The sequence below is a fragment of the Streptomyces sp. NPDC006529 genome, assembly GCF_040611795.1.
In the GTDB taxonomy this organism is placed as follows: Bacteria; Actinomycetota; Actinomycetes; order Streptomycetales; family Streptomycetaceae; genus Streptomyces.
Window position 1 is genome coordinate 1 of the sequence record NZ_JBEXPB010000039.1, and the last position, 57,527, is coordinate 57,527.

Here is a 57,527-nt window from a genome sequence, read left to right on the forward strand (position 1 = left end):
GCAGCCGCTCCAGCAGGGAGCGGCGTACGGCGTACTCGCCGCCCAGCGGCTGGACGAAGCCGGCCAGCTGCGGCCAGTGCAGGTTCAGCACGACCAGTACCCGGCGATCCGCCCAGCCCACGCCTCGTCGAACAGATCCGCGGCCACCGTCACCGAACCCCGAAGACCCAACGCCACATCCTCGGCCGCGCGTCCGCACAGCCACGCGCCCTCCTGCGCACCGAGGGCCGGCCCACCGGGTCCCAGCAGCCGCCTCGAACCCCACAGCACGTGGTGGCCGGTCATCATGCGCGCCTGCCAGTCCGGCGGGCCCCCGGCGGCTCCCACCGCCCCGGCGGACCCGGCACCCTCCGCGGTGCCCCCCGGCTCGCTCTGGTACTGCGCGTATGCCGACTCCGCGAGCGAGAGGGCGAGTTGGAGCGGGCGGTCGTCGGGGACGGCTCCCGGGCCGCCCAGCGCCGCGGCGGCCGTGGCCCCCTCGACGGTCTCGGCCGCCCGTGACAGCATCAGGGCGACCGCGCGCCGCAGTTCCTCTTGCGCCCCCCGCGGCCAGGCGAGCAGCCCGAACACGACGCCGATCAGGCTGCCGACGACCACGTCCATGATCCTGATCTCGGCCAGCCGCCAGGTGACCGGCGCCAGTTGGGCGAAGACGAAGGCCACGACGAGGGTGAACATGCCCTGCGCCCATCCCACCCCCCGCACCGGCCCCACCCGGAAGGCGACGAGCATGACGAACGGCAGGGACACGGCGTAGACGGTGGTGCGGCCGCCGACCAGCGCCAGCACGGCGGCGGTCACCACCGCGCCGACCAGGGTGCCCAGGAGCGCCCGGCGCACCGTCGCACGGGTCTGGGAGGCCGTGGTCCGGGTCAGGCTGAGGACGGCGAGCATCGCCCAGAATCCGTGCGGCAGCGACTCCAGGCCCGCGATCGTACGGGCCGCCGCGAGCGCGAGGCTGATGCGGACGGCGTTCTGGAAGTACACGGACCGGGGGCCCGCGTGCGCGGCCAGCCGGTGCCACCAGAGGCGGGGCGCGCTCTGCCCGGCGTACCAGAAGCGGCCGGGATCGGTCACGGCGGGCGCCCGCGCCCGGCGGCCCTCCACCGCCAGCCGGGCCGCCGTGGAGAAGGCCATGGCGGCGTCCGCGACCTCCAGCAGGGCCGCCCGGCGCAGGCCCCGGGCCGCGGTCGTGGGCCGCTCGTCCGCGGCCGCCGCCAGGGTGCGCGCCCGTACGCACCGCAGGGCGTCGGCGGCCGCGTCCGGAGCGGCGGGGCCGTCCGCACGGCTCCCGCGCTCCGGGCCCCGCAGCAGGCCCGCGGTCCCGGCAGCGGATACGGCGACCGCGTCCAGCAGCTCCGCTCCCTCGCCCGGCGGCCCGCCCGGGGGAGGAGCGGGGAGGCCCACCAGGCGGCCGAGCAGGGTACGGGCGGCCAGTCCGGCGTGGCCGAGGGCGCGGTCGCGCAGACCCGGCCCGGCGGGCCGTTCGGCCTCGGCCACCCGCAGGGGCCGCAGCGCCTCCCCGGACGCCCGCGCCACCCCCGCCGAGGCACCGGACAGCGGATACGGTCCGCGGGCCAGCTCGGCCGCGCAGCGGGCCGCGGTACCGGCCGCTCCGGCCGCCAGCTCCCGGTAGGTCGGCGCGGCCGGTTCGGGCAGGACGAAGACCTCGGCGAGGACCAGCAGCGCGAGCCCGAAGCTCACCCCCGCGAGCCGCTCGGCCAGCGTGTCCGGCGCGTAGGGCGGGAAGCACGGCAGGATGTAGAGCAGTTGCAACCCGGGAGCCGCCCCCGCCGCGCGCGGCCCGGCCGCCGCCGCGAAGGCCAGGACGAAGCCGATCAGCAGCATGCCGGCCACGGCGCTCCAGGTCCGCACCGCGAGGCAGGTGCCCGCGCTCACCAGCGCCCAGGCCACGGGCACCGTCCTGACCAGGACGGCCGCCCGACGGCGCCCGGTGCCGGGAATGTGCGAGAGGGCGGCCATGGAGACCACCCCGAACAGCGCGTACGTCGCCGCGACGGGCCGGTCCAGCCCGTACAGGCACACGAAGAACCCGGCGCACGCGGCGAGCGTGGTGCGGACCGCGAGCCGGGCCGCCCGGGCCGGGCCCGCGCCGTCCTCACGGTGGACGCCCATGACTCCAGCATCGGACCGTTCCCCGGCTCCCACCACACCGGCCGGGGCGCGCACCGGCCGTGCGCGCCCCGACCGGCCGGTGGCCCGGGCGGTGTCCGCCCGGGCCACCCCGCCGCTCCCCCCGGAGCCGGCGCTCAGCCGTCCCGCGCCGCGCGGGCCCCTGCGCTCACGCCTCGCCGGGAGCGCGCAGCTCGCCCGTGCGCGCCACCCCCGCGTACCAGTGCGCGCTGGACTTGGGCGTGCGCTTGAGGGTGTCGTAATCGACGTGCACGGCGCCGAACCGCTTCGCGTACCCGTACGCCCACTCGAAGTTGTCGAGCAGCGACCAGAGGAAGTAACCGCGCACGTCCACCCCGGAGTCGATCGCCCGGTGCACGGCGTCGAGGTGGGCGTGGACATACGCGGCGCGCTCCGGGTCGTGGACCGTGCCGTCCGGGCCGACCACGTCCTCGTACGCCGCTCCGTTCTCGCTGATGACGAGCGGCAGCCCGGGATACCGGGCGGCGGTCCGGGTCAGCAGGTCGTGGAGCGCGCTCGGATCGACCGGCCACCCCATCGCCGTGCGCTCGCCCGGCGCCCGGTGGAAGGCCACGTCGTCCGCGCCGGGCCAGGGGGAGTGCCCGCTGTCGCCGTGTCCGTCGTCCTGCGGCTTCTCCTCGCCCTGCGCGACGTGCGCGACGACCGTGGGCGTGTAGTAGTTGATAGCGAGCAGGTCCAGCGGCTGGTGGCTCGTGGCCGTGTCGCCGTCCCGGACGAAGGACCAGTCCGTCAGCCGGGCCGTGTCCTCGAACAGGTCGGCCGGGTAGGCGCCCTCCAGCATGGGGCCCAGCCAGATCCGGTTGCCCACGGCGTCGATCCGGCGGACGGCCTCCAGGTCCTCGGCCGAGGGGGTCAGCGGGCGCAGCTCGTGCAGGTTGAGGGAGACCGCGATCCGGCCGCCCCCGGGCACCGCGGCCCGCAGCGCCTGGACGGCCAGGCCGTGACCGAGGTTGAGGTGGTGGGCTGCGCGCAGGGCGTCGACCGGGTCGGTGCGGCCCGGGGCGTGCACCCCGGAGCCGTAGCCGAGGAACGCGCTGCACCAGGGCTCGTTCAGCGTGATCCAGCGTTGCACCCGGTCCCCGAGGGCGTCGCCGACGATGCCCGCGTACTCGGCGAACCGCTCCGCGGTCGCGCGCTCCGGCCAGCCGCCCGCGTCCTCCAGCTCCTGGGGCAGGTCCCAGTGGTAGAGGGTGAGGTTGGGCTCGATCCCGGCGGCGAGCAGCTCGTCGACCAGCCGGCGGTAGAAGTCCAGCCCCCGCTGAACGGCGGGGCCCCGGCCGGTCGGCTGGACCCGCGACCAGGACACCGAGAACCGGTAGGAGTTCAGGCCCAGTTCGGACATCAGGCGGACGTCCTCGCGGAACCGGTGGTAGTGGTCCACCGCCACGTCACCGGTGTGGCCCTCGAAGACCTTGCCGGGGGTGTGGGAGAAGGTGTCCCAGATGGACGGGGTCCGGCCGTCCTCGCGGGCGGCGCCCTCGATCTGGTAGGCGGCGGTGGCCGTGCCCCACAGGAAGTCGGGCGGGAAGGTGCGGGCGGAGGTGAGTGGCCGGGTCTCGGACGCGGTCATGGAGGAGCGCTCCCAACGCAGGGGTGGATGAAGGGGGTGCCGTACGGGGCGGTGCGGGCGGCCGCCGTCAGTTCTTGACGGCGCCGGCGGTGATCCCGCCCACGATGTGCTTGCCGAGCACGGCGAAGACCAGCAGCAGCGGCAGGGTGGAGATGAGGGCGCCGGTCAGGACGACGGCCTGGTCGACGGTGTGGTTGCCCGAACCGAGGCCGGCCAGCGCCACCTGGAGCGTCGGGTTCCCGTCGGGCGTGAGGGCGATGAACGGCCAGAAGAAGTCGTTCCAGGCCTGGACGAAGACGAGCATCCCGAGGACCGCCATCGCGGGCCGGGCCACCGGGAACACGACGTGCCAGATGATGCGCATGCTGTGCGCGCCGTCCACCCGCGCCGCTTCCACCAGCTCCACCGGCAGGGCCTCGATCAGGTACTGGCGCATGAAGAACACGCCGAAGGCGGCGACCAGCGAGGGCAGGACGACGGACTGGAGCTGGTCCACCCAGCCGAGGTCGGTGATGATCTGGTAGAGCGGGATCACGCTCAGCTGCGGCGGGATGGTCATGGTCGCCACCACGAGAGCCAGCATCGCGCTCCGGCCCCTGAAGGGCAGCTTGGCGAAGGCGAAGCCGGCCAGGGTGGAGAACAGGACGGTGGACAGGGCCACGAGCCCCGCCACGACCGTCGTGTTGACCAGCGCCTCGCCCATGTCCACCTGGTTCCAGGCGAAGGTGAGGTTGTCGAAGAGCCGCGGGCCGGGCAGGAGCGGGGCCGGGGCCTCCACCACGCGCTCGCCCGTGTGGGACGCGGCGACGAGGTTCCAGTACAGCGGGAAGAGGGAGATCAGGGCGGCCAGCCCCAGCAGGACGTAGGTCAGCGGTCCCGCGTGGTGCTGGCGGCCCGCCGACGGCCGCAGCCGCCTGGTGCGCGGAGCCGGGACGGTGATCGTGTCGAGTGTGCGGGCCATGAGGTCAGCTCCCCGCCTTCCTGCGCGTGCGGGCGTCGTGTCGCTTGCGGTTCGAGCGGGAGAGCAGCGCCTGGAGGCCGCCGACGAGCAGCAGGAGCAGCAGCATGACCCAGGCGATGGCGGAGGCCTGGCCCAGCGCGCCGGTCACCCAGCCCTTCTCGTACATGAGCAGGCTGAGCGTCTGGAACTGGTTGCCGCTGCCGCCGCTGATGCCGACGCTGCCGCCGAAGAGCATCGGCTCGCCGAAGAGCTGGGTCGCGCCGATGGTGGAGACGATGACGGTGAAGAGGATGGTCGGCCGGATGGACGGGATGGTGACGCTGAGGAACTGGCGCCAGCGCGAGGCACCGTCCAGCGCCGCGGCCTCGTAGAGGTCCTGCGGCACGGCCTGCATCGCCGCCAGGTAGATGAGCGCGTTGTACCCGGTCCAGCGCCAGGTCACGATCGTCGAAATGGCGATCTGCGCGGGCCACTTGGAGGATTCCCAGGCCACCGGATCGATGCCCAGCAGGCCGAGCCCGGTGTTGATCAGGCCGTAGTCGGTGTTGAACAGCTGGGCGAAGACGAGGGTCGCCGCGGCGATCGAGGTGGCGTACGGGGCCAGGATCGCGACGCGGAAGAACCCGCGGCCGCGCAGCTTGTAGTTGAGCAGGTGTGCCAGGCCGAGGGCCATCAGCAGCTGTGGAACGGTGGAGATCACACCGATGGTGAAGGTGTTGGCGAGCGCGTTCCAGAAGAACTCGCTGCCCGCCAGGGAGCTGTAGTTGTCCAGCCCCTTCCACGTCGCGCTGCCGCCGAGTTCGACCCGGTGCAGCGAGAGCCATCCCGTGTAGATCAGCGGGAAGAGGCCGAAGGCGGCGAAGGTGAGGAAGAAGGGGGCGACGAAGAGGTAGGGGACCGCCTTCAGATCGAGGCGGTAGAGCGTGCTGCGCCAGCCGCCCGGGCCGGAGGAACGCTTGCGGGAGCCGGGTGCGGAACCCGGGCCGGAGCCGGGACCGGCGCCGGGGCCCGGGGGTGGTGCGGCCGGCGGCGGGGAGCCGCCACTGGTCGCCCGTACGGAGGTGGCCACGGGGGCGTCCTTCCAGGTCGATGCGTGCGGGTGCTGCGGTGCTGCGGGGGGTGCGGAGTCGCGGTGCTGCGGAGCTGCGGCGCCGACGGGCTGCCGCGGTCGGGTGCCGTGTACGGCGCGGCGGCCGCCGCCACCCGCGGGGAGGCGGCGGTGGCGGCGGGCCGTCGCGCGGTCCCGCTACTTCTCGATCTTGTCGTTGACCAGCTTCTTCACGTTCTCCCAGGCCTTCGCCGGGTCGGTGCCGCGCTGCTCGATGTCCAGGAGGCCGTTGTCCGTGATGAAGGTCTTCACCTGGCCGTCCCACCGGCTGATCGGCGCGGGCGTGACGCCGACCGCGGCCTGCGAGTAGATCCGGCCGAGCGGCGTGTCACCGAAGTACGGCATCTTGGCGTCCTGCACCGCCGGGGAGCTGAGCGTGTCCTTGGAGGACGGGATGTTGCCGTTCACGGCGAACACCTTGGCGTGCTGCGCCGGAGCGGTCAGCCACGCGGCCAGCTCGGCCGCCTCCTTGGCGTGCTTGCCGGACTTCGGAACGGCGAGGAACGAGCCGCCCCAGTTGCCCGGTACGGGCGGCGAGGCGATGTCCCACTTCCCCTGGTTCTCGGGGCCCGCCTGCTCCTTGATGATGCCCGTCATCCAGCTCGGGCAGGCCACGGTGGCGAACTTCGAGTTCTTGAAGGCCGCGTTCCAGGTGCCCTTCTCGTCGAACTGGCGCAGCTTCGCCGTCAGTTCGCCCTTCGACGCCGCGACGGCGGCGTCCCAGGCCTTCTTCACGCCGGGGCTGTTCTCGTAGTCCAGCTCGCCCCTGGCGTTCGCGTACTGCACCGGCTCGCTGGAGACCACCGCGTTGAACAGACCGCTCGCGGAGTCGTGGAAGGAGGTCCCCGCCGGGGCGCTCTTCTTGTACGTCTCGCCGGTCGCGATGAACTTGGCCCAGTCGCCGGCCCAGAGCTTGGCGACCTCGGTGCGGTCGGTCGGCAGTCCGGCCTTGGCGAACAGGTCCTTGTTGTAGCAGATGGCCATGGGGCCGATGTCCGTGCCGAGCCCGATGACCTTGCCGTCGCCCGTCGTGGCCTGCTTGACCTTCCAGTCCAGGAACGCGCCGAGGTTCGCGCCGCCCGTGGTGGCCAGGTCGGTCCACTTGCCGCCCAGGGCGGGACCGGTGGCCTCCGCTATGTAGCCGACCTCCACGGCCTGGATGTCCGCGAGACCGCTGTCGCGGGAGAGGCGCAGCTTGAGCGTGTCCCAGTACTTCTGGGCGTCGGCGACGTTCGACTCTTCGATCTTGATGTTGGGGTGGGACTTCTCGTACTCGGCGTAGAGCTTCGCCCCGGTGGTGTTGTCATAGCCGAAAGAACCGAAGGTCCCGATCCGCAGCGTGATCTTCTCGCCGCCGGCCGCGCTGTCGTCGCCGCTGCCGCCGTCGTCGGCGCAACCGGTGAGCAAGGCCGCACCGGTCACGACGGCGACGGCCGCGGTGATCGCCGTGCGGCGGCCGCGGCCGCGTCTGCTGCTGGAAGTGCGCATTCCACTCTCCTCGTCCAAGGTGGTGCTCGTTGTGCGCCTGGGGGTCGGGCGGGCTGTTCGCGGCTCGGCGAGGGCGCGCCCGGACCCGATGTGAAGGCCGTTGTCGCACCCTTGAATGGGAGCGCTCCCACATCGCTGCCGGAAGGTTGCTGCCTGGCGCGTGCGGGTGTCAAGAGATGAACGCGAATTCATTACAGAGTGGCCCTGGGCGCCCGGCCCTCCGTTGTGTTCGGATGAAGCACCCGTCAGGTAGTGAACGCACGTCGTGACATCACCTGCGTAACGAGGGTAGTGTGGGAGCGCTCCCACAGATTGCGTCGGCGTAACGTGTGCGACGGCGGCGGGGCGGAGTGCGACGGCGCCTGAGGGGAGTTCGAGGATCGTGAGCGGACGGCAGAACGGCAGACCCACCCTGGAAGAGGTCGCGGCCCTGGCCGGCGTCGGCCGGGGCACGGTCTCCCGGGTCATCAACGGCTCGCCGCGCGTGAGCGAGCAGGCCAGGGACGCCGTCGCCCGCGCCATCGCCGAGCTGGGCTACGTACCCAATCAGGCGGCCCGGGCCCTGGCCGGGAGCCGGACCGACGCGGTCGCCCTCGTCATCCCGGAGACCGAGGCGAGGCTCTTCGCGGAACCGTACTTCCTCGACCTGATCCGCGGGGTGAGCGCCGAACTCGGCAAGGCCGACAAGCAGCTGTTCCTCACCCTGGTCCGGACCGAGGCGGAGCGGCAGCGCTTCGAGCACTACCTGGCCGCCCAGCGGGTCGACGGCGTCCTGCTGGCGTCCGTCCACGGGGACGACCCGCTGCCCGACCGGATCAGACAGCTCGGTCTGCCGGTGGTCATGAACGGCCGGCGCTCCGAGGCCGAGCCCGTCGACTACGTGGACTCCGACAACATCGGCGCGGGCCGCGCGGCCGTCGCCCACCTCGTGGGGCGGGGGAGAGGGCGGATCGCGACCATCAGCGGCCCGCTCGACATGTACGTGGCCCGCGCGCGCCTCGGCGGCTACCGCGCGGGGCTCACCGAGGCGGGCATCGCGCCCGACGAGTCGCTCGTGGCGACCGGGGACTTCACCGAGGAGGGCGGCCGGGTGGCGATGCGCGAGCTGCTGGAGCGCGCCCCGGACCTGGACGCGGTCTTCGCCGCCTCCGACGTGATGGCCGCCGGCGCGCGCGGTGTGCTGCGCGAGGCCGGGCGGAAGGTGCCCGAGGACGTCGCGCTCGTCGGGGTCGACGATTCGGCCGTGGCCCGGCTGATGGATCCGCCGCTGACGAGCGTGCGCCAGCCGATCGAGGAGATGGGCCGCACGATGACCCGGCTGCTGCTCGCGCAGATCGGGGAGGCCCCCGGCGCCGGGAGCGGCTCCGGGGCCGGGGAGGGGCCGCGGGTCCTCCCGACGGAACTGATCGTGCGGGACTCCTCCTGATCCCGTCCTGACCCGGGTCCTGATCCCGGTCCTGACCCCGGCGGCCCGAGCGGGACGGCGGCCCCTCAAGGGACCGCGGCCCCGCCCGGGACGCGGCTCGGAGCCGTACGCAGCCGGGCGGCTCCGTACGGCTCCGGGTGCTTCACCCGCGCCGGGTCAGAGCGCCGGGTAGGCGTTCTTCACGAGTTCCTGGAACTGGGCGGAGAACCACTGCCCGGCGAGCGGGGCGTTCGGGAGGGCTCCCGACATGCTGTTCCCGTTGCGCACGTTGCCCGTGTAGGTGGGGTCGCACATGCGGTCGAAGCCCTTGCCCTCGTTGTTGGGGATCTCCTTGCTCGCCCCGTCGGACTCGCCCGGCGGCTTCATCCACACGTAGGCGTCGATGCCGGCCGCCGGGGCCGCCTTGGGCCGCTCGCCGAGTCCGGCGCCCGACTGGTTGCACCAGTTGCCGAGGTGGATGCGCCGGTCGTAGCGGCCGCCGTTGACGTAGGTGTCCACGCTGGTGAGCGCGCCGGGTCCGGTCGGCCGGGCCGCGCCGCCCCAGCCGTTGCGGGAGGTGTCGATCAGCATGCCGATGTTGGTGTCGAATCCCAGGGAGACCAGCTTGGACCGCATGGCCTGCGCGTAGGACAGTTCGTCCGTGTAGCGGTTCCAGTCGACCCACTTCGACTGGCGCACGGAGGTGCCGTTGACGGAGTCGTCGATCGTGAAGTGGTCCTCCTTCAAGGCGCTGTAGTTGGCGGTGTTCACGATGAAGCCGTGCACGTTGGCGAGCGTGGAGCCCTCGGCGGTGGCCGCCTGCTTGAACATCTCCGCGGAGGCGCCCATGTTGTCGTCCCAGCCGAGCCAGCCGTGGTGGCCGGCGTCGACGTAGTTGTAGACGTTGGGGATCGCGCCGAGCTTCTTCAGCGCGTAGCCGACGCCCTTGATGTAGTTGCCGTTGGCCTTCATGACGTCGCAGTTGGGCGTGACGGTGGGACGGCCGGAGACGTTGGTGACCAGGTTCGGCAGCGAGTCGATTTCGACGGTGGTGACGATCCGCAGTCCGGCGTACTTGGAGTCGGCGAGGATCGTGGCGAGCGGGTCGATGTACTGGGTCTTGTACTTGTCGATCTCGGTGGGGCCCAGTTCGCCGTTGGAGGCGAGCGCGGAGCAGTCACGGCCGGGCAGGTTGTAGACGACCAGCTGGACGACGAGTTCGCCGCTGCCCTTCTGCTTCAGGGCCGCGTCCAGGTGGTCGCGCAGGCCCATGCGGCCGGGCGCGCTCTGCAGGGAGGCGATGCGGTCGAGCCAGATGCCGGTGGGCTGGTTGGCGACCTTGGCGCCGCCCGGCTCGGCCGCCGCGTTGGCGGACCACTCGGGGTTCACGTAGACCTTGGCACCGGCGTACGGGTTGTCGGCCTTGCCGCCGGTCGGCGGCGGGGTCGTCGGAGGCGTGGTGGGCGGAGTGGTCGGCGGCTGGGTCGGGTCGGTGGCGCCGTTGCAGGTGACCCCGTTGAGCTTGAACGTCGCGGGCACGGAGTTGGTGCCGGTGTGCGAACCGTTGAAGCCGAAGGAGGTCGAACCGCCGGTGGCCAGCGACCCGTTGTAGGACAGGTTCTTCGCGGTCACGGCGGCGCCGGACTGGGTGATGGCGGCGTTCCAGCCCTGGGTGACCTGCTGGCCGTTCGCGTAGGACCACTCCAGGGTCCAGGAGGCGACCGGGTCACCGGTGTTGGTGACGATCACGTTGGCGCCGAAGCCGGTGTTCCACTGGTTGCCGATCTGGTACTCGACCTTGCAGCCGGCGGTGGCGGCGCCGGCGGTGGTACCGAACACGGTGGCCGTGGCGCCGGCCGCCGTGACGAGACTGAGGGCCGCCAGCAGGGCGGTGCGGGGGATCGTGCGGCTCATGTCGGGGGGTGCCTTTCAGGTCAGGGCGCGCGCAGGCGGTCGCGCGGCCCGGTGCCGGATGCGGTGGGTGTGCGTCGTGCCGCGGGGGTGCGGCCGTACGGAGGCGGTGCGGTCGTACGCAGTGGTGCGGTCTGTCGTACGGAGGCGGTGCGGTCGTACGCGGAGGGTGCGGTCGTACGCAGCGGTGCGGTCGTACGGGGGAGGTGCCGTCGTACGCAGCGGATGCGGCGCGGGGTCGGCCCGGCCGTGACGTTCGGGGAACGCGTGTCCGCGGGTGGTCCCGCCGGTCGCCCGCGACCGGAGGAACCCGGGGCGCGGCCGGGGCGGGGGTGGTGTGCCCACACGACGCGGGACGTCACATGGGCGGGTCCTTGCGACAGGGTCGCGCGCTGACGGCGCGCCGACCCGTGGAACCGCTCCCACTGGTTGGGGCCAGACCGTAGCGTCAACTGACGCCAAGCAAAAGAGGGGTTGAGTAAATTCCGCGCGAAATGCTTTCGACTCTTCACGCGTCTTGACGGCATCCCGACACGTCGTCAGAGTGGGAGCGCTCCCACTGGTTCAGAGCTTGTGCGTACACGTTCTTCACCCCCCGTCTCCCCGAGCCGCGAGGAGAACCATCCGCATGTCTGCACCTCCCCCACCCCCTCGTCACGCACGGCGCAGGCTGCTGACCGCGTCGGCCGCCGCCATCGCCCTCTGCCTCCCCCTCGGCTTCACCGCCATCGGCGCCACCCCCGCCGCGGCCGCCGCCGTGCAGTGCAGCGTCGACTACAAGCCGATCAACGATTGGGGCTCGGGCTTCACCGCCGAGCTCACCCTCACCAACCGTTCCGCCACCGCGCTGAACGGCTGGACGCTGACCTACGACTACGCGGGCAACCAGCAGCTCACCAACGGCTGGAACGGAACCTGGTCCCAGTCCGGCAAGAGGGTCAGCGTCACGGCGGCGGACTGGAACAGGACGGTGGCCGCCGGCGCGGCCGTCACCGCCGGAGCGCAGTTCAACTACAGCGGGACCAACGCCGCCCCGACCGCCTTCGCCGTCAACGGCACCCCCTGCACCGGCGCCCACCAGCCCCCGGTCGCCGTCCTGACCAGCCCCGCACCCGGCGCCGTCTACACGGCGGGCACGCCCGTGCCGCTCGCCGCCACCGCCGCGGCGGCCGACGGCGCCACCGTCGGCAAGGTCGAGTTCTACAGCGGCACCACGCTCCTGGGCACCGACACCGCGGCCCCCTTCACCCTGGACGCCGCCGGTCTGGCCGCCGGCGCCCACTCCCTCTACGCCAAGGCCTACGACACCCTCGGGGCCTCCGCCGAGTCGGCGCCCGTGGGCATCACCGTCGCCGCCGGCCCCGCGATCGTCGCCGCGCCCGTGCAGCTCTCCGTACGGCGCGGGGCGACGGGCACCTTCGACGTGAAGCTCTCCAAGCAGCCGGCCGCGAACGTCGCGGTGGGCGTCGCCCGCACCTCGGGCAACACCGACCTCGCCGCCGCGCCCGCTGCGCTCACCTTCACCCCGGCGAACTGGAACACGGCCCAGAAGGTGACCGTCACCGCCGGGACGACCGGGAGCGGCTCGGCCGTCTTCACCGTGACCGCCCCCGGCCACGCGAAGGCCGAGGTGACGGTGGCCGAGCTGGCCGCCGACTCCACCTACGACGCCCGTTTCCTGGACCTCCACGGGAAGATCACCAACCCGGCCAACGGCTACTTCTCGCCCGAGGGCATCCCGTACCACTCCGTGGAGACACTGATCGTGGAGGCCCCCGACCACGGGCACGAGACGACCTCGGAGGCGTACAGCTACCTGATCTGGCTCCAGGCGATGTACGGAAAGGTCACCGGCGACTGGACCAAGTTCAACGGCGCCTGGGAGACCATGGAGAAATTCATGATCCCCACCCACGCCGACCAGCCCACGACCGGCTCCTACAACGCCTCCAAGCCCGCCACCTACGCCCCCGAGCACGACCTCCCCTCGCAGTACCCGGCCAAGCTCGACGGGGGAGTCGCCGCCGGCGCCGACCCGATCGCCGGTGAGCTGAAGGGCGCGTACGGCACGGACGACATCTACGGCATGCACTGGCTCCAGGACGTCGACAACGTATACGGCTACGGCAACGAGCCCGGCAAGTGCTCCGCCGGACCCAGCGCGACCGGACCCTCCTACATCAACACCTTCCAGCGCGGCCCGCAGGAGTCGGTCTGGGAGACCGTCCCGCACCCCACCTGCGACAACTTCTCCTACGGCGGCAAGAACGGCTACCTCGACCTCTTCACCGGGGACGCCTCCTACGCCAAGCAGTGGAAGTTCACCGACGCCCCCGACGCCGACGCGCGGGCCATCCAGGCCGCCTACTGGGCCGACGTCTGGGCCAAGGAGCAGGGCAAGGGGACCCAGGTCACCGCGACCGTCTCCAAGGCGGCCAAGATGGGCGACTACCTGCGGTACTCCATGTTCGACAAGTACTTCAAGAAGGCCGGCAACTGCGTCGGCCCGACCGTGTGCCCCGCGGGCAGCGGCAAGGACAGCGCGCACTACCTGATGTCCTGGTACTACGCCTGGGGCGGCGCCACCGACACCTCGGCCGGCTGGTCCTGGCGCATCGGCTCCAGCCACGCGCACAGCGGCTACCAGAACCCCCTCGCGGCCTACGCGCTCAGCGAGTACGCCCCGCTGAAGCCCAAGTCGACGACGGGCGCCGCGGACTGGGCGACCAGCCTCGACCGGCAGCTGGAGTTCTACCGCTGGCTCCAGTCCGACGAGGGCGCCATCGCGGGCGGCGCCACCAACAGCTGGCAGGGCCGCTACGCGCAGCCCCCGGCCGGGACCCCCACCTTCCACGGCCTCTTCTACGACGAGAAGCCGGTCTACCAGGACCCGCCGTCGAACCAGTGGTTCGGCTTCCAGGCCTGGTCGATGGAGCGGGTCGCCGAGCTCTACCGGCAGACCGGCGACCCCGCGGCCAAGACCGTGCTCGACAAGTGGGTCGGCTGGGCCCTGTCGAAGACCACGATCAACCCGGACGGCACCTACCGCATCCCCTCCACCCTCCAGTGGACCGGCGCGCCCGACACCTGGAACGCGTCGGCTCCCGGCGCCAACGCGGGCCTGCACGTCACGGTGGCCGACTACACCGACGACGTGGGCGTGGCCGCCGCCTACGCCAAGACCCTGACCTACTACGCCGCCAAGTCCGGCAACGCCGAGGCCAAGCGGGTCGCCAAGGCCCTGCTCGACGGCATGTGGGCGCACCACCAGGACCCGCTGGGCCTCTCCGTCCCGGAGACCCGGACCGACTACAAGCGCTTCAACGACCCGGTGTACGTGCCGAGCACGTGGACCGGAAAGATGCCGAACGGCGACGCGGTGAACTCCTCGTCCACCTTCGCCTCGATCCGCGGCTTCTACAAGAACGACCCGGCCTGGCCGAAGGTCGAGGCCTACCTCGCGGGCGGCGCCGCGCCCGTCTTCAGCTACCACCGGTTCTGGGCCCAGGCGGACATTGCCCTGGCCATGGGCTCGTACGCGGAACTGCTCGAATAACAGCCCGCCCCGCCCGCAGGCAGCGACGCGTACGAAGGGGGCCGGGCAGGACGCGAGTCCTGCCCGGCCCCCGCGCGTCGGCGAGGACCACTCCCCCCACTCCGAAGAGGATCGCCATGCCGCCTCATCCCCGCCGTGCCCGCAGAACACCGGCTCTGCTGGGCGCCCTGCTCACCGCACTCCTCTCACTGGCCGCGCTGCTGAGCGCCACGTCGGCCGCGCAGGCCGACACGACGCTCTGCGAGGCCTACGCAACGACGACGATCCAGGGCCGCTACGTCGTCCAGAACAACCGCTGGGGCACCGGCGAGAGCCAGTGCGTCGCCGTCACCGACACCGGTTTCCGGATCACCCGGGCCGACGGATCGGTCCCGACGAACGGCGCCCCGAAGTCCTACCCGTCCGTCTTCAACGGCTGCCACTACACCACCTGTTCGCCCGGCACCCGCCTCCCGGCCCGGCTCGACGGCATCGCGGCCGCGCCCACCGCCATCTCGTACGGCTATGTGAACGAGGGGGCCTACGACGCGGCCTACGACATCTGGCTCGACCCCGCGCCCCGCACCGACGGGGTGAACCGCACCGAGATCATGGTGTGGTTCAACCGGGTCGGACCGGTCCAGCCCGTCGGCTCACGGGCCGGCTCCGCCACCGTGTCGGGCCGCCAGTGGGAGGTGTGGTCCGGCAACAACGGGACCAACGACGTGCTGTCCTTCGTCGCGCCGTCGGCGATCACGAGCTGGAACTTCGACGTCATGGACTTCGTCCGCCAGGCCGTCTCCCGGGGGCTGGCACAGAACAGCTGGTACCTGACGAGCGTCCAGGCGGGTTTCGAGCCCTGGCAGAACGGCGCGGGCCTCGCCGTCACCTCCTTCTCCTCGACGGTCACCACGGGTTCCCCCGGTGACCCGGGCGGCCCCGGTGGCGGCGCGGCCTGCACGGTGGCGTACGGGACCAACGTCTGGCCGGGCGGTTTCACCGCCGACGTCACCGTCACCAACACCGGCTCCGCCGCCGTGCGCGACTGGAAGCTCGCCTTCACCCTCCCCTCCGGGCAGCAGATCACCCAGGCCTGGAACGCGGGCGTCTCGCCCTCCTCGGGAACCGTCACGGCGACCCCCGCGGGCCACAACGCGGAGATCCCCGCCGGCGGGCGGACCTCCTTCGGGTTCCAGGGCACCTACGGCGGCGCCTTCGCCAAGCCCGCCGGTTTCAGCCTGAACGGGAGCGCCTGCACCACCGCGTGAGCCCGCCGGATCCGTCCCCGGCCCGCCCGGGGACGGCCGGTCGGGCCCGCCCCGGGACGCGGCTAGGCTGGTCGCATGACTGTGCTCGTGTACGAAGACTTCGGTACCGGACGCCATCGGGAAGCCTCCCTGATCCGGCACGCCCTGGGCAGCGTCCACGACGAGGAGCTCGTCGCGGGCCTCGCCGGCGGGATCGGCTTCATGTACTTCGTCTTCGCGTACGAGGGCCGCGTGCCCCTGCCCACCCTCGTCGCCCAGGCCTACCCGGAGCCCTGGGTGCAGGTCGCGCTCGGCCGGCTGGGAGTGCCGTACGACGCCACGCGGGCGATGAAGCCCCGCTGGGGCCGGGTCCGGGCCGCGCTCGACGAAGGGCAGCCCGCCTTCTGCGTCGTCGACCGCTCCTCCCTGCCGTGGCACGAGAGCGACCCCGACGCCGAGAAGACCGGCGCCGACCCGTACACCGTCGTCATCGCCGGGTACGACGGCGACGACCTGCTGATCGAGGACGGCGCCGAGACCCCGTACCGGATCGACCGCGAGGAATTCGGCGCGGCCTGGACGGCCCACCGGGGCGGCCGCCACCAGCTGGTCGTGCCCACCGGTCCGCCCGAGGGCGAACCGGACGTCGAAGGGGCGATCGTCTCCACCGTCACCCACCTCACCGGCCTGGTGCTGGGCAACCAGTTCGACGTGAACTTCGGCTTCACCGGCATGCAGAAGTTCGCCGCGGAGCTGCGCGACGGGACCACCGCGGCGGGCTGGGAGCAGCGCTTCGGCGGCTCCCCCGAGGCCTTCCGCACCGCGACCGGGCGGCTGTACCGCTGCCTGGAGGAGGAGTGGACCGCGCCGGGCGCGACCCGGCCGCTGTACGCGGACTTCCTCGACCTGGTCGGGCGCTCCGAGGCGGCCGGACTCTTCCGTGAATCCGGCCGCCACTGGTCGGAGCTGGCCGCTCTGGCCCGGGACGCCGACGCGGACGCCGGCGCCGAGGGGCGCCGCGCGCTCTTCGAGGCGTGCGCGCAGCGCGTGGACCGCTGCCTGGAGCTGGAGGGCCGGGCGGTCGACGCGCTGCAGAAGTAGCGTCCCGGGGGTCCCGCCCCGGTTCGGCCGTGGCCTCAGCCGGGCCGGGGGACCAGCGGTCTGTGGATGGGGTACACGTGGCCCGGGGTCACGATCTCGGTGACCGCCTGGCCGAAGAGCGTGCTCGGCTCCTGGCCGTCGTGGACGACGTCGGTGTTGAGCAGGATGACCATCGTCGCCCGCTCCTGCGGCAGGTAGACGGTCAGGCTCTCGTAGCCCGGCAGCGAGCCGTTGTGGCCGAGCCAGCCCTGCACGTTGAAGATTCCCAGCCCGTACCCCGTGCCCGGCAGGTCCATCGGGGTCGTCTTCAGGCGCTCCGCCTGGGTTGCCGGCGTCAGCAGGGTGCCGGTGGCGAGGATCGGGGCCCAGCTGCGCAAGTCCTGGAGGTCGGAGGTCATCGCTCCGGCCGCCCAGCCCCAGCTGGGGTTCCAGTCGGTCGCGTCCTCGAGCCGCCCCGAGGCGGTCTGGTCCGTGTACCCGTGCGCGTGCGGATCCGGGAGCTGCGCACCGGTGGGGAAGAACGTGCCGCGCAGACCGGCGGGTGCGATGACGTCCCGCGCGATGACGTCGTGGAGCGGTCTGCCGGTGACCTTCTCCACCACCAGGCCGAGCAGGATCAGGTTCGTGTTGCAGTAGTCGAACTTCTGGTCCGGCGCGAACTGCACGGGGTGTCTGAAGGAGTAGTCGAGCAGCTGCTGCGGGACGAACGACTGCCCCGGATCCCCCTCGAGCTTCTTGAGGAAGTCCGGGTCCAAGGTGTAGTTGAACAACCCGCTGCGCATGCCCGCGAGTTCGCGCAGGGTGATGCGGTCGCCGTTCGGAACGCCGGTGACGTAGTCGCCGATGGGATCGTCCAGGCCGATCTTCTTCTGGTCGACCAGCTGGAGGAGGGCGGTGACCGTGAACGTCTTGGTCTCGCTGCCGAGGCGCACGTGGAGGTCGCTCTTCATCGGTGCGCCGGTCGCCTTGTCCGCCACGCCGAAGGTCCGTACGTACGCGCCCTTGCCGGGGGCCCACAGCCCCACCGTCGCGCCCGGTACCCCGGTTTCGCGCATGACCTCGCGCACGGCCGCGTCCAGTCGCGCGGCGACGGCCGGGGTGAGCTGCGGGAAGTGGCCGCCCGCGTCGGGGGAGGGCGGGGCGGTGGAGTCCGAGGGGGCGGTGGCCGAAGGGGAAGGCGGCGGGGCGGTCGCGCCGTACGCCGTCCCGGCGGCCGCCGGGAGGACGAGTGCGCCGGTCACGGCGGCGGCCGTGCAGGCCCGGCGCAGCCGGAGGTGGGTTGGCTTCACCGCATGGTCTCCTTCGTTCGAGGACCCGTTGCGTCCGGTGATCCGGGCACGAGCGGGGGCCCGGGAGAAGAGCCGGCTCCACCACCGTAGGCCCGCCCCGCACCGGCCGCGCGGCGAGTCGCCGTGCGGTTGCGGTGCGGGACGGGTGCGCGGGCGGGTCAGGGGGTCGTCTTGCCCACCTCCAGGTCCGCGGTCGGGTCCTTGACCCTGCCTCCGGGCGGGCCGGCTGCGGTGCTCGTGTTGTTGCCGATGTGCGGGTCGTGCGTCAGGGCGTCGACGGTGGCGGTGTTGCGGATGTCCGAGCCGTCACCGGTGTACTCCGGATCCAGCTTCACCTTGATCACCCAGGTCATCGACGCACCGGGCGCGAGCCGTGGCAGGGCGCCGCAGGTGACGGTCCGTCCGGAGGTGCAGGTGGCGTCGCCCGAGACGAAGCTCAGTGCCGTCGGCAGCGTGTCGGAGACGGTGATCTGCTCGGCCTGCGAAGGGCCGTTGTTGGTGACGGTCAGGGCGTAGTCGAAGGTTTCGCCCGGCGCCACGGGGGAGTTCTGGACGGGCTTCTTGGTGAGGGCGAGATCGGCGGCGGGATCGGCGACGTGGCCGCCGGGGACGGTCGCGGTGCTCGAGTCGTTCTCGCTCGCGGGGTCGATGTTGTCGGCCGTCACCCGGGCGGTGTTCTTCAGGTCGCTGCCGTCGCCGCTGTAGGCGGGATCCACCTTGACGGTGAGCAGGTACTCGACCGTCTCGCCGACCTTGAGCGGGCTGGTGCGCTTGCAGGACACCAGGTGCCCGGCGACGGTGCATCCGGCGGGGGAGGACGACACGTACGACAGGCCCTCGGGGAGGTCGTCGCCGAGCTTGACGTTGAACGCGTCGGCCGAGGGGCCGTTGTTGGTGACCCGGATCCGGTAGGAGAAGCTCTCACCGGGCACCGGCGGCCTGGTGCCGATGGCCTCCTTCGTCACTGCCAGGTCCGCGGTCGGCTTGTTGACGGTGCTGCCGGGCAGGCCCGCCGCGCTGCTGGTGTTGTTCTCCGGCCGGGGGTCCTTGGTGCGGGACGTGGCGGTCGCCGTGTTGCGGATGTCGGAGCCGTCGCCGGTGTAGCCGCTGTCCAGGCGGACGGTGAACCGCCAGGTCCGCGACGCCGCCGGTTCCAGGACGGCCGCGGGCCCGCAGGTGACCGTACCGTCGCTGGCCGAGCAGCCGTCGGGCGAGGACACGAAGGCGAGGTGCGCGGGCAGTTTGTCGGTGACGGTGGTGGCGACCGCGCGGGACGGGCCGTCGTTGTGGGCGCTCACCACGTACGCGAAGGTCTGCCCGGGGGCGATCGGGGTGTCGGTGGCCGGCCGCTTCGTCGTCCACACGTCGGCCTGCGGGGCGGTGACGCCGCCCGGGGGCAGCACAGCGTGGGAGGTGTTGTCGGCGGGCTCCGGGTCCTTCGAGGCGGAGGAGGAGGTCGCGGTGTTGCGCAGGTCGCTGCCGTCATCGGCGTAGGCGGCGTCCAGCTTCACCTTGAAGGTCCACACCACTTCGGCGCCGGGGACGAGCCGGGCCAGCGGACCGCAGGTGACGGTCCGGCCGGACACCGTGCAGGGGTCCGCCGAGGAGACGAAGGTCAGCCCGGCGGGCAGGGTGTCCGTCACCTTGACGTTGCGCGCGTCGGAGGGGCCCTTGTTGGTCGTGCGGACCTCGTACTCGTACTCCTGGCCCGGCACGGTCGGCCCGGTGCCCAGCGGGGTCTTGACGGTGGCCAGGTCCGAGACGGGGCCGAACGGCCCCGGGGGCAGCGCCGGGTCCGGCTTGTTGTTCCCGGGATCGGGGTCGGTGGCGTCCGAGGTGCCCGTGGCGCTGTTCCCGAGGTCCGAACCGTCGCCCTGGTACGAGGGACTCAACCGGGCCTGGAAGCTCCAGCTCTTGGTCTGGTCGGCCGCCAGCTGGGGCTCGGGACCGCAGGTGACGGTCTGGCCCACGGCGGTGCAGCCGTCCGAGGAGTCCACGAACGAGATCCCGGCGGGGAGCCGGTCCGTCGCGGTGACGTTGCGGGCCACCGACGGGCCCTTGTTCTTCGCGGTCAGCGTGTAGGTGATCAGATCACCGGGGGCCTTGGCACGCTGTGTCGTCACCTCGACCGTGTGCCCTGTGCCGGGCAGGGCGGCGGCCGTGGGGACCGGTCCGGTCCACAGGGCCGCGGCGCAGAGCAGCAGGGCCGGGGCCCACACCGCAGGCCGCCGGCCTGGTGTCGTCGTCATCGCGCATCGTTTCCGTTTCGTGCGGAGAGGACCGTACAGAGCGCTGTACGGGAGTGAGGGGGGTGCCGGGCGGGACGGGCGGAGGGGAGCGGGCCCCGGGAGCCCGTCAGCCGGCCGTGGCCCGCTTGGACAGCTCGATGTCGGCGCTCGGCGGGCGGGTCCGCCCGCCGGGTACGCCGTCGGAGCCGCTGTTGTCGAGCGGGTCGGGGTCGGCGGTGTCCGCGCGGGCGGTCGCGGTGTTCCGCAGGGTCGTGCCGTCACCGCTGTACGCGGCGTCGAGGCGCACGGTGAAGGTCCACGAGCGGGTCGCGCCCGGGGCCAGCGCCGCCACCGTGCCGCAGGTGACGCTCCGGCCGACGGCGGAGCAGCCCCCGGCCGAGGAGACGAACGCGAGCGCCGCCGGGAGCGGGTCGCCGACGGAGACCTGACGGGCCACGGAGGGACCGGCGTTGGACACGGTCACCGTGTAGGTGAAGCTCTCGCCGGGCGCGACGGGAGCACTGCTCCCGGCGGCCTTGACCAGCGAGAGGTCGGCCCGGGCCGCCGCGACGCCGCCGGGCGGGGCGGCGGCCGCGCTCGTGTTGTTGGCGGGCTTCGGGTCGGTGACCGCGTGCTGGACCGTCGCGACGTTCCCGAGGTCGGCGCCGTCGCCCTGGTAGGCCGGGTCCAGCCGTACGCGCACGGTCCACGAGGTGCTCGTACCGGCGTTGAGCGCGGCGCGGACCGGACAGGACAGCTCCTGCCCCGACGCCGTGCACCCGTCGGAGGAGGAGACGAACCGGAGCGGGCCGGGGAGCGTGTCGGCGACCCGCACGGACGTGGTGTGGGAGGGGCCCAGGTTGCGCGCGGTGATCCGGTACTCGAACTCCTGGCCCGGGACCACCGGCCCCGGCCCGAGCCCCTCCTTCTCCACCGCCACGTCGGCGCGCGCGGTCACCACCGTGTCGGCCGCGGTGGCGCTGTTGTCGGCGGGGTTGGTGTCCGTCCGGTCGGCCGGGGCGGTGACGGTCGCCGTGTTGGCCAGGGTCGCGGGCTGGGCGGGGGCGGTACCGGTGACCGTGTAGGTCACGGAGCCGCCCCGCTGGAAGTCGGCCGTCGTGTCCAGCGTGCTGCCACTGCCGGAGGCCCGCCCGCAGGTCCCGCCGGTCCCGGCGGCGCAGCTCCAGGTCACGTCGGTCAGGCCGGGGACGGTGTCGCGCACGAGGGCGCCGGTGACCTCGTTGGCCTGGCTGTTGGAGACGACGAGGGTGTACGTCACCGGTCCGCCGCCCGCGGGCACGCTCGCGGGGGAACCGGATTTGGTGATGCTCAGGTCGGCCGGCACGTTGATCTTGAGGTCGTCGATCTCGTGCACGTTGGTGGCGCCGCCGGTGCTCGCGGAGAACCCGACCTTGAGGGTGGCGGGCAGCTTCGGCTGGTTGGCGATGCCGGTGATGTCGTAGTCGCTGATGAGCCGGGTCAGGGCGGTCCCCGGGCCGCTGTCGGACCACACGGACAGGAGCATCTTCGTACCGCTGGGCAGCAGCGAGACGCGGACCGTGCGCTCCTTGGCGCGGCTGCCGGTCTCCACCGTCCCGCCCGGCCCGTCCGCGGCCGTGGCGTAGCGGTAGCCCGTCGAGCCGCTGCCGCCGCCGCGCACCACCACCTTGTTGGGCTGGCCGCCCGGGCCGCCGTTGCCGACCACGTTCGAGGAGAAGTTGCCGAACTCGTCCAGCCCGATGCCGAGGTAGGCACCGGGGACGCCCGAGGCCGAGCAGCGGGAGGCCAGCGGACCCGTGCAGGCGTACCCGAGGCTGCCCCCGGAGGGGCCGGCCCCGTCGGCCGCGGCGCCGTCGGTCAGGTAGAACGACAGCCCGTCACCCCGCTTGCCCTCGAAGGCGGTTCCGCCGTAGGTGGCGTAGCTGAACTCGGCGATGAAGCCGAGGGTGGAGGGGAAGGAGTCCTTCAGCTTCCAGGTGCCCGCCTGACCGGTGCCGGCGGACGTCAGCCGCAGCCAGCCGGTGCCGGTGGCGCTTGCGTTGCCGCTGGTGGTGCCCAGGGTGGTGGAGCTGTCGAACGTCTCGTTCACGGGGAAGGCGAGGGCCCGGGGTCCGCGTCCTGCCGTGGGGGAGCGCTGCGGGTCCACCGTGCTCGTGGCCGCCGCCGCGGGGACGGCCGCGGCCGGGGGTGCGAGGGCCGGCGCCAGGGCGGCCGCGCACAGCAGCGCCACGGCGGCCCGCCGCCACCCGTTGCTCCGGTTGCGGGGCAGTGTCATACCTGGGCGTTCCTCATCTGCTCGCTCGGCGACGCCCCCGGAGGCAGCCGCCACGGGTGCCTCTACGGGTGCCTCTGCATGTGCTGCCACGGGTGTGTCGCGGGTGTGTGTCACGGGTGCCGGCGGCGCCCGTGCTCAGGCGCGCGGCCGTGCGCGGAAGGCCGTCCGCAGCCCCGCCCCGCCCGCCACCAGTGCGCCGGCGGCCCAGAGCAGTCCTGGCGGGACCTTCGCGCCGGAGTCGGCGAGGTCGCCGCGGCCGCCGTGGTGGTCCTCACGGCCCTGGTGGTCGTGGTTGCCCTGCTGGTCGTCGCGGCCGTGGTCGTCGTGGTCGCCGTGCTGGTCGTCGCGGCCGTGGTCGCCGTCGCCGTCGTCCCCACCGTGGTGCCCCTCGTCCCCGTCGGAGACCAGGCACAGCCGGCCGCCGTCCGGACCGGTCGTGTCCGGTGCGTTGGCGTTGTCCGACAGGTCGGGGTCGAAGGTGGCGCTGGTGACCCGGGCGACGTTCTCGATGGGCGTGCACATCCTGGCCGGGGGGTTGGCCCGGTCCGCGGCGGAGGCGCGCACCGTGATCCGGAACTCCGCCGTCGCGCCGGCCGCCAGGCGCTCCCGGGGCGGGCACACCACCATCCGGTCCGCCCCCGGCGCGGTCGCGCAGCCGTCGGGCGAGGAGAGCAGGGTCAGCGAGGCGGGCAGCCGGTCGGTGACCTCGACCCGACGCGCGGTGCCGGGGCCGTGGTTGTGCACGGAGATGAGGTACGAGAAGGTCTCGCCCGGCCTGACGTGTTCCCGTCCCCGTGCGAGCACCGCCGTCTTGCGGAGCGACAGGTCGGCGGTGCGGACGTCGGGCGGAACGTCCAGGCCCGTCAGCGAAGCCGTGTTGTTGCGGGCGTCGGGGTCCGGGGTCGCCGCGTCGACGACCGCCTCGTTGACGATGTCGGAGCCGTCCCCCTCGTAGCCGGGGGCCAGCCGTACGGTGATCATCCACGCGTGGGTCCCGCCCGGCGCCAGCGTCGCCAGCGGCCCGCACACGGCCGTCGTACCGCTCGCGGTGCAGCCGTCGCGGGAGGAGACGAACTCCAGGGAGGCGGGAAGCCGGTCGGTCACGCGGACCTGCCGGGCGGTGGAAGGGCCGCGGTTGGTCACCGTCACGATGTAGTCGAACGTCTCCCGCCCCGCCGGGCCGGCGCCCTCCCGGTGGTCCCGGGGTCCGGAGACGGCCGGCCGCAGGACACCCGACACGGCGAGGTCGGCGCCCGGCTCCGTCGTGAGGCCAGGACCCCGCTCCGTCGCGGGGGCGGGGTCCGCGTCCGTCGCGGGGACGGCGGCGGACGGACCGGCGGGCGTACGGGCCCCGCCCCGGCCTGCGGAGTGCCGTGCGCCCGGGGCGGGCCGGGCGGACGGGTCCACGGGGACGGCGGCGGGAGCGGGCGCGGGGGCCGCCTGCTCCACCGGTGCCGGTGCGGCGGTCGGCGCGGGCGGCGCCGCCGCGGGCGGCTCGGTCGCCGCCGGGGTCGCGGCCGCGAGCGCGGGCGTCACGGGCAGGAACCAGACGGCGGCCGCCGTGCAGGCCGCGGCCGCGGCCCGTCCGTACGGGCCGCGGCCGGGCCGGTTGTCGCAGACACGTCGCATCGCTCGCCCTCCGGAGATGCCGACTCCCCAGGGGTGGAGCGGTTGCGGTCAGCTATTCACACAAATACGGAAAATGGCGCATCCTTCGTGATCATTTGTGGCCAATGGGTGATCGAATTCAGCCCCTCGGTCGTAGGTCCCGCCTGGCGGGTCCACCGCTGCCCGGATCCGCGGGCCCGTTACGGCGCTACGTGACCGGGGCGGGCGCCGGTACCGGGCCGGGCAGCGGGCCGGGGTGCGGCCCCGGATCCGGTACGGGGACCGGGGCGGGCGGGTCGGGCTCCGGCTGCGGCGGGGCGGGAGGTACGGGATCGGGACCCGGCGCGGGGACCGGACCGGGAAGCGGCCCGGGTGCGGGGCCGGGACCCGGCCCCGGGGAGGGCGTGGGCTGGGGCGGAACCGGGTCGGTGGGAGGTGTGCCCATGGCGACTGCTCCTCTGCTGCTCGTGTGCGGGCGGGGGCGGTCGTGGCCGGTGCCCGGCCGCCGGGGACGGCGCCCCCGCGCACCCCGCCCGGCAGGCACGCTGCGGATACCCGGCGCCGACGTCCCCATGCACGGACACCCGACCCGCGCCCGCACCGCGCTCGCGCCCGCCGCCGTCCACCCGTCGCCCGTCGGCCAGGCACGGACGGATTCAGGCCCTCTTGTGCGCCACCGGTCCACCCGGCGGGGAGGGCCGCCGGTTCCGGGGCAGGCGGATCCACGGCCCCGCGGCGCCCGACCGCCGCCGAAAGGCGGTCCCGCACCGGGTCCGCGGGGGAAGAAGATCCAGCCCGCGAAGGGAACGATCATGCTGATAACGGTCACTCGCTCAGGGGGTTTCGCCGCCGTGAAGAAGGAGCGGGCGGTCGACACCTCCGCCCGGCCCGACGCCGCCGAGTGGGAAGGGCTCGCCCGGCGCGTCCTTCCGCAGCCGGTGGCGGACGGGTTCCACTACCGCATCACGGTCGACGGGCAGGTGCTCGACGTCGACGAGAACGGTCTCACCGCCGACCAGCGCAAGCTGATCCGCGCGGTCCTCGCCGAAGAGGCCTGACAACGGCCCGCGCCCGATCCGCACCGGGCGCGACTCCGCCGGTCAACCGTCGGTCACCTCTCGACCGTCCACGGAATCCGTACGCGACGGGGCCCGGCCGGGTGATGCACCCCCGGCCGGGCCCCGTCGCGTACGTGCGCTCGCCCCCGGATACCGGCCGGCTCACCCCACGGCGCGCAAGGCCCGCGTGTGCTCGCGCACCTGCTCGGGGGTCAGGTAGGCGTCGGTGTCCTCGAACTCCCGCAGCGTCGGCGGCCTCGACGACTGGAAGCCCGTCCGGACGAAGTCGTCCCCGGCGGCGGCGTTGAGCAGCCAGTTGGTCATGACCCGGGTCTTGGCCACGTTCGTGCGCAGGGCCGACCAGTGGTACCCGCGGGCCACCGCCTGGGCGGGCAGCCCGCGCAGGGGGATGCCCAGCGGCTTGGACACGGCGTCGGTGCCTCCGAGGTCGACCACCAGACCGAGGTCCTTGTGCACGTAGGGCCGCAGCGGCGCCCCGCGCAGCGATGCGATCACGTTCTCGGCCAGCGTGCGCCCCTGCCGCAGGGCGTGCTGCGCTGTCGGCGGGCAGATCGCGCCGTCGCCGCCCTTGGCGAGGTCGGGCACGGCCGCCGCGTCCCCCAGCGCGAAGACGCCCGGAGCGTCCGGCACCGTCATCTGCGGGGTCACCACCAGGCGCCCCCGCTCGGTCTCGGCGTCTATCGTGGCAATGAGCGGGCTCGCAGCGACCCCTGCCGTCCAGATGAGGGTCCGGCTCGGCAGGACGCGGCCGTCGGTCAGCGTCACCTCGTCCGGTCCCGCCTTGGCGACGCTCACCCCCAGCGACACCTGGATGCCGCGGCGGCGCAGGATGTCGAGGGCCGTGCGCCCCAGCGAGTCACCCAGCTCGGGCATCAGCTTGGGCGCCATGTCCAGCAGGTGCCAGCTGATCTGCCGGCGGTCCAGCCGGGGGTAGCGCTTGACGGCGTGGTCGGTGAGCCGCTGGAGGCAGGCCGCCGTCTCGGTGCCCGCGTATCCCCCGCCGACCACGATGAAGCACAGCCGCGCGGCCCGTTCCGCCTCGTCCTGGCTGGCGTCCGCGAGGTCGAGCTGCGCGATGACGTGGTCCCGCAGGTACGCGGCCTCGGCCAGGGTCTTCATGCCCCGCCCGTGTTCCAGGAGGCCCGGGATGTCGAAGGTGCGGGTGACGCTGCCGGGCGCCAGTACGAGGTGGTCGTACGCCTCGTCTGTCACCTCGCCCGTGATCTTGCGAACGATGCAGACCTTGGCCCGCGTGTCCACGCCGATCGCCGTCCCGGGGATGATCCGGGTGCGGTGGCGGCTGCTGCGGCGCAGCGAGACGGCGACGGACTGCGGTGTCAGGACGCCCGAGGCGACCTGGGGGAGCAGGGGGAGGTAGAGCTGGTAGGAGTTCGGTGTGATCACGGAGATGTCGGCTTCGTCGGGGGACAGCCTGCGTTCCAGGCGCCGGACGCACTCCACGCCTGCGAAGCCTGCGCCCACCACGAGGATCCTCGGTCGCGCCACGGTTTCCGTCCTTTCTCTGGGCCGTCCGGTCACCTGACGCCTGCCCGCTGAGGCGGCGTGTGCACCTCCGGCGGGAACGGCGGCCGGATCGCGCCCTTCCGTCATCGGGGAACCCTCCGCGCACAAACGGGGCTGGGGCCGAACCGTCATGCGGTTCGGCCCCAGCCCCGCCGGCGCGTGAGGTCGTTCAGTCCTTGAAGACGTCCTTGATCTTCTCCTTGGCCTCCCGGGCGTCACCCTTGGCCTGCTCGCCGCGGCCCTCCGCCTCCAGCCGTTCGTTCCCGACGGTGCGTCCGGCGACTTCCTTGATCTTGCCCTTGGCCTGCTCGGTCTTGGCTTCGGACTTCTGCTCACCCGACACTGCTCATCACTCCCTATGCGCGCTGCGAGCGCCCCGCAGGTGCGGCGGCGCCTGGCGTGCTGTGCGTGAGGAAACGTCTTACGCAACCGCTTGTGACCCGTCCGCCGGACGCTAAACGGTGCGTTTTGAGGAACGTGTCCTTCAAGATGCTTGGCCCATCAAGGGTTTCGGGGCGAAAGGACCGGGCAACCGGGCCAGCAGTGGATCGCAGGCTGTGACGAGCTCGATGAGGGAGTTGCTTTTCGTGAACGGAAACGTGTGGGCGTACCGGAAGACGTCGGGCTTCCGGCCGGGCATGGACCTGACCGGCTACAAGGTCGAGGCGACCGAGGGACCCATCGGCAAGGTCGACAAGCACTCCGCCGACGTGGGCTCGTCCTACCTCGTGGTGGACACCGGCGTGTGGGTCTTCGGCAAGGAAGTGCTCCTTCCCGTCCGGGCCATCACGAAGGTGGACGAGGAGGAGCAGCGGATCTACGTCGACCTCACCAAGTCCGAGATCAAGGGCGCTCCCCAGTTCGACCGGGACAGGCACCTCGGCACCGCCGACTACCGCTCCGCACTCAGCACGTACTACGGCTTCGGCGCGTCGTTCGCCCGCCGCACCGCCTGACGGCCTCCTGCGCCTGACGGCCCCTGCGCGTGCGGCGCGCGCCAACGGGCCGTGCGCGCGTCGACGGGCCATCCTGGCAGGACCACGCGTGGCCGTGCCGGACCTCCCCCGGCACGCCCGTGCGCTCCGACGCCGAGGACGGACGATGCCCTTCACCCCGCGGGACCCCGCAGTGCTCAAGCAGCTGATCGCCCGCGAGGTGGAGGGTCTGCGCAGCGCCGCGCGGCGCCAGGCGGGGGTGCGGACCGCGGAGGGTGCCGAGGCCGCTCCGGAGGCGGGGGCGGCCTGCGCGTGCGGGGGGAGCCCCGACCGGGCGCACTCGTGCCCCGGAGCGGACGACGCCCACGACCCCTGGGCCTGCGTCTGTGCGACGCTGCCTGCGATCCCGGTGTCCGCGGCCCTGCTCGTGCCCGTGCGGGACGAGGCGGGGACCGTCGTCGACTTCACCGTCCGGGCCGGGAACCACGTCCGCGCCGCCGAGTGGCTCGACGCCCCCGACCGGTACACCGGGCGCCGCCTGCGGGAGGTCCAGCCCGGCGCCGCGGCGGGCGGCCTGATCGGCGCCCTCACGGAGGTGCTCGACAGCGGGCGCGCGCTGAAGGCCCACGCGGTGGACTACACCGAGCACCGCAGGGACGGGCTGCACCGCACGCAGCTCCTGTACGACGCGGCGTCGTGCGGCGGCAACGTGCTCGCCACGTGGCGCCCGGCCCGCAACCGTACGGAACTGCTCTCGCTGGACGCGCAGTACATCGCCTCGATGGGGTGGGGCACCTGGGACCTGCTGTCGGGCGAGGTCACCTGGTCGGAGGGGCTGTCCGCCCTCTTCCGGCTGGAAGCCGGGCAGACCCTCACCCTGGCCGAACTGTGCGACGCGGTCCTGCTGGAGGACGTATGGCGCTTCGGCCGGCTGCTGACCGCGCTGCTCGAAGGGGAGGAGCCCTCGGGCGGTGAGGTCCGCTTCAACGTGCTGGGCGAGATCCGCACCCTGCGCCTCGTGGGGCACCCCGTCGTCGCCATGGACGGGCTTCCCTGGGCCATCCACCTCATCGCCCGCGACCTGACCGCCCAGGTGCGCAGCCGCCAGCGGCTGGCGTCCAGCCGTCGGCACAGCGAACTGCTGGAGGAGGAGGCCGCCGCCGAGCGCCGGGTGGCCGCGGTGCTCCGGGAGGCCCTGCTCCCCACGCACTCCGCGGAACTGGCCGCCCTCGGGCTCTCCCTCGCCACCGCGTACCTCCCCGCCGAATCGGAGGCCGTCGGCGGGGACTGGTACAAATGCCGGCGGCTGCCCGACGGCCGGATCCTGCTGGCTGTCGGCGACGCCTGCGGGCACGGCCTGGGCGCCGTGGCCCGCATGGCACAGCAGCGGCACGCCCTCGCGGGCCTCGCCCACGCCCCCGGAACCGACGCGGGGCAGCTCACCACCTGGCTCAACGAACTGCTGTGCGCCGACCCGGCGGCGGAGACGGCGACCGCGGTCATCGGCCACATCGCCGCCGACCGCACGCTGACCTGGGCGTGCGCGGGCCACCCGGCCCCCCTGCTGCTGCGCGGTGGCCGGGCCTCCGCGCTCCCCACCGGACACCGCGGTCCCCTCTTCGGCCTGGTGCCGGGTCACGCCTACGCCACGGCGACCGTGCGGCTCGAACCCGGGGACCTGCTGCTGCTCTACACCGACGGAATGGTCGAGCGGCGGGGCGAGGACATCATCGAGGGCATCAAGGCGCTGGGGGCCGCCCTCGCGTCGTGCGGCGGCCTCACCGCGCAGGAGACGCTCGACCGCATCATGGGCGATTTCGCCGCGGGGGAACACGAGGACGACACCTGCCTGGTGGCGCTGCGCCTCGACTGACGCGGCCACCCCGGCGGCCCCCGCGCGCGGGGGCCGCACGCTGTACCCGGGCGCGCCGTATGAGATCGGCGGGGCGGGGTAGTGGCGGAAAACCGGCACCACCGAAGGAGGCCCGGATGACGGACTCCGAGAAGTCCCAGGACGACCTGGTCACCACCCCTTCCCAGGCGGAGGGCGAGAGGACGGAGCAAGAGATGCCCCAGGAGAACGCGCGCACCACCCCCTCGCAGGCGGAGGGCGAGAGCGGCGACGACGAGGCCCGGCAGCAGGCGGACGACGCCGTCGCGGGGCGGGCCAAGGACGCCGACGCGGACGCCGAGGGCCACGAGGCCAAGCAGCAGCGCCCGGGCCTCGGCCGCGAGGAACAGACCCGGCCGGCCCCGTAGGCAGCAGAGCCGTACGGCCGCCGGGTACGGGCGCCCCGTCCCCGGCGGCCGGTCGTGCGCGTCACACCCTCGCGCCGGTCCCGCCGCTACGGCGCAGGCGCCTCCAGGAGCGTGCCGAGGCCGGCGCACACCAGCCGCACGCTGCGGACGTACGCCTCGTCCTCCCCGAGGGCCGCCGCGGCCACCGTCCCGGGGTACCGCTCGCGCAGCGCGGCGGCCTCCTCGGCGCCGATCGCCACCGATGGTGACGCGCTCTGCTCCTGCAGGACGAAGCCGGTGACGTGGCTGAGCAGCGTGTCCGCGCCCACGCCGCGGTGCGCCGCCGGCACACCGGCCTCCGCGAGCGTGTCGAGCAGCCGTTCCATCAGGGCCAGGGCCCCGGTGCTGAGCACCTTCGGGCTGTCGGCCAGCATCACCGCCCCGCCGGGGTGGCGCCGGATGACCTCCCGCAGGGCGACGAGCTGAGCCTCGACCCGTTCCTGCCAGCTCGCGCCGGGTCCCAGTCCGGCCAGGGCGGCGCTCCCCGCGTCGTACGCCTGCCGGGCGACCCGGTCGGCCATCAGCCGGACCAGGACCTCCTTGTTGGCCACGTGGTAGTAGAGGCTTCCGGCCTGCGCGTCGAGCCGCTGCGCGACCTTGCGCATGGACAGGCCGTGGTAGCCCGATTCGGCGAACACCGCCATCCCGGCGTCGATGATCCGCTCCGTTGTCAGCTTCATGGCAGCAGCCTACCCTGTTTTCTAACACTGTTTGAATTTCTCGCGCCGGAGCGTTACTGTCCTTCTCGACAGCACGTGACGGGGAGCGAAGGGGGGTGGTGACGATGGGCGCGCTGGTGTTCAACGTGACCACGGCGGCACTGATGGTCCTGATGTTCAAAGGAGGGCTGTCCCTGCTGGGCGAGGGCACCCTCCGGCAGCGGCGCACCCCCTGGGCGGCGATCGGGCTGACCACCCTCGTCATCGCCGGACTCGTGACGCAGCTGACCTGGTCGGCGGCCACGGACACCTTCGACAGCGACCCGGCCCGGACGGGCTGGTGGCGCATCGCCACCTCGGTCTTCATGCAGAACGGCGGCCCCGCCGGCGACGCGTGGAACATCGCCACCATCGCCGTCATCGCCGCGCTCGCCGAGTGGTTCTGGGGCGGCCCCCTGATGCTGGGCCTGTTCACGGCGGGCATCCTGCTGCCGACGTACGTCGACATGCTGTTCGGCCAGAGCGAGCGCAGCGCCGATCCGCGCAATTTCGCCGGGAGTTCGGGGGCAACGTACTTCCTCGCCGCGACCCTCGCCGCGCCCCTCCTGCTCCGCGTCCTGCGGACCGGTGGGATCGGGGCGCACACGAAGGACGCCCTGCTCGCGCTCGGTGTGCCGGTGCTGGGCCTGGCCCTCTGGTTCGCCCAGTCCAACGGTCACGGCCTGGTGGCCGCCTACGGCTTCGCACTCGGCGCCGTGACGTGCCTCGTGGCCCGCCCGGCAGCGCTCCGCCCCGACGCCGACCGCCGCAGCGGCGCCGTCGAGGGGGAGCGGGAGGCCGTCCGGGAGGCCTGAGAGAGGGCCCGGGCAGGGGCCGACCCGGTTCCGGTCAGCCGGTCAGCCGGTCACCTCGAAGTGGACGACGGTGACCGCGTCCTGCGGAGCGATCCCGGGATAGTGGAACCGCAGCTTGGCTCCGAGTTCCGCGAGGTCGCGGAAGCCGTCCGCCTGCGCGTCCTCTTCCGTCAGCTCGGCCACCCGCTTGGCCACCACCCGCGTGACCCTCCCCGGCAGGACCACCTCCTCGTCGGACTCGAACAGCAGGCTCACGGGCCCGGTCTCCACCGGGTCACGGAACCGCACCGTCGTGGTCTTCTCACCCGCGAGGACGGCGTCGAGGTAGTCGGGGTGGAAACGCAGGGGCCGTACGGCGGGCGCGGGCGAGGAGTAGGCCCACGGGAGCAGCTCGGCGACCGGGACGCTCCGCAGCCCGTCCGCCGTCGCCACCAGGACGCGGATGCCGGGGTGGTGCTCGAAGAGGACCTGCCGGTCCCGCCCGCACGGCGCGAGCACACCGCGCCCCGCGTCGCCCACCGCCACGATGGTGGTCAGCTCGCGTGCTCCCTCGGCGCGCGCGTGGCCGAGGGCCACCAGCTCCGCACAGGGGCCGCCGGTGAAGTGGTAGAGGTTCAGGCCCCGGAACATCCGGCCCGTCGCGTCCCGTACCGCCGCCCCCACCGTGTGCCGCTCACCGTCGCCGTGGGCGTCCACCACCTCCCGGGCGAAATCGACCAGCTCCCGTTCCGCCGCCGTCAGTTCCCGCATCGTCCTGTCCATCGGAGCACCTTAACGATCACCCGGGCGGGAGGCGAACGGCGGCCGCCTCGGGCGACCTCGGCGCCCGGAATGCGCCTCGCGGAGGGCCTGCCCATACTGTGAGAGTGAGGCGTACTCGGACAGTCTTGCTCTGCATATCCGCCCTGTTAGGCGCGGCCCTCCCCGCCGGCACCGCCGCGGGCCCGGCGTCGGCCGCGACCGCGGCGGCGCCGCAGACCTGCGTCGCGGCCGCGACCGCGGCGGCGCCGCAGACCTGCGTCAGCTCGCCCGGTCCGGCGCAGGGCGACGCGCGCAAGGTGCTCACCATCGCGCAGCAGGCGCAGCGGGAGTTGGGCCTGAACTCGGTGATCCTGCGGGTCTCCTCCGGCGGCACAGAGGTGCTGACCACGGCCCTCGGAGAGTCGATGACCGGCGCACCGGCCGAACCCGCCATGCACTTCCGGACCGGCTCCGTGGCCATCGTCTACATGGGCACCGCGCTGTTGCGGCTCGTCGAGCAGGGCAAGGCCTCCCTCGACGACCCCGTGTCGCGCTGGCTGCCGGACGTGCCGCACGGCTCGGAGATCACCCTGCGGATGCTGGCCGACTCCACGTCCGGCCTGCACGACTACGTCACGGATCCCGCGTTCCTCAAGGAGTTGGAGGCGGCGCCCTTCCGCCAGTGGACCCCGGCCGAGATCACCGGCTACGCGACGCGGCAGCCGCTGCTGTACGAGCCGGGTACCAACTGGAGTTATTCGCACGCCAACTTCGCCTTCCTCGGCGCCGCGCTGGAGAAGATCAGCGGACTCCCGCTGGACCGGCTCCTGTCGCAGACCGTGATCGAGCCGCTCGGGCTGAGCGAGACCAGCAACCAGTCCACGCCGCAGATCCCGGAGCCCGTCCTGCACGCCTTCACCTCCGAGCGCGGCACCTACGAGGAGTCCACCTTCTGGAACCCCTCGTGGACGACCGCTCCGGGAGCCGTCCTCGTGCAGAACATCTGCGACCTGGACCGCTCCGCGCGGGCCATCGGGACCGGCGAGCTGGTGTCCGCGAAGTCCTTCAAGACCCAGCTCGACCCGGGCACCACGGGCCTCGGCCATGCGACGTCCACCTGCCCCGCCACCGTGTGCCTGCTGACCAACACGGCGGCCCACCACTTCGGCCTGGGCGTGCTCGTCGTCAACGACTGGATCCTGACGAACCCGTCGTTCTCCGGCTACGCAGCCATCCAGGCCTACCTGCCGGCCGCCGAGCTCGCGATCTCCGTCACCGTGACGCAGGGCCCCAAGAGCCCCCAGGGCAACTCGGCCGAGACCATCGCCGAACGCATCTCCCAGGCCCTGGCCCCGGACCACGCCCTCAAGCAGCGCTGACGCCGCTCAAAGAGCGGTGGCCTCGCGCACCCGGCTCACATGGACGAGCACGTCGTACGCCGGGCCGATCGCGAGCGTGGGCGGCGGGTCGTTCCTGAAGGACGAACCCGCCTCGTACACGGGGCGGGGCGTGTCGAGCCAACTGCGCCCCGCCGTCGCCAGTGTGCGCAGGTCGAGGTAGTAGTCGCGGTGGCGGACCCGGTCGAGGGTGTGCTCCTGCGAGCCGGGGGCGGCCGCCGGGACCGTGACCTTGTTCCAGGCACTGCCGAGGGTGGTCGCGGTGAGGAACGACCCGCGGGCGAAGGTGAAACCGATGGCGGCGTAGTCGCTGCCGAGAGTGTTGCGAAGGAAGGCACCCTGCGTCGTCGGGTACATCACGGGATCCGTGCTCAGGTAGCCCACGTGCCCGTTGTGCGCGGAGAGCAGCATCTTGTCGCCCGTGCGGCGATGCCACCAGACGGTGTTGTCGGCCATGACCCGGTCGCGCAGGTGCTCCGCCGCGGACACCGACTCCGGATCGGAGAGGTCCAGGGAGGCGAAGGCGAAGGTCTGGGCGATGTTGCGGGCGTGCTGGAGGGTCCACGCGCAGGCCTCGCCGCCGGCAGGGTGGGCCGCGACCAGGTCCAGTGCCCGCTGCGCGGTGGCGGCGTCCGCGCGTCGCTCGGCCACGGGCTTCTGCAGGTGGGCGAAGACGTCGTCGAAGGGGCGCAGTCCCGCGTACAGCTCCGTCAGGCGCGCAAGGTCCTGCGGGTGGTCGCCGCGTACGTGGGACAGGACCCGTTCGAAGGCGGCGTCGCCGAGCCGGGGCGCTCCCACGTCGTTGCCCATGAAGTGGACCTTCCGGCCAGGGTGGCGGTCGTTGTACCACCGCATCCAGGCGATGAGGCTGACGAACTCCTCGCGCTCCCAGGGGGATCCGCCCAGCGTCTCCTTGGCGATCCGCCTCAGCTCCCCGGCGCCGCCCTGGAGGTACTCGTCGATGCGCAGACCCGCCGTCCAGCTCATCTCCAGGGCGAAGGTGGTGAAGCCCTTCTCCTCGACGAGGTGGCGGAAGACGCGTTCCTTCATGGCGAAGAACTCGTGCGAGCCGTGGGTCGCCTCTCCCAGCCCGACGACCACGGCCTCGCCGATCATGGAGCCGAGGGCGCGCAGATCGGTGGTGCGTCCGCCGGGTTCCGTCGTCCGCAGGGGCTGGGCAGCGCGCTCCAGGGCACGGAGCGCGGCGGCTTCCCCACCGTTCGCCGCCGCCGCGGGCCCGGCCGGGGCGGTACGCGCCGCCGGTGCGGCGGAGGCCCGCGGGGCGGCCAGGACGGTGGCCGCCGCGACGCCTGCCGTGGCGGCGAGCAGCTTGCGCCGCCCCATCGTCCGCTGATACGCGCTCATGCCGGTTGCTCCTCGGTTCGGTGTTCCACTGGGTCGTGAAACGATCATGGCGGGAGCGGGGGGAGCAGCGCCCTGGGGCTTTCCTCCGGATCGGTGGGGGAAAACCCCCGCCCGGCACGGTGGCCACCCCGTCGCCCGCGCTACCCGGCCGGCTTGACGCACGTCTGGTCCTTGGCCGGCAGGATGCCGGTGGCCAGGTAGCGGTTGACCCCGTCGTCCACGCAGGTGTTGCCGTAACGACCGTAGAGCGCATGCCGGTTGGCGCCGTCAAGGGTGAGCAACCGGGAAGCCGGCAGCAGGCGGTGCAGCGCGACGCTGCCCTTGTACGTGGTGCGCGGGTCACCGGTGGCGGCCACGATCAGGACCGGCGCGTCCCGCCGCACCCGGGTGGGTTCCTCGCGCGGGCGGTCCCAGAAGGCGCACGGCCCTATGGTGGCGGTGAGCGGCCCGAAGAGAGGGTGCGCGGAGCGGCTGCGCTCGATGTCCCGCCAGTACGTCCGCGGATCGCGCGGCGCGGCCACGTCCCCGCACAGGACGGCGGCCTGCACGCCCGACGGTTCGCCCCCGCCGTGCAGCAGATAGCGGAGCGTCGCGGCGAACCCGGGCGACAGCGCGGTCGGCGCCGCGCCCCGCGCCGCCGCGTCCAGTACGGACAGCTGCTCGCCGAGGAAGGCGCGCGTCGCGTCGCTGTCGTCCCCGGTGGCCGTCAGGAGCAGGACCGGCACCTGGCTGTCGTCGAGCCGGAACACGTCGGCGCCCGCGCCGACCGTCAACGGGCCGCGCGCGGCGGCTGCGACGATCCGGTCGACGGTGGCGAGCACCTCGGCGCGGGTGCGCCCGAGACCGTACGCGCCGTGGCGCTGCGCCGCCCAGTGCGCCCAGTCGGCGAGCGCCTTCTCGTTCTCGGGCTCGGATCCCTTCAGCAGCCGGGGGCCGTAGTCGGCGGGGTTGATCGCCCCGTCGAGGACGACGCGGTCGTAGCGGCCGGGGAACATCTGGGTGTAGACGGTGCCGAGGTAGGTGCCGTAGGAGTAGCCGAGGTAGGAGATCCGGCGCTCGCCGAGGGCGCCGCGGATGACGTCCATGTCGCGGGCCGTGTTACGGGTGCTGATGTACGGCAGGACGGCGGCGTCGGCGGCGCGGCACTTGTCGGCGAGGCCCTTCTGCAGGGTCACCTGCTTCTCGAAACCGGCCCGGCCGGCGCCCGCCGAGAACCACGAACTGCCCACCGGCCAGCCGCAGTCCAGGGGAGTGCTGCGGCCGACGAAGCGCGGGTCGAAGCCGATGATGTCGTAGCGCGCGCCGACGTCCTTCATCGCCTTGCGGACGTCCGGCGGCGACTGGACGGAGGGGCCGCCGGGGCCGCCGTTGTTCAGCAGGAGCGCGCCGATGCGCTGACGGGTGTCGGTCGCCTTCAGCCGGGACACCGCGACCGTGATCGTCCGGCCCCGCGGGTCGCCGTAGTCCAGGGGTACGGTCGCGTCGGCGCACTGGACGCCGGCCCGGTCGAGGTCGTGCCCCGCCGCGTCGTCGGCGCCCTTGGCGCAGCTGCCCCAGCCGAGGCGCTGCTGGTAGTACCGGTCGAGCCCGCCTCCGGGGCCGCCCTTGGCGGGGGCCGCGGCGGCCGCGGTCACCGCGGGGGAGGCGGTGAGGCAGGCGGCGAGCGCGAGACTGAGGGCGCAGGCGCGGCGCGCGGCGGGGCTGAGGGTGGTCACGGGGCTCCTCGGACTGGTGGGTGCGGGCGTCGTGCGGGCGCTCCTGACCGGTGCGATCGCATGCCCCGACGCTAGGGACCCGCCCCCGCCCGCCACATCGCCCACGGGCACGAGGACCCTGGTCCCCCTCGCCCCCCGGCGGGGACCCGCGCCCCGGTCGCGCCTCCTCCTCAGGGGGGACGCCCCGCTGCACCCCCCGGGGCCTCGGCAGCCGCGTGTCAGGGGGAGCGGCGCCGCCGCCGGACGGAGCGGGCCTACCTCGGCGCGACGGCTCCCGAGTCCGGCGCGTGCCGGAGCCCCGATGCGTCGACCGCCTCGAAGTCCGACCCCTTGAACGCTTTGAGCCCGTCGAGCTGGGCGTTGTCCCAGCGGGAGTCCTCCGCCCCGGAGATGTACCAGGGCGATCCGTTGTCCGCGACGATGACACCGTACTTCTTGAGCGCTTCCGCCACCGCCTTCGCCTGCGGGGCGAGTTGGGACGTGTCCACCGCGCTCTTCAGTCGCAGCCGCAGCCCCATGGGAGGCAGCGAGGTGTCCGCGGCGGTGCCCGCGTGGTGCCGCGCGGGCCAGAGGTGGCTCCGGTCGGACCGGGGCACGGTGATGCGGATCGCGTGGTCGACCGATCCGGCCGCCGCCTCCTCGTAGCGCACCAGACCGGGCAGGACGGCCAGACCCGCGGCGTCGGCCGACGTCCACCCGTCGGGCCGCAGTGCGTGCGAGCGCAGGTCGAAGACCGCGCCCGAGCCTGCGTGCCAGGCGTTTCCGCCCTGCGGATGGGCGTCCCAGAGCTCGTAGGACGCACACCGGGTGCGGTCCCAGACGATGACGTGCCGGTCCCCGTCGCTCGCCGGACCGTTCTCGATCCTGGCGTCCTGGGGGATCCGGTAGCCGGAGGCGTCGCTTTCCTCGGCGTAGTCCAGGGAGACCTTTGATTCGGGCACCGCCGTGTCCGAGACGGTGACGGGGATGCCGAAGGGCCGGCCGTCGATGAGCCCCGACCCGAAGTCAGGGTGCAGGGGCGCCGCCGAACCGATGGAGGCGACGTACCGGTCGGATTTCGGGTGGACGGGAAGCGTGTCCACGGGCGCGCGCCAGAAACTGTCGGGCAGCGACGGCCGGCACGGCTCCCGGGGCGCCGAAGCGGAGCCTGTGGCCGAGCCGGCAGAGTGGTGGGGCGCCGTGACGGTTGTCGCCTCCGCGCTCGGTCCGGACACCGTGTACCCGGCCACCAGGAACGTCGCAGCGAGAGCCGATACCGCTGCCACGGCAGGGATCCGGCCCCGGCCGCGTGGGCGGGCTCCCGTTCCCTGCTTCGCGTGCTTGAGGGCCATGGTCCACCCCGTCCGCGAGGGTTGTGACGTGCTGCCCGCGCTGTTGCGTGCGAGCCCCTCCAGCGTAAGCACCTTCCCGCCCCGCCGCCCCGCCGTCACCGGGGACGGCGGCGGAGGGGGCGGTGATCCGCGCCGGACAGCGCCCGTCAGTGTCAGTGGACGTCACCAGCGTGCTGACGCCACCGGGACGGCCCGGCGCGGGGGCGGAAGCGGACGGCCGGGAGGCGGACGGGGGAGCGCCGGGCGCCGTAGCGGAAGGCGAAGATGCCCGCCGCGGTGGCGGATGCACGGGCCGCGCGCAACGTTACGGCCCTCGTATGCGGCCCTGACGGTTCCGTCGCGCTACGTCACCGTGGAGGGTCCCGGTATCCGTGTCTACGGGGGCGATTCCGCCCAGGTCTCGGGGCCGCCGCCCCGCCATTCGACGAGGTCGGAGTCGGCGAAGTCCAGGCTCTCGGCGTTCTCCATCCCCGCCGCGGCCAGGAAGACGGCGATGTCGGACGGCTTGTGCGCGACGCCGATGGCCGTTCCGTCCCAGCGGACACGCCGCCAGCCGTTGTCGTCGGGCGGATAGATGACGAGGCGGGCAGACATGGCTCCAGTGTCGGGGAGCCGACGGCCACCGGCACGCCGCAGGAGGCCGGACGGGTCGGCGGACGCCCGCGCCGCCGGTACGCGGGCCCGCGCGGCCGCCGGAGTACGGGCCCCCTCGGGCCCCGTGGCCCCCGGTCCCCGTAGCCCCGACACCCCGCCCCGCATTCACGCGTCCCAGGTGACCGGGAGCCTCTTCACGCCGTGGATGTCCGCGGCCTCCGGTCGCACGGCGACCTCCTCGGCCGGTACGGCCAGGCGCAGCGTGGGGAAGCGGCTCAGCAGCGCCGAGAACGCGACCCGCATCTCGACGCGGGCCAGCTGCTGCCCCAGGCACAGGTGGATGCCGTGGCCGAAGGCCAGGTGGCCGCCGGCCGCCCGCCGGAGGTCGAGCGCGTGCGGATCGGCGAAGCGCTCCGGGTCGCGGTTCGCCGTGTTGTAGGACAGGACGACCGTCGTGCCGGCCTCGATCAGCCGGCCCCCCACCTCGACGTCCACCAGCGCCGTCCGCATGAACGACTTGGCGACGCTCAGGTACCGCAGCAGCTCCTCCACCGCCTGGTCGGTGAGCGAGGGATCGGCGCGCAGCGCCGCCAGCTGCGCCGGGTTGCGCAGAAGCGCGAAGGCCCCCAAGGACAGCATGTTCGCGGTGGTGTCGAAGCCGGCCGCCAGCAGGATCAGAGCGATGCCCTGGAGCTCCTCGTCGGTCAGGTCGCCGTCGGTCAGCTCGCTGAGCACGTCGTCCGTGGGGTGCGCGCGCTTGGCGGCCACCAGCCGGGCGAGGTACTCCTGCGTCGCGGTGTAGGCCGCCAGCAGGTCCTCGTCGTTCGTCTCCCCGTTCATGAACGTATCGATCTGCTCCTGGAAGGAGTCCCGGTCCTCGTACGGAACCCCCAGCAGCTCGCAGATGACGATCGTGGGGATGGGCTTGGCGAAGGCGGTCACCAGGTCCGACGGCGGCCCGGCCGCCTCCATGGCGTCCAGGCAGGTGGTGGTGATCTGCTCGATGCGCTCGGTGAGCAGCCGCATCCGGCGGGCGGTGAACTTGCCCACCAGGGGTTTGCGGTAACGCCCGTGCTGGGGCTCGTCCATGAGGAGGAACTCGCCGGGCGGCGCCGGCGGGAGCTCGAAGTCGACGACGTTCAGGAGATCCTTGCGCGAGCTGAACCGCGGATCGGCCAGGACCGACCGGACGGCGTCGTAGCCGGTGATCAGCCAGCCGGGCTTCCCGCCCGGGTGGGTGTAGCGGCTGATCGGACCGTGCCGCCGCGCGTCGATCAGCTCGGCCGGCGGGTCGAAGGGGCACCCGGGCGGACGCTCCGTCGGCAGCGCCGCGACGGTGTGCAGTGATGCGCTCGTTTCGCTCATGACCATTCCTCATCTCGCGGCATTGCGTGTTTTACGTATGCCGAAAGCTACGTTGCGTTCGTTGGAGCGTCAATCAACAAGAATCCATAACTGCACGTCACAACACGGAAATTGATGCAATGACGCTGAACCCGAATGCAATGCGACGTTGCAATGAATGAAGGCGAAGGCAATACTTGCGGCATGCCAGGAGGACGCTTGACCCAGCAGGAACGTCAGCGCATCGCCGCCGGTCTCGCCGACCGGCTTTCCTATGCCGAGATCGCGAGGCGGCTCGACCGGCCGACCTCGACGATCAGCCGGGAGGTCGCGCGCAACGGCGGTCCCCACGGCTACCGGCCCCAGGAAGCCCAGCGCGCCGCGGGCCGACGGGCGCAGCGCGGCACACCGGCGCCCCCGCGCGCGGCGGGAGCGCCGACCACCACGGCGGAAGAGCGGATCATCGAACTGGCCGTCGGCTCGGGCCTGCCCAGGATGACGGCGCGCGTGCACGTCGATCTGCTGCTGTCCGAGGACGGCAGGCGCACCGCCGCCGAGCTGACCCGCAGACTGAACGTCAGCCCGGCCTCGGTCTCGGTGGCCGTGAACTTCCTGGTCCAGCAGGGCTACGTCCGGCGCGAACGCGATCCGCGCGGCCGCCGGGACGTCTACGTGCTCGACGACGACGCCTGGTACCAGTCGGTCCTGATCAGCTCGCGGCACACCCTCGCCTCGGCCCGCGCCGCCCTGACGGCGGCCGAGGAACTCGGCCCGGACACACCGGTGGGACAACGCCTGACCAGAGCCGGAACGTTCCTGGAACACGTCATTGAGGACATGCTGACCTCCGCCAACCGCTGGCGCCCCCTCCTGACGTAACGGCGGGCGGCCGCCGCGGGCCGTCCTGGCCGAGGGAATGTCAGTGCGATCCGGTAACTCTTCTGAAAGATTACGCGCAGTGGACCGCCACGGGGCGACCACCACATTCCCAGGGGGGAACGCACCACATGACACCTGCTCGCGCGTTATCTACGGCGGCGCTGGCGCTGGCGCTCGGCTTGGCCGCCGCGCCGCCGACCGCCGCGGCTGCCGACCCGACGACGCCCAAGGTCACCACGCCGCGGACCAGCCCGCAGCCCGGCTTCGCGGGCGAGGACCGCTACGCCGACTGCGACACCGATCCGTACTCCGGTGCCGGAGCGGGCTGGGTCGGCGCCAGTGACCTCACGTTGCGTGCCACGGCCTCGTCGCCGACGGGGGCGCAGCTCCAGACGACGTTCCAGCTCTGGGACACCACGTACGGGGGCAAGCGCACGGAGCAGACGTCCGGTTGGAGCACGTACCCCGAGGCGCGTGCGGACTTCGGCCGTGACCACTTCCTGGACGGCCGCCAGTACGCATGGCGTGCCCGCGCCGCCGACGGGAAGTCGACCGGCCCGTACACGGCCTGGTGCTACTTCCGCGTGGACCGGACGCCGCCGACCGCCGAGGTCACCACGGACGCGACCCCGAAGAAGGTCGGCGAGGAGGCGACCTTCACCCTGCGGGGCGCCGACACGGGCTCGGAGATCGCTTGCGCCCGCTGGAGCACCACCTCGACGTCCAGCGTCGGCTGGCGCTGCTCGGACGAGGCCACGAATTCCCACATCGTCCGTCTCACCGACGGCTCCGTCGACATCAAGGTCACGCCCGCCAACTGGGGCAGCCAGGCGGTCTACCTCCAGACGATGGACAACGCGGGCAACGTCTCCCAGGACGCCGTCGTCTACTACTACGCGCAGCCGAATTCCGCCCCGGCCGTATTCGGCGACATCGACTCCGACGGCAAGCCGGACGTTCTGGTCCCCGACGCGGCAGGCAATCTCCGCAAGCGGGGGGCGAACCCGCACGACACCGCGAACGCCCGTGCCGTCGCCGCGCCCGGCGGTGGCGGTAGCTGGGCGGGAGTCCAGTACACCCACCGCGGCACCCTGGGCTACCAACAGGTGGACGACCTGCTGGCGCACGCCCCCGGCACTCCTTCCCTGGTCCTCTTCCGCAACGACGGCGCGGGCCGCTTCACGGAACAGGCCCCGTCGGACCTCGCCAAACCCACCATCTGCCGGGACACCGCACGCACCGTCATCGACTGCGCGGAGCACGGCCTCGGCCCCGACTGGGCGCAGGTCGCGCAGCTCGCGGCCTTCGGTTCCCCGCGGGGCGACCGGGCGGAGGAGGGCATCCTGCCGAGTACTTCGCTGCTGTTCGTGGAGAACGGCCGCCTGTGGCTGGTGGAGCGAGAGTCCATGGAGCTCGACGACGAAGCGGTCCTCGTCTCGGGCAACGGCACACAGTGGGCCGGCCAGGAGCTGCTGACCCCGGGCCGCGCCCAAGGCACGGACTTCCCCACGCTGTGGGCCCGCTCGACCGACGGCGCCGTCCGCGCCTTCTCCCTCACGGGTACTCCCGACGCCCCGGACTTCTCCGCATTCGCCGACCCGTCGGCCGGGCCGGTCCTGACCACTCTGACCCCCGCCGCGCACCCGCGCGTCGGCTCCGACGGTGACCTCACCGGTGACGGCCTGCCGGACCTCTGGTCCGCGGACGCCTCCGGCAAGGTGACCGTCTTCCCGGGGAGGGGCACGGCGACTCCCCACCCGACGGTCACCGGCTTCGGCCCGGCCGTCTGAGCACCCACCGGGTTCCCGACGGGCCCGCGGGCGGGGTCCGTCGGACCCCTGGCGGCGCGTGCGGGCGGATCAGGTGCGGTCGCGAGCCGGTTCCGCTTCCGGTCGGGGCGTGGTGCCGGTGCCGTGCCGGGGGAGGAGGAGCGGGGTCGCCAGGAGGAGCAGGCCGGCCAGGACGATGGCCGGGCGGGGGCCGAGCAGGCTGCCCAGGACGCCCCAGACGGCGGTCAGGAGGGCGGTGGTGGCTTTGGTCGTCACCGCCCAGGCGGAGAGGGTACGGGCGACCCGGCCCGTCGCGGTGCGTTCCAGGCGGTAGGTCGCGCTGACGGGGTTGAAGACCCCGCAGCAGAAGATGAGCCCCAGTTCGACGGCGATCACCAGCAGCAGGCCCCCGGTTCCCGGCCCCACGAACGCCAGCCCGACGGGCCAGAGCGCGCGCAGCGTCCCGGCCGCCAGGAGCACCCGGTGCTGTTCGAACCGGGTGACGAGCGGCTGGGCCAGCCGGGAGCCGAACAGTCCGCCGATCGCGGGTGCGGCGAAGGCGAGGCCGTACTGCCAGGGCGCGTACCCGAGCGGTCCGAGCATGAGGACGGCGAGCAGCGGCTGCGTCGCCATCACCAGGGCGTTGAACGCCGCGGTGTTGAAGAACAGCGGGCGCAGCATCGCGTCGCCGAGGATGTACCGCCAGCCGTCGAGCAGGTCGCCGGCCCGCATGCGCGAGCCCTCCCGGCGCTCGGGCCGCGGCTCGTGGCCCCGCGACGCGTGGATGCCCAGCGCCGAGAGCAGGTAGCTGACCGCGTCCGCCACCACGGTGACCACCGGACCGAGGAGCCCGATCATCGCGCCGCCCAGCGGCGGCCCGATGATCGTGGTCGTCCAGGCGGTGGACTCGAAGCGCGCGTTGGCGACGAGCAGGTCCTCGGCCGCGAGCAGCGTTTTCAGGTACGCGCCGGAGGCCGCACGGAAGGTGATGTCGGCCGCCGCGACCACGACCGAGACCAGCAGGAGCTGGAGGAAGGTGAGGGCGCCGAGCGCGAACGCGGCGGGGACCGTCAGCAGCGCCGCGCACCGCACCAGGTCCATCGCGATCAGCACCGGCCGCTTGCGCCGGAAGTCCACCCACGGCCCGAGCGGCACGGCCACCGCGGCGCCCACCGCGGATCCGACCGCGGAGAGGGCGGCGACCGCGGCCGGTCCGGAGTGCAGCACCTGGACGGCGATCAGCGGGAAGGCCCCGAAGGCGAGCCAGGTGCCCAGCGCGCTGGTCCCGTACGCTCCCCAGAGCCACCCGAACCGCCGTCCCAGTCGGTGCCCGTCCCCCATGCCCGCCGCCCCTCGCCGTCACTCGTACAACCGATCCGCGATCGGATCCATCCAAGCGGGCCCACTGCCGGGGGATCAAACAACCGAAGCGGCCAGCGGCACAACCAGTGGTTGTGAGGGCGTAAGGTGCAGCGCCATGGACATCGAAACCGTCCGCACCTTCGTCGCCGCCGCCGACGCCCGGCAGTTCCAGGTGGCCGCCGCCGAGCTGGGGATCACCCAGCAGGCCGTCTCCAAGCGCATCGCCGCACTGGAGCGCGGCATGGGCGTCCGGCTGTTCACCCGCACCCCGCGCGGCGCCGAGCTCACCATCGACGGACAGGCGTTCCTGCCGCACGCGCGCGAGCTGCTGCGCGTCGCCGAGCGCGCGGTCACCTCCGTGCGCACCGGCCGCCGCCCGCTGCGCGTCGACGTGATCGCCTCGCGCGTCGCGCAGTCGGGCCTGATGCGCGGCTTCCACCGCGCACACCCCGAGATCGACCTCGACGTGGTGATGCTCTTCGGCTTCGAGACGGCCGTCAGTGCCATCCGGTCCGGCGCGATCGACGCGTCCTTCCGCGCCGTGGCCGCGCCCGGCCTGCCCCTCCCCGAGGACATCGAGTCCGTCCGGGTGCTCGACGAACCGCTCCAGCTCCTCACCGGCCCCGGCCACGCGCTGGCGGACGCCCGGTCCGTGACCCTCCAGCAGCTCGTCGGGCACCGGATCTGGATGCCCGGCATCGTGCCGGGCACCGAGTGGGCCGCCTACTACGACGACCTCGTCACCGAGTTCGGCCTCACCATCGAGGCGACGGGCCCCAACTTCGGCTCCGACGCCCTCCTCGACACCGTCGCCGACACCCCCGCCCTGGCCACCTTCATGGGCGAGCACACCCGCCTCGTCTGGCCCACCGGCCACGGCCTGCGCCGCATCCCGGTGACCGACCCCACGCCCGTCTACCCGCACTCGCTCCTCTGGCACCGCGACAACCCGCACCCCGCGCTGGCCACCCTCCGCGCGCACCTCGCCACGACGGCGTCCGGCCCGGGCGCCCCGGGCACCTGGGTCCCGGACTGGGTGGCCCCACGTTGACCGTCTGACCCCGTGCTGACCATCTGGTCCCCGGCCCCTGGCCCCTGACGGGCGATCGGCGATCGGCGACCCGTCCCGCGACACGACTTCCCCTGGGCCGGATCCCGGGCGGGGATGCGCTAAGCTGATCTCGTTCTCGCAGCCGGGTTTCCGGTGGTGGGCTCGCGTTGGTGGTCCAAGGAAAGACACCCCACTTCCCGTGGGGGGATGCAGGTGCAAGGCCTGCCCAGCGCTCGATCAAGGCCCCGGCCTCCGCAAGGAGACCGGGGCCTTTTCCGTGCCCCGCCCCCGCCCTTGCCCCCGCACCCTCTTCCGCGCGCCGGTGCATCGAACGCGCCGCCCCTGGGTACGCATGCGCACCAGGTACCCGAGGAGGAGTTCCGTGTCATCGCCCTACGACGCCCAGTACGCCCCCATCGGTGATGTGGGCACAGCGCTGATGATGATCGACTCCCGGCTCAAGGCCGTCCACGACGGCAAGCCCGAGGTTGACCCCGAACAGCAGTTGCTGATCGAGCAGTACGCCGCGTCCCTGGGCCCCGAGGGGGCCGGTGACGTGCTGGACGGGGCGTGCACCCTCATCTACATGTTCACGACGTGGCTGCGTAAGGCTCATGAGGAGCACGGCAAGGACGTCATCGAGTACGTGGTGCCCCACCTCGTGGCCTCGCTGGGCATGATGCCCAAGAGCGTCCGGCCCGAGGCCGTTCCCACCATGGCCGGCCTGGTCATCGCCGCGGGTACCGGGCTGAGCCCCAGCTTGTGGCGCAAGGGGTACGGGGCGTGGAAGAGGGAGGAGATGAACCCCTTGGAGGCCACCGCCTTCCTGCTGGCGGAACACATCAACCGCATCGCCGGCGACCCCGACTTCGCCACCCGCCTGATCACCGACGCCCTGTCACGGGTGGAGGAGGCCTGAGGCATGTCCCCGGCGGTCGGCGGTCCGACCAGGGGACTAGCCTTGCGGAACGTCCCTGACGAAGACGAGGCCGTCGCCCGCCGCCAAGTGGGCCGGGTCGAGCGGGGCGTAGCCGTACCAGGGGGACACGCGGGGCTCGGGCAGGGGACTGCCGAGGGCCGTGGCCAGTCGGCGGGAATCGATGACGTAGGCGTTCTCGGGAAGGGCGTAGAGGTGCCCCTCCACGGTGTCCGGCGGCGGGGTGTCCACCCCCTGGTGCCGGATCGTGCCGAGGGCCGTCGCCACGAAGGCGTACTCCGCGCCCAGGCGGGCGCTCACCAGCGCGCCGGCGCTCCACCACTCCACCGTCCCCTCCCACGTCCGCATCGAGCTCTTCTCCCGCTGCAGATGGGAGTTGTGGGCGTGGACGAGTACGGGGCCGCGGGCGGCGAGGGCGAGGAGGTTGTCGGCCATCATGAGGTTCCGGAGTGCGCACAGCCGCGTCATGCGGGCCGGTGAGGGGTCGGCCATCGCGTGGTGGTAGCGCAGCAGGCCGGCAGCGGTACGCCCGTACAGGCGCGCCAGGTCCACGTCGTCCCGCGAGGCCGTCACCAGCAGGTGCGGCGCCTGCGCGTCGAGCAGGGCGATCAACTCGTCGGTGAGCAGGCGCAGTCGGTCCGCCTCGGCCGACCGGCCCGCGGAGCGTGCGGCGTCCAGCATCGCGGCGGGCTCGGTCCACCGGTCGTCGGCGCCGAGCAGGCGGTCGAGTTCCTCCGGGGTGCAGGGGAGCAGGGTCGCGTCCACCCGGGCGCCGAGGTGGCCGTGGAGCGCGGTGAGGGCCTGCCGGGGGCTCGCGGCGTGGGTGATTTCCAGCGGGCCGTCGAAACCGGCGAAGCGGAGCCGGTCGGAGGCGGGCCGACCGTCGCGGTCGGCCCGGGCGTTGTAGGCCCGCATCCAGCGCACGAGCTCGCGGTTGGCGGCGGAGGTCCCCCAGCCGTGGCTGATGCCCCGCTCCGCGACCTCGTCGAGGCGGCCCGTGCCGGAGGTGACGTACTCGTCCACGGCCAGCCCGGCCATGCAGTCGCTCTCGATGGCGATCGTCCGGTAGCCCTCCTCCTCGACGAGCTGCCGGAACAGCTCGTTGCGCAGGACGAGCAGCGCGTCCTCGCCGTGGGTGGGCTCGCCCAGGGCGAGCAGCCGCGGCCGGGCCGGGAACAGCCTCATGACGCCGGCGGCGTCGACGGCGCCGGCGGTGTTCTCGATGTCAGTAGCCATGCCTTCAACGCTATCGTTGAAGCCCCGGTGGAGACTTTGGCGCGCTATCGTCGGCTTCATGGGGCAAAACCTTCAAAGGCGTGACCGGCTGCGGCCGGTCGATCTGGCGCGTGCTCACGGCCTGTCCACGCAGGCGGTCAGGAACTACGAGGAAGCGGGCATCCTGCCCGCCACCGGTCGCACCCCGCACGGTTACCGCACCTACACCGCACTGCACGCCGGCGCGTTGCGCGCGTTCCTCGCCCTGCTCCCCGGTCACGGCCACCGGACGGCGGCGTCGGTCATGCGGGCGGTCAACGAGGGCGCGGACGACGAGGCGTTCCGGCTCGTCGACGAGAGCCACGCACAACTCCTGGAGGACCGCAGCACGTTGCGGGCCGTGGAGAAAGCCCTCCGCGACCTGGAGGCACCCGCGGCGACCGAGCCGCGCGAGGCGTCCCCGGGGTCGGCGGGCTCCCCGGGGTCCTCGACGCCCAGGACGTCCACGGCGCCCCCGCCGGGGAACTCGTTCATCGGCCCGCTGGCGCACCAGCTGGGCATCCGGCCCGCGACGCTGCGTACGTGGGAACGCGCCGCACTGGTGCACCCCCGCCGCGACCCGCGGACCGGATACCGCGTCTACGACGCGGCCGCCGCACGGGACGCCCGCCTGACCCACCAGCTCCGGCGCGGTGGCTACCCGCTGGAGCAGATCGCCCCGCTCATCGCCCACGTCCGGTCGGCCGGCGGGCTGGAGCCGCTGGAGAGCGCACTGGCCGACTGGAACGGACGGCTGTCCGCCCGGGGGCGGGCCCTGCTGGCGGGGGCCGCGGAGCTGGAGGCGTACCTCCGCGCGCGCGGATGAGCCGGACGGCCTACCGCGATCGCCGCCCGACCCGGCCGGCGGCGCCGTTCCGCGTCCGCGCGGCGATGAGGAGCGCGAGCCCGCCGGCCACGACCAGGGTCCCCACCAAGACCAGGCCCGCGCCGATCACGAAGAGCCCGCTCCCGTCGTCCGACCAGTCGTAGGCGGCGGCCGCGGTCAGCCCGATGCCGGGGCCGAGCGCCGCGGCGACGACGTGCCCGCGCGAGGCCGCCCAGTACACCGCCACCAGCAGCGTCAGCACGAGACCGATCACCTGCCAGGCCTCGTAGGGGCCGGTCGTCGCACCATCGGGGTGCACGTCGCGGTGCTGGTCCCAGCCCAGCCAGGCGGCCCAGGCCGCCATCGCCCCCGCGGCCAGCACCACGGTCGCGAGCAGGTGGGAAAGAGGTCTCCGCAGTCCTTGGGCCATGACCCCAGTCTCCCGGCTCCGGCGGCCGCCCGACAGGGCGCGGGGGACCGCGCGGCGGTTACGACACCACCGGAGCGGCGTCGGCCTGGGTCAGCCGGACCGTGCACAGGCCGCCACGCTCGGACGTCACGTCCGTGACCTTGAGCTGCGTACCCGGCGCGAGGATGTACTCCTCCTCCCCGGTGAAGGCGGAGAAGTTCCTGATCCCGACGGCCTGCGCGGGCGTCACCTCGAAGAGCGTCCGCTTGCCGCGGCTGCCCAGGAAGGACCGGGCCACGTTCAGTTCGGAGGTGCACGAGGAGACGCCCCACCAGGTCACCGTCCGCCCCACCGGGTACTGTGCCCGCAGGTCCAGCGAGACTCCGCGCCACAAGGGCTGCGTGTGGGCGGGCAGCCCCGACACCGCCGAGAACAGCAGCCGCAGGTACGGCAGGTAGGGCGTGACCCTGGTGCGGTCGGGAGAGCGCAGGACGGCGTTGATCTCGCGGTAGAAGGCCGACTCGCAGGTGTAGAGGTACAGCGCGGCGATCGCGTCGGCGGACAACCCGGCCGCCGTCTCGTCGACTCGCCGTTTGCCGAAGTCGCGCGACCGGTCGAGGTGGCCGCCGAGCCCGGGGAGCACCTGCGCGACCGGGGCGAGGGCCTCCTGGAAGTCCATCAGCGGGGTGGCGAACACACCCGTGATCGAGGGGAGGACCAGCCCCTCGTCCTTGACGCTGGTGAGCCGCTCCAGGTACAGCTGGTGCAGGTTCATGGTCGACTCGATGAAAGCGCCCATCCGGGCCGCGACACCCCCGTCGGCGCCGCCCCCGCCGGCCGCTCCCGCGTTCCATCCCGAGCTCGGCAGCCAGTCGATCCCGTCGCACCCCAGTGACGCGAGGGCCTCGTTCACCAGGGTGAAGTGATCGCCCTCGCAGAAGAGGTCGCCCTGCGCCGCCGGGTTCGCGTGGTCGATGTGCCGGACCTCCACGTCCGGGTACTTCTCCTGGAGCCGCAGGACGACCTTCTTCAGGCTGCGGGCGTGCGCGCCCCACCAGGCGAACACGACCCCGCGGTCCTCCTCGTCGCCGTCCTGCTTGGCCTTGAGGATCTCCTCGACGATGCGTTCGGCGACGGGCCGCCAGAAGGCCGTGTGCTGGTCGGCGCCCATCGCTCCGTCGCCGCTGGCGGTGAGCGAGGCGTTCAGCAGGAGCACGCCCTGCGTGAGCATCGCCTGGAACCACTCCGGCGGCTGGACCGTGTCCCGCTCCTTCAGCAGCGCGCGGACCTCGGCGATCGGCGTCTTCTTGGCGATGCCGTACTTCCACATCGCCGCCGCCTTGATCAGGCACCGGATGCTGACGACCCGGCCGAACTGGCTGTCTTTCCAGTCGTTGAAGGTGTTGTCGAACATGGCTATGCCGGTCGCGCTCTCCGGGCGCGGGTACGGGTTCTGGCCGAAGACGACGACCTTCCACTTGTGCGGAGGGTGGGGCTTGAGCGCCTGGAAGGTCAGCTCGCGGACCGGTACGACCTCGGGGCTGCGGCCCGGTCCGATGAAGCGGGCGGCGTCCGGCCGCGCCTCGATCACCGGCTTCAGGAGCGGAAGCCAGGGCTCACCGCCCCCGTCGAACAGCCCGGCGAGAGCGAGGGGATCGTCCGCGGCGGGCGCGGTCGGCGGCGCGGTTACGGGCCCGGTCGGCGCGGGCTCGGCAGCCGCAGGCTCACTCGGCGCAGGCGCGGGTGCGACCGGCTCCGGCGAAACCGGCTCGGTCGGCGCCAGCCCGGCCGCCTGCGGCGGCACGATCCGCACCCGCTCCTCGACCGGCGCGTTCTCGATGCCCTGGAGCTGCGCGATGACCGTGCTGCGCAACTCGTCGTCGTCCTCGAACCAGTGGTCGTGGAAGAGCGTGTAGCCGGTCCACATCAGGTTGGCGCACACCCTCGCCGGGACCCGGCCGGTCTGCGCGCCCATGCCGACGAGCGCCACCGAGCGGATGCTGCCCGGAGCCTTCCGGTTCTGCCGGTGGACGGCCTGGAAGGCGGCGGCGCACGCCAGGGCCACGTTCACCGTGGCACTCACGTTCTGCGCGGACCGCACCATGGTCGGCGTCGATATCAGGTAGCGCGGGACGGCCGCCCCCGACGGGACGCAGACCGCGCTGCCCACCGGCAGGGGTCCGGCGAACCGGTCGCGGATCGCCCGCTGCACCCGCACCTGGATGCCGGACCCGAGGTACCGCTTGATGACGGCGTCGACCCCGCCGTCCATCCGGCCCCGGGAGTTGGTCGGGGTGACCCAGGCGTCGACGTCCTCGTCGAGGATGGAGCCCCCGCGGATCTCGACGCCGGGGGTGTCCGCGAACGCCGCCCGCCACGCCTGCACGACGTGCTCGTTCACATCGGTCAGCACCACCCTGAGCGCGGGCTGCGCACTGCTCTCGGTCATCGTCCACTCCTGTCCGGAAACGCCCTTGCGACTCCCCGAACATAACCCCCGCCACTGACAACGCCGTCGGCGCCCCGGCCCGCACAAAAGGGCTGGTGACCTGCCCTCATGACTCCGTGTCAGAGGCGGCGCGCGGAGGCGCCCGGCGTCGGTCGGGGGTAGGTCCGCGACTGTTTGACGCTGCCGTAGGCGAAGCTCGACTCGATCGAGGCGATGCCGGGGATGGCGTGGACGCGGTCGCGCACGAGGGACTCGTAGGCCTCCAGGTCCTCGATGACGACGCGGAGCAGGTAGTCGCTGCTGCCCGCCATCAGGTAGCAGTCCTGGATGTGCTCGATGAGCGCGACGTGTTCCTCGAAGAGCCGGACCGCCGCCGCCGTGTGGCGCTCCAGGCGGATCCGCACGAAGACGGTGATCGGCAGGCCGAAGGCCACCTGGTCGACCACGGCCGTGTAGCCGCGGATCAGGCCGGCCTCCTCCAGCCGTCGCACCCGCCGCAGGCAGGGGGAGGGCGAGAGCCGGATGCGGTCGGCGAGGTCCTGGTTCGACAGCCGCCCGTCCGCCTGCAATTCCCGGATGATCTGCAGATCGACTGCGTCCACGGCCCCTCCTTGGCAGATCCTGCCCCAAACGTATGTCCGGGAGGCAGAACTGGCAATCGACTGCCCCGCCCGAAGCCCTAGCGTTGCCGGTGTACGGAATCCCGCGCCCGCACCGCCCGTGCGCCGCCCGCACACCCCCGCCATCCGACGCCCCCGACGCCGCAGCCCCCGGCCCTTCCCGGCCCCCAGAAGCTGGAGCACCCTCCTTGGTCGCCATCGACACCCCGGCCGCGTCCCCTCCCCGGGGCGCCGACCGCGCGCCCGCGCGCCGCTTCTCCCCGCAGACCGCGGGCATGGCGGCGCTGGCGGTGACCGTGGCGATCTGGGCCGCCTTCGCGCTGAGCGCCCGCGCCCTGAGCGCGTCCACCCTGCTGCCCGCCGACGCCGCGCTGCTCCGCTTCGGCGTCCCGCTCCTGCTGCTGGCCCCCGCCCTGTGGCGGCGCCGCCGGCGGATCGCCGCGGTGAAGCCGGGAGCCGCCGCGAAGATCGTCTGCGGGGCCGGGGTGCCCTTCTTCCTCGCGGCGATGCACGGCGGATCCCTCACCTCGGCGGCCTTCGTCGGCTCGATCGTGCCCGGCATGGTCCCGCTGTTCGTCTCCGCGCTCATGGTCGGCCGCGGCCACCGCGCCCCCCGCGGACTGCAGGCCGCCGGGCTCGCGCTGATCGCCGTGGGCGTGGCCGCCCTCGTCCGCGACCACGTGGTCCCCGTGGACGCGGACGTGCTGGAGGGCGCGGGCACGCTGCTGGTCGCCAGCGGCCTGTGGGCGCTGTACACGGTCGGATTGAAGGAGGTCGACCTCGACCCCGTCGGCTCGATCGGCCTGCTCTGCCTGCCCTCCTTCGCCGTCATCGCCCTCCTCGTGGCGACCGGAGCGCTCCCCACCGGCCTCGCGCACGCCGCCGGCTCCGACATCGCGCTGTTCTTCGTCGTGCAGGGGCTCGGGGTCGGGCTCTGCGCGGGCCTGCTCTACGCCTTCGCCATCCGCAGGCTGGGCGCCGAGCGCAGCTCGGTCGTCGGCAGCCTCAGCCCGGTCGCCGTCGTCCTGCTCGCCGTACCGGTCCTGGGGGAATCGCCCACCCCCGCGGTCCTGGTCGGCGTACCGCTGATCACCGCCGGTGTGGTCCTGGCCAACCGCCGCCCCCGTACCCGCCCCCGCACCGACGCCGAGGTTCCCGCTGATGCTTGAGCTGCTCCCGCCGCCGCCCGCAGACCCGCTGTGGGTGCTGACCGACGCGTTCGGAGCCGACGTACGGCCCGAACGGCTCGACCTCGTCCTCGGCGTCTACCGCGACGACACCGGCCGCACCCCGGTCATGGCCGCCGTGCGCGAGGCCGAGATCCGCCTCGCGGAGCGCTCCGCGTCCAAGGAGTACCGGGGCCTGTCCGGCAACACCGCCTTCAACCGCGCCCTCCTCTCGATGGTGCTGGGCGGCGAGCACGGCGGGCCGGCCGAGCGGGCCGCCGCCGTCCAGACCGTCGCCGGCTCGGGGGCCCTGCGCCTGCTGGCCGACCTGATCCACCGCACCCGCCCCGGCGCGACCGTCTGGATCAGCGAACCGGCCTACGTCAACCACCGCCCCATCCTGGAAGCCGCCGGCCTGACGGTGCGCGGCTACGGCTGGCGCGACGCCGCGGGCGGCTTCGACACGGAGGGCGTCCTGCGCGAACTGGCCGGCGCCGGACGCGACGACGTCGTCCTGCTCCAGGGCTGCTGCCACAACCCGACCGGGGTCGACCCGCTGCCGGAGGACTGGCGGGCCCTCGCCGACTCGGCCGTCCGCGGCGGCTGGATCCCCTTCGTCGACCTCGCCTACCACGGCCTGGGCGACGGCCTGGAAGCCGACCTGGCGCCCACGCGCATGCTGGCCGCACGCGTCCCCGAGATGCTGATCGCGGTCAGCTGCTCGAAGAACTTCGGCCTCTACAGCGACCGTGTCGGCGGCGCCATCGTCCTGGGCGCCTCCGCCCTGGCCGCGCGGCACGCCGAGACGGCCCTGCAGAACGCCGCCCGGACCCAGTACTCGATGCCCCCCGAGCACGGCGCCGCGGTCGTCACGGCCATCCTGGAGGACGACGGGCTACGGGCCTCCTGGCGCGCGGAACTGGAGCTGATGCGCACCCGGATCGCCGGCCACCGGGCCGCACTGGCCGCGGGCTTGAGCGCGCTGGGCCGGGCCGGTGAGGCGCGGACCCTGGCCCGCCAGAAGGGAATGTTCTCCATGCTGCCCCTGGCGGCCACTCAGATGCTGCGCCTGCGCACGGAGTTCGCCATCTACGGCACCGCCGCGGGCCGCGTCAACATCGCGGGCATCCCGGAGCACCGCATCCCGTGTCTCGTGCGGGGCGTCGCGGCGGTCGCGGAGACCCCGGCCGCGCCGTAGTCGGGGGGCGCGTGGGATCGTAACTCCGTATTACACAGGGCGTGTTGAGCATTCGTTTATCCCTCCGTCGGCTCCCTGCGCCATGCTGGGCGGCAGGCGCACGGCGAGGGGGATCCGGCCGGCCGGCCGGGTCGCGGCGTACGCCATCGAGTGGGGGTTCCATGAGCACGGCGGCATTCCGGAACAAGGCCCGACTGACGTACTCGATCGCCTTCATCGGCCGCGCGGACCTGGAAGGCGAGTTCGAAAGCCTCTCGCACCAGCAGCTGCGCGGGGACAACTACTACAAGGACCTGCCCGAACCCTCCGACTGGAAAGGCGCCCTCCAGGGCAACCAGCACGGCAAGGACGCCGAGCGGCAGGTCGTGAACCTCCTCGCCGACGCGGTCTACCGCCACCTGGGCTGCCGGAGCACCAAGGAGTACAAGACGCGGATCGCCGAGGTCCGCAGGGGCACGGTCGACCTGTTCTCCGACATGGGCCCCTGCCACTCCTGCCGGTCGGTGATCAAGGACTTCCGGACGGACTTCCCGGCCCTCGACTTCCGGATCCGCTACCGCAACACCCTCTTCACCGGCGGCACCGCGAAGCTGCTGGAGGCCGGTGACGGCCTCTACGGGAGCTACGGCGTCGGCGACGCGGAGGAGGGCGACGGCGGCCTGTGGGTCAAGACGTACCCCGGCGACCCGCTCAACGCGGCCACCGCCACCTACGACGCGAAGGTGGCCGGGCCCGAGGGCTACCGCTTCCAGGGCACGTTCACGGCGATCGACCAGCAGCCCCACGCCTCGTTCCTGTACCCCGCGCCCCGGGCGACCGCGGCGCCGCTGGACGAGGTGGCCGCCGTCCTGGACCGGGTCGCCGCCGACATCCGCGACACGATGGCCCCCGGGCAGCAGATGCGCCCGCAGTCCTTCCGGCAGTGGATCCGCGGCATCGACCAGGGGACCGTCCGGCTCGTCTGCGAACGGGGCCCGAGCCAGGCCGGCCGTACGGCGGTGGCGGCCTTCGTCGCGGACTTCCCGAAGGTGCGGACCGAGGTGTCCTACCGGGCCGCGGCCGCCCAGGCCGCGGGCCTCGGGTACGCCGACGCCACCGCGCGCCCGGACGGCACCTGGCTGAAGGTCTTCCCGGCCGCCCGCTGACCACCGCCCCGGGCGGGGCCCCGCGCCCGGCACGGACCTCCGCGTCGGCGCGGGGCACTGCGGCGAATGGCCCAGCCGCGGGGTGACCGGACGGGCCGAAGCCGGAGGAGGTGTCTAACGTCGCTGGCACACCCATCGGACACCGAGCCCGAGGAGATGCCGGCCGTGTTGTCCCGTCGACGCCGCCTGCTGGCGGGTGCCTGTCTCAGTACGGTCGCTGTCGGCCTGCTCCTCACCGGAGGAGCACGCGCCCTGCCGCAGCGGGAGGGGCCCTCGCGCGACGCGGGCAACGAGGTCGCGGTGGGCGCCTACCTCCACTACGGCTCGCCCGGCGTCGACCGGATGGAGGAACTCTCCGACTGGCTCGGCGGCACCGAGCTGCGGGCCGGCCACACGTACCTGCCCGGAGACACCTGGGCGAACATCGAGGGAGCGCCCGATTCCCTGCGCAGCTGGGCGCGGTGGCGCCAGGAGAAGGCCGACCGGCTGTTCGTGCTGAACGTCCCGATGCTGGCGGGCAACGAATCGGGGGTGCCCGACGGCCGGGTCGCGGCACTGCTGCGCTCGGGCGCGAGGGGCGCGTACGACCAGCACTTCCAGCGGCTGGCCAAGCGGCTGGTGGGGCTCCGGGTGCCGGACACGGTGATCGTGCTCGGCTGGGAGATGAACGGCTTCGACTACACCCACCGGTGCCGGCCCGACCCCGCGAGCTGGAAGAAGTACTGGCGCCACATCGTGACGGCCATGCGCTCCGTGCGCGGGCAGCACTTCCGCTTCGACTTCGCGCCCAACCGCGGCGGTGACGCGATCGCCTGGACCAGGTGCTACCCCGGCGACGACGTGGTCGACATCATCGGGATGGACTCCTACGACCAGCCGCCCGGCAACAGCTTCCGCGAACACGTCGAGCAGCCCTACGGACTGCGGCAGCAGGTCGATTTCGCCAGGGCGCACCGCAAGCGGATCTCCTATCCCGAATGGGGGCTGTTCCGCAACGGCGACAACCCGGAGTACGTGCGGGACATGCTGGGCTGGATCGGCGAGCACAGGCCGCTCTACCACAGCATCACGGACTACTGCCCGCACGGCGTGTGGCAGTGCGGCGAGAACCCGCGCTCGGCACGCGTGTTCCAGGAAATCCTGTCCAGCGGCGGCGCAGACGGCGAGCGCTGGGCCGGAGCAGGGGACAGGACCGGCGCCGGCGGCCCCGGGAGCACGGCGCGGGCGCGCCCGTGGTGGCTTCCCGCGGCCCGGGGCGGGTCGGCCTTCCCTCCGCGGAGGTGAGAAGATCCCGCCCGTGAGCGGCCCTACGGGGTGGTGACCGCCGGGAAGGTGAAGGAGTACCCCCGTGCGGTGAGCCAGGGCAGGTACTGCTCCAGCGCCGCCACGGTCTGGCTGCGGTCGCCGCCCCCGTCGTGGAAGAGGACCGTCGGCTGCTGCGGAAGCGGACCCTCCACGGCGGCGACGATGGCCGGCAGACCCGGACGGCTCCAGTCCTTGGGGTCGACGCTCCAGCCGAGGGGCCGCATGCCGTTCGCCGCGGCGATCGCGCGGCTGTCGGGGGTGAAGGCGCCGCCCGGCGCCCGGTAGTAGTCGACGGCGACGCCCGGGGCGGCCGCCTCGATCATGGCCTTGCCGTCGAGTATCTGCCGCTCCTGGTAGTCGACGGGCTTGTGGTCCATCGCCACGTCGTGGTCGACGGAGTGGTCGCACAGCCGGTGGCCGTCCGAGGCGACCGCGCGCACGAGCGCCGGATACTTCTGCGCCTGCGCGCCGATCATGCAGAAGGTGGCCTTGACGTGGTTCTCCCGCAGCACCCGGAGCACCTGGGGCGTCCACCGCGGATCCGGCCCGTCGTCGATGGTGATGGCGACGCCCCGGCCCGGGCCCTGGGCCAGCCGGGAGATGCCCAGCGGGATCCGCGGTGCGCCGTGCTGCGGCTGAGTCCGAGGAGCGCGCGGAGGCCGGTCGGCGGAGGCGTCCGGGGCCGCGACAGCCGGTGCGACCGCCGCGCCCAGGAGTCCGGCGACGGCTGCCGCCAGGGCGGACCCGGCCCACCGACGACGTACGGAACTGCTGGTGGTGCCCATGGACCCGCCTTTCCCTGTGCGTGCGTGGGTGCCGCGCGTTCGGCCCCTCCGGGGGCCCGGCCGTCCGGCCCTCCGGCCCCGTGCCCGGCTCGTGCGGCTGCCGGTCCAGGCTAGGTCATCGCCCTCGGCCCCTTCCTCCTCCGAGCGGCCGGGGAAGGGGGCCGTTCGGACGGGCCGAACGGCCCGGTAGGGCCCCGAACGGGCGCTGGGCGGGGCGCAGTCGCGGCGCGTGCGGACGAGGAGGGGGCCGCGAGTGAAATGTGTCACGGTCGGCGCTTCCGGGGGCCTCGGCGGCCTCGCCGCCCCGGGGGCGCAAGCCGCACGGGACCGGCGGCACGCATCCGTGGACCGCCTGCGTACCATCAGCCGGTCCGTGCCCCCGCCCCGAGGAGTCGACTTCCCGTGACCGCCGCCCTCCCCGCACCCCGGACGGCGGGCCTGCTCCGCGTACGGGAGTTCAGCCGTACCGAGGACGGCGAACGGCTGCACGCCCTCCTGTGGTCCGCGGGCCCCGGCTGGCGCATGATCAGCAGCGCGGTGCTCGGCGGCGGCATCGGAGAGCGGGCCTGGGTGCTCAACGCCCAGGTCGCCCACGGTTACGCGCGCACGGATCCGGCCCGGCACCTGGCCGCGCT

Annotated in this window: 45 protein-coding genes (1 of these 45 running past the window's edge); 20 read left to right on the forward strand and 25 right to left on the reverse strand. The window is 73.2% G+C overall.

Annotated elements, in window-relative coordinates; all coding sequences use genetic code 11:
• Nucleotides 1–84: 84 nt before the first annotated feature.
• The 5 genes from ABZY31_RS23775 to ABZY31_RS23795 form a co-directional block, all read right to left on the reverse strand.
• On the reverse strand, nt 85–2,136 hold the full coding sequence (locus ABZY31_RS23775; protein ID WP_356413464.1) for an FUSC family protein: 2,052 nt from the start codon (nt 2,134–2,136) through the stop codon (nt 85–87).
• Nucleotides 2,137–2,302: 166 nt separating this feature from the next.
• Complete coding sequence (locus tag ABZY31_RS23780; protein ID WP_356413466.1) at nt 2,303–3,745, reverse strand: GH1 family beta-glucosidase; 1,443 nt, start codon at nt 3,743–3,745, stop codon at nt 2,303–2,305.
• A gap of 67 nt (nt 3,746–3,812) precedes the next feature.
• Complete coding sequence (locus ABZY31_RS23785) at nt 3,813–4,706, reverse strand: carbohydrate ABC transporter permease (RefSeq protein WP_356413468.1); 894 nt, start codon at nt 4,704–4,706, stop codon at nt 3,813–3,815.
• A gap of 4 nt (nt 4,707–4,710) precedes the next feature.
• Nucleotides 4,711–5,775 (reverse strand): sugar ABC transporter permease, encoded by a 1,065-nt coding sequence (locus tag ABZY31_RS23790; protein ID WP_356413470.1) that lies wholly within the window; start codon nt 5,773–5,775, stop codon nt 4,711–4,713.
• A gap of 177 nt (nt 5,776–5,952) precedes the next feature.
• Nucleotides 5,953–7,302: an ABC transporter substrate-binding protein gene (locus tag ABZY31_RS23795; RefSeq protein ID WP_356413472.1), complete on the reverse strand. Its 1,350-nt coding sequence runs from the start codon at nt 7,300–7,302 to the stop codon at nt 5,953–5,955.
• Nucleotides 7,303–7,684: 382 nt separating this feature from the next.
• Between ABZY31_RS23795 and ABZY31_RS23800 the strand changes: the two genes are divergently transcribed.
• Nucleotides 7,685–8,728, forward strand: a complete 1,044-nt coding sequence (locus tag ABZY31_RS23800) for a LacI family DNA-binding transcriptional regulator (RefSeq protein WP_356413474.1) — start codon at nt 7,685–7,687, stop codon at nt 8,726–8,728.
• A gap of 156 nt (nt 8,729–8,884) precedes the next feature.
• Here the strand turns inward: ABZY31_RS23800 and ABZY31_RS23805 are convergent, their stop codons facing one another.
• Nucleotides 8,885–10,621, reverse strand: a complete 1,737-nt coding sequence (locus ABZY31_RS23805; RefSeq protein ID WP_356413476.1) for a glycoside hydrolase family 6 protein — start codon at nt 10,619–10,621, stop codon at nt 8,885–8,887.
• Nucleotides 10,622–11,246: 625 nt separating this feature from the next.
• On the opposite strand from ABZY31_RS23805, the gene ABZY31_RS23810 reads away from it, so the two are divergent.
• The 3 genes from ABZY31_RS23810 to ABZY31_RS23820 all read left to right on the forward strand — a co-directional run bounded on the left by ABZY31_RS23810 (nt 11,247) and on the right by ABZY31_RS23820 (nt 16,501).
• Nucleotides 11,247–14,174, forward strand: coding sequence for a glycoside hydrolase family 48 protein (locus ABZY31_RS23810; protein WP_356413478.1), 2,928 nt, complete (start codon nt 11,247–11,249; stop codon nt 14,172–14,174).
• Between the two features lie 116 nt (nt 14,175–14,290).
• Nucleotides 14,291–15,421, forward strand: a complete 1,131-nt coding sequence (locus tag ABZY31_RS23815) for a cellulose binding domain-containing protein (protein ID WP_356413480.1) — start codon at nt 14,291–14,293, stop codon at nt 15,419–15,421.
• Nucleotides 15,422–15,496: 75 nt separating this feature from the next.
• Nucleotides 15,497–16,501, forward strand: coding sequence for a DUF4872 domain-containing protein (locus tag ABZY31_RS23820; RefSeq protein ID WP_356413482.1), 1,005 nt, complete (start codon nt 15,497–15,499; stop codon nt 16,499–16,501).
• Nucleotides 16,502–16,536: 35 nt separating this feature from the next.
• Here ABZY31_RS23820 and ABZY31_RS23825 read toward each other — a convergent pair whose 3' ends face one another.
• From ABZY31_RS23825 to ABZY31_RS23840, 4 genes are all read right to left on the reverse strand, one after another.
• On the reverse strand, nt 16,537–17,790 hold the full coding sequence (locus ABZY31_RS23825; protein WP_356413484.1) for a serine hydrolase domain-containing protein: 1,254 nt from the start codon (nt 17,788–17,790) through the stop codon (nt 16,537–16,539).
• Between the two features lie 158 nt (nt 17,791–17,948).
• Entirely contained in the window at nt 17,949–20,039 is a 2,091-nt protein-coding gene (locus tag ABZY31_RS23830; protein WP_356413486.1) for a DUF11 domain-containing protein, read from the reverse strand.
• A gap of 106 nt (nt 20,040–20,145) precedes the next feature.
• Nucleotides 20,146–22,293: a hypothetical protein gene (locus tag ABZY31_RS23835; RefSeq protein ID WP_356413487.1), complete on the reverse strand. Its 2,148-nt coding sequence runs from the start codon at nt 22,291–22,293 to the stop codon at nt 20,146–20,148.
• Nucleotides 22,294–22,428: 135 nt separating this feature from the next.
• A complete protein-coding gene (locus ABZY31_RS23840) occupies nt 22,429–23,922 on the reverse strand; it encodes a DUF11 domain-containing protein (RefSeq protein ID WP_356413489.1) in 1,494 nt (497 codons plus the stop codon).
• Nucleotides 23,923–24,713: 791 nt separating this feature from the next.
• On the opposite strand from ABZY31_RS23840, the gene ABZY31_RS23845 reads away from it, so the two are divergent.
• Nucleotides 24,714–24,959 carry a protealysin inhibitor emfourin gene (locus ABZY31_RS23845; RefSeq protein ID WP_356413491.1) on the forward strand — a complete coding sequence of 82 codons (246 nt, stop codon included), beginning with the start codon at nt 24,714–24,716 and terminating at the stop codon, nt 24,957–24,959.
• 162 nt (nt 24,960–25,121) lie between these two features.
• On the opposite strand, the gene ABZY31_RS23850 is transcribed toward ABZY31_RS23845, so the two are convergent.
• Both ABZY31_RS23850 and ABZY31_RS23855 read right to left on the reverse strand, forming a co-directional pair.
• Nucleotides 25,122–26,486 carry an NAD(P)/FAD-dependent oxidoreductase gene (locus ABZY31_RS23850; protein WP_356413492.1) on the reverse strand — a complete coding sequence of 455 codons (1,365 nt, stop codon included), beginning with the start codon at nt 26,484–26,486 and terminating at the stop codon, nt 25,122–25,124.
• 187 nt (nt 26,487–26,673) lie between these two features.
• Complete coding sequence (locus ABZY31_RS23855) at nt 26,674–26,847, reverse strand: CsbD family protein (RefSeq protein ID WP_356413494.1); 174 nt, start codon at nt 26,845–26,847, stop codon at nt 26,674–26,676.
• A 244-nt stretch (nt 26,848–27,091) separates the two neighbouring features.
• Here ABZY31_RS23855 and ABZY31_RS23860 point away from each other — a divergent pair, with 244 nt between their 5' ends.
• From ABZY31_RS23860 to ABZY31_RS23870, 3 genes are all read left to right on the forward strand, one after another.
• On the forward strand, nt 27,092–27,460 hold the full coding sequence (locus ABZY31_RS23860) for a PRC-barrel domain containing protein (protein ID WP_356413496.1): 369 nt from the start codon (nt 27,092–27,094) through the stop codon (nt 27,458–27,460).
• A 145-nt stretch (nt 27,461–27,605) separates the two neighbouring features.
• Complete coding sequence (locus ABZY31_RS23865) at nt 27,606–29,312, forward strand: PP2C family protein-serine/threonine phosphatase (RefSeq protein ID WP_356413497.1); 1,707 nt, start codon at nt 27,606–27,608, stop codon at nt 29,310–29,312.
• A gap of 116 nt (nt 29,313–29,428) precedes the next feature.
• A complete protein-coding gene (locus ABZY31_RS23870) occupies nt 29,429–29,698 on the forward strand; it encodes a hypothetical protein (RefSeq protein ID WP_356413499.1) in 270 nt (89 codons plus the stop codon).
• 86 nt (nt 29,699–29,784) lie between these two features.
• On the opposite strand, the gene ABZY31_RS23875 is transcribed toward ABZY31_RS23870, so the two are convergent.
• Entirely contained in the window at nt 29,785–30,417 is a 633-nt protein-coding gene (locus ABZY31_RS23875) for a TetR family transcriptional regulator (protein ID WP_356413501.1), read from the reverse strand.
• 104 nt (nt 30,418–30,521) lie between these two features.
• Here ABZY31_RS23875 and ABZY31_RS23880 point away from each other — a divergent pair, with 104 nt between their 5' ends.
• Nucleotides 30,522–31,250, forward strand: coding sequence for a hypothetical protein (locus ABZY31_RS23880; RefSeq protein WP_356413547.1), 729 nt, complete (start codon nt 30,522–30,524; stop codon nt 31,248–31,250).
• Between the two features lie 42 nt (nt 31,251–31,292).
• On the opposite strand, the gene ABZY31_RS23885 is transcribed toward ABZY31_RS23880, so the two are convergent.
• The gene (locus ABZY31_RS23885) at nt 31,293–32,012 is read right to left on the reverse strand and encodes an ASCH domain-containing protein (RefSeq protein ID WP_356413503.1); all 720 of its coding nucleotides are present in this window, start codon (nt 32,010–32,012) and stop codon (nt 31,293–31,295) included.
• A 125-nt stretch (nt 32,013–32,137) separates the two neighbouring features.
• Here ABZY31_RS23885 and ABZY31_RS23890 point away from each other — a divergent pair, with 125 nt between their 5' ends.
• Nucleotides 32,138–33,370 (forward strand): serine hydrolase domain-containing protein, encoded by a 1,233-nt coding sequence (locus tag ABZY31_RS23890; protein ID WP_356413505.1) that lies wholly within the window; start codon nt 32,138–32,140, stop codon nt 33,368–33,370.
• A 6-nt stretch (nt 33,371–33,376) separates the two neighbouring features.
• On the opposite strand, the gene ABZY31_RS23895 is transcribed toward ABZY31_RS23890, so the two are convergent.
• The 5 genes from ABZY31_RS23895 to ABZY31_RS23915 form a co-directional block, all read right to left on the reverse strand.
• Nucleotides 33,377–34,753, reverse strand: a complete 1,377-nt coding sequence (locus tag ABZY31_RS23895; protein ID WP_356413506.1) for an erythromycin esterase family protein — start codon at nt 34,751–34,753, stop codon at nt 33,377–33,379.
• A 140-nt stretch (nt 34,754–34,893) separates the two neighbouring features.
• Nucleotides 34,894–36,468: an alpha/beta hydrolase gene (locus tag ABZY31_RS23900; RefSeq protein ID WP_356413508.1), complete on the reverse strand. Its 1,575-nt coding sequence runs from the start codon at nt 36,466–36,468 to the stop codon at nt 34,894–34,896.
• A gap of 254 nt (nt 36,469–36,722) precedes the next feature.
• A complete protein-coding gene (locus ABZY31_RS23905) occupies nt 36,723–37,550 on the reverse strand; it encodes a hypothetical protein (protein ID WP_356413509.1) in 828 nt (275 codons plus the stop codon).
• A 624-nt stretch (nt 37,551–38,174) separates the two neighbouring features.
• On the reverse strand, nt 38,175–38,393 hold the full coding sequence (locus ABZY31_RS23910) for a hypothetical protein (protein WP_356413511.1): 219 nt from the start codon (nt 38,391–38,393) through the stop codon (nt 38,175–38,177).
• A 165-nt stretch (nt 38,394–38,558) separates the two neighbouring features.
• Entirely contained in the window at nt 38,559–39,764 is a 1,206-nt protein-coding gene (locus ABZY31_RS23915) for a cytochrome P450 (protein WP_356413512.1), read from the reverse strand.
• A gap of 177 nt (nt 39,765–39,941) precedes the next feature.
• Between ABZY31_RS23915 and ABZY31_RS23920 the strand changes: the two genes are divergently transcribed.
• Complete coding sequence (locus ABZY31_RS23920; protein ID WP_356413514.1) at nt 39,942–40,616, forward strand: helix-turn-helix domain-containing protein; 675 nt, start codon at nt 39,942–39,944, stop codon at nt 40,614–40,616.
• Nucleotides 40,617–40,744: 128 nt separating this feature from the next.
• Nucleotides 40,745–42,406 carry a VCBS repeat-containing protein gene (locus tag ABZY31_RS23925; RefSeq protein WP_356413516.1) on the forward strand — a complete coding sequence of 554 codons (1,662 nt, stop codon included), beginning with the start codon at nt 40,745–40,747 and terminating at the stop codon, nt 42,404–42,406.
• Between the two features lie 69 nt (nt 42,407–42,475).
• Here ABZY31_RS23925 and ABZY31_RS23930 read toward each other — a convergent pair whose 3' ends face one another.
• Complete coding sequence (locus tag ABZY31_RS23930) at nt 42,476–43,726, reverse strand: MFS transporter (protein WP_356413518.1); 1,251 nt, start codon at nt 43,724–43,726, stop codon at nt 42,476–42,478.
• A 136-nt stretch (nt 43,727–43,862) separates the two neighbouring features.
• On the opposite strand from ABZY31_RS23930, the gene ABZY31_RS23935 reads away from it, so the two are divergent.
• Nucleotides 43,863–44,798: a LysR family transcriptional regulator gene (locus ABZY31_RS23935; RefSeq protein WP_356413520.1), complete on the forward strand. Its 936-nt coding sequence runs from the start codon at nt 43,863–43,865 to the stop codon at nt 44,796–44,798.
• Nucleotides 44,799–45,180: 382 nt separating this feature from the next.
• A complete protein-coding gene (locus ABZY31_RS23940) occupies nt 45,181–45,717 on the forward strand; it encodes a hypothetical protein (protein WP_356413522.1) in 537 nt (178 codons plus the stop codon).
• Nucleotides 45,718–45,753: 36 nt separating this feature from the next.
• Here ABZY31_RS23940 and ABZY31_RS23945 read toward each other — a convergent pair whose 3' ends face one another.
• Nucleotides 45,754–46,971, reverse strand: coding sequence for an erythromycin esterase family protein (locus ABZY31_RS23945; RefSeq protein ID WP_356413524.1), 1,218 nt, complete (start codon nt 46,969–46,971; stop codon nt 45,754–45,756).
• 58 nt (nt 46,972–47,029) lie between these two features.
• Here ABZY31_RS23945 and ABZY31_RS23950 point away from each other — a divergent pair, with 58 nt between their 5' ends.
• Nucleotides 47,030–47,815: a MerR family transcriptional regulator gene (locus ABZY31_RS23950; protein ID WP_356413525.1), complete on the forward strand. Its 786-nt coding sequence runs from the start codon at nt 47,030–47,032 to the stop codon at nt 47,813–47,815.
• 10 nt (nt 47,816–47,825) lie between these two features.
• On the opposite strand, the gene ABZY31_RS23955 is transcribed toward ABZY31_RS23950, so the two are convergent.
• From ABZY31_RS23955 to ABZY31_RS23965, 3 genes are all read right to left on the reverse strand, one after another.
• Nucleotides 47,826–48,245 (reverse strand): hypothetical protein, encoded by a 420-nt coding sequence (locus tag ABZY31_RS23955; RefSeq protein ID WP_356413526.1) that lies wholly within the window; start codon nt 48,243–48,245, stop codon nt 47,826–47,828.
• Nucleotides 48,246–48,303: 58 nt separating this feature from the next.
• Nucleotides 48,304–50,673 (reverse strand): macro domain-containing protein, encoded by a 2,370-nt coding sequence (locus ABZY31_RS23960; protein WP_356413528.1) that lies wholly within the window; start codon nt 50,671–50,673, stop codon nt 48,304–48,306.
• A 119-nt stretch (nt 50,674–50,792) separates the two neighbouring features.
• Nucleotides 50,793–51,275, reverse strand: a complete 483-nt coding sequence (locus ABZY31_RS23965) for an Lrp/AsnC family transcriptional regulator (RefSeq protein ID WP_356413530.1) — start codon at nt 51,273–51,275, stop codon at nt 50,793–50,795.
• Nucleotides 51,276–51,481: 206 nt separating this feature from the next.
• Here ABZY31_RS23965 and ABZY31_RS23970 point away from each other — a divergent pair, with 206 nt between their 5' ends.
• The 4 genes from ABZY31_RS23970 (at nt 51,482) to ABZY31_RS23985 (ending at nt 56,086) form a co-directional block, all read left to right on the forward strand.
• The gene (locus tag ABZY31_RS23970; protein WP_356413532.1) at nt 51,482–52,462 is read left to right on the forward strand and encodes a DMT family transporter; all 981 of its coding nucleotides are present in this window, start codon (nt 51,482–51,484) and stop codon (nt 52,460–52,462) included.
• The gene (locus ABZY31_RS23975; RefSeq protein ID WP_356413533.1) at nt 52,455–53,657 is read left to right on the forward strand and encodes an aromatic amino acid transaminase; all 1,203 of its coding nucleotides are present in this window, start codon (nt 52,455–52,457) and stop codon (nt 53,655–53,657) included. The genes ABZY31_RS23970 and ABZY31_RS23975 overlap by 8 nt, the downstream gene beginning before the upstream one ends.
• A 161-nt stretch (nt 53,658–53,818) precedes the next feature.
• Entirely contained in the window at nt 53,819–54,802 is a 984-nt protein-coding gene (locus ABZY31_RS23980) for a deaminase domain-containing protein (protein ID WP_356413535.1), read from the forward strand.
• Between the two features lie 156 nt (nt 54,803–54,958).
• A complete protein-coding gene (locus ABZY31_RS23985) occupies nt 54,959–56,086 on the forward strand; it encodes a glycosyl hydrolase (RefSeq protein WP_356413537.1) in 1,128 nt (375 codons plus the stop codon).
• Nucleotides 56,087–56,109: 23 nt separating this feature from the next.
• Here ABZY31_RS23985 and ABZY31_RS23990 read toward each other — a convergent pair whose 3' ends face one another.
• The gene (locus ABZY31_RS23990; protein WP_356413539.1) at nt 56,110–56,892 is read right to left on the reverse strand and encodes a polysaccharide deacetylase family protein; all 783 of its coding nucleotides are present in this window, start codon (nt 56,890–56,892) and stop codon (nt 56,110–56,112) included.
• A gap of 402 nt (nt 56,893–57,294) precedes the next feature.
• On the opposite strand from ABZY31_RS23990, the gene ABZY31_RS23995 reads away from it, so the two are divergent.
• On the forward strand, nt 57,295–57,527 hold the 5' portion of the coding sequence (locus tag ABZY31_RS23995; protein WP_356413541.1) for an adenosylcobinamide amidohydrolase. It continues 442 nt past the right edge of the window; only the first 233 of its 675 coding nucleotides appear in the window; its start codon is at nt 57,295–57,297; the stop codon falls past the right edge of the window.

Coding starts and splice junctions, on each gene's coding strand:
- ABZY31_RS23775 (WP_356413464.1), bottom strand. CDS start 2,136: ATGGGCGTCCACCGTGAGGACGGCGCGGGCCCGGCCCGGGCGGCCCGG.
- ABZY31_RS23780 (WP_356413466.1), bottom strand. CDS start 3,745: ATGACCGCGTCCGAGACCCGGCCACTCACCTCCGCCCGCACCTTCCCG.
- ABZY31_RS23785 (WP_356413468.1), bottom strand. CDS start 4,706: ATGGCCCGCACACTCGACACGATCACCGTCCCGGCTCCGCGCACCAGG.
- ABZY31_RS23795 (WP_356413472.1), bottom strand. CDS start 7,302: ATGCGCACTTCCAGCAGCAGACGCGGCCGCGGCCGCCGCACGGCGATC.
- ABZY31_RS23805 (WP_356413476.1), bottom strand. CDS start 10,621: ATGAGCCGCACGATCCCCCGCACCGCCCTGCTGGCGGCCCTCAGTCTC.
- ABZY31_RS23810 (WP_356413478.1), top strand. CDS start 11,247: ATGTCTGCACCTCCCCCACCCCCTCGTCACGCACGGCGCAGGCTGCTG.
- ABZY31_RS23815 (WP_356413480.1), top strand. CDS start 14,291: ATGCCGCCTCATCCCCGCCGTGCCCGCAGAACACCGGCTCTGCTGGGC.
- ABZY31_RS23820 (WP_356413482.1), top strand. CDS start 15,497: ATGACTGTGCTCGTGTACGAAGACTTCGGTACCGGACGCCATCGGGAA.
- ABZY31_RS23830 (WP_356413486.1), bottom strand. CDS start 20,039: ATGACGACGACACCAGGCCGGCGGCCTGCGGTGTGGGCCCCGGCCCTG.
- ABZY31_RS23835 (WP_356413487.1), bottom strand. CDS start 22,293: ATGACACTGCCCCGCAACCGGAGCAACGGGTGGCGGCGGGCCGCCGTG.
- ABZY31_RS23840 (WP_356413489.1), bottom strand. CDS start 23,922: ATGCGACGTGTCTGCGACAACCGGCCCGGCCGCGGCCCGTACGGACGG.
- ABZY31_RS23845 (WP_356413491.1), top strand. CDS start 24,714: ATGCTGATAACGGTCACTCGCTCAGGGGGTTTCGCCGCCGTGAAGAAG.
- ABZY31_RS23865 (WP_356413497.1), top strand. CDS start 27,606: ATGCCCTTCACCCCGCGGGACCCCGCAGTGCTCAAGCAGCTGATCGCC.
- ABZY31_RS23870 (WP_356413499.1), top strand. CDS start 29,429: ATGACGGACTCCGAGAAGTCCCAGGACGACCTGGTCACCACCCCTTCC.
- ABZY31_RS23875 (WP_356413501.1), bottom strand. CDS start 30,417: ATGAAGCTGACAACGGAGCGGATCATCGACGCCGGGATGGCGGTGTTC.
- ABZY31_RS23880 (WP_356413547.1), top strand. CDS start 30,522: ATGGGCGCGCTGGTGTTCAACGTGACCACGGCGGCACTGATGGTCCTG.
- ABZY31_RS23885 (WP_356413503.1), bottom strand. CDS start 32,012: ATGGACAGGACGATGCGGGAACTGACGGCGGCGGAACGGGAGCTGGTC.
- ABZY31_RS23895 (WP_356413506.1), bottom strand. CDS start 34,753: ATGAGCGCGTATCAGCGGACGATGGGGCGGCGCAAGCTGCTCGCCGCC.
- ABZY31_RS23910 (WP_356413511.1), bottom strand. CDS start 38,393: ATGTCTGCCCGCCTCGTCATCTATCCGCCCGACGACAACGGCTGGCGG.
- ABZY31_RS23915 (WP_356413512.1), bottom strand. CDS start 39,764: ATGGTCATGAGCGAAACGAGCGCATCACTGCACACCGTCGCGGCGCTG.
- ABZY31_RS23920 (WP_356413514.1), top strand. CDS start 39,942: ATGCCAGGAGGACGCTTGACCCAGCAGGAACGTCAGCGCATCGCCGCC.
- ABZY31_RS23925 (WP_356413516.1), top strand. CDS start 40,745: ATGACACCTGCTCGCGCGTTATCTACGGCGGCGCTGGCGCTGGCGCTC.
- ABZY31_RS23930 (WP_356413518.1), bottom strand. CDS start 43,726: ATGGGGGACGGGCACCGACTGGGACGGCGGTTCGGGTGGCTCTGGGGA.
- ABZY31_RS23935 (WP_356413520.1), top strand. CDS start 43,863: ATGGACATCGAAACCGTCCGCACCTTCGTCGCCGCCGCCGACGCCCGG.
- ABZY31_RS23945 (WP_356413524.1), bottom strand. CDS start 46,971: ATGGCTACTGACATCGAGAACACCGCCGGCGCCGTCGACGCCGCCGGC.
- ABZY31_RS23950 (WP_356413525.1), top strand. CDS start 47,030: ATGGGGCAAAACCTTCAAAGGCGTGACCGGCTGCGGCCGGTCGATCTG.
- ABZY31_RS23955 (WP_356413526.1), bottom strand. CDS start 48,245: ATGGCCCAAGGACTGCGGAGACCTCTTTCCCACCTGCTCGCGACCGTG.
- ABZY31_RS23960 (WP_356413528.1), bottom strand. CDS start 50,673: ATGACCGAGAGCAGTGCGCAGCCCGCGCTCAGGGTGGTGCTGACCGAT.
- ABZY31_RS23975 (WP_356413533.1), top strand. CDS start 52,455: ATGCTTGAGCTGCTCCCGCCGCCGCCCGCAGACCCGCTGTGGGTGCTG.
- ABZY31_RS23980 (WP_356413535.1), top strand. CDS start 53,819: ATGAGCACGGCGGCATTCCGGAACAAGGCCCGACTGACGTACTCGATC.
- ABZY31_RS23985 (WP_356413537.1), top strand. CDS start 54,959: ATGCCGGCCGTGTTGTCCCGTCGACGCCGCCTGCTGGCGGGTGCCTGT.
- ABZY31_RS23990 (WP_356413539.1), bottom strand. CDS start 56,892: ATGGGCACCACCAGCAGTTCCGTACGTCGTCGGTGGGCCGGGTCCGCC.